This window comes from Brevibacterium sp. Mu109 (genome assembly GCF_900169375.1).
Lineage (GTDB): Bacteria > Actinomycetota > Actinomycetes > Actinomycetales > Brevibacteriaceae > Brevibacterium > Brevibacterium yomogidense_A.
Genome location: NZ_FXZF01000026.1, coordinates 1 through 42,635, shown reverse-complemented (window position 1 = coordinate 42,635; position 42,635 = coordinate 1). Strand labels below are relative to the sequence as shown.

28 protein-coding genes are annotated in these 42,635 nt (G+C 66.9%); 7 read left to right on the top strand and 21 right to left on the bottom strand.

Annotation, left to right across the window (positions count from 1 at the left end; translation table 11 throughout):
• Positions 1–253: 253 nt before the first annotated feature.
• From BSP109_RS13845 to groES, 3 genes are all read right to left on the bottom strand, one after another.
• Entirely contained in the window at positions 254–2,929 is a 2,676-nt protein-coding gene (locus tag BSP109_RS13845; protein ID WP_101601395.1) for an ATP-dependent Clp protease ATP-binding subunit, read from the bottom strand.
• A gap of 223 nt (positions 2,930–3,152) precedes the next feature.
• Positions 3,153–4,742, bottom strand: a complete 1,590-nt coding sequence (gene groL / locus BSP109_RS13840) for a chaperonin GroEL (RefSeq protein ID WP_101601394.1) — start codon at positions 4,740–4,742, stop codon at positions 3,153–3,155.
• 79 nt (positions 4,743–4,821) lie between these two features.
• Positions 4,822–5,115, bottom strand: a complete 294-nt coding sequence (gene groES, locus BSP109_RS13835) for a co-chaperone GroES (protein ID WP_087005361.1) — start codon at positions 5,113–5,115, stop codon at positions 4,822–4,824.
• Between the two features lie 338 nt (positions 5,116–5,453).
• On the opposite strand from groES, the gene BSP109_RS13830 reads away from it, so the two are divergent.
• The gene (locus BSP109_RS13830) at positions 5,454–6,722 is read left to right on the top strand and encodes a mechanosensitive ion channel (protein ID WP_101601392.1); all 1,269 of its coding nucleotides are present in this window, start codon (positions 5,454–5,456) and stop codon (positions 6,720–6,722) included.
• A 145-nt stretch (positions 6,723–6,867) separates the two neighbouring features.
• Here the strand turns inward: BSP109_RS13830 and BSP109_RS13825 are convergent, their stop codons facing one another.
• The 6 genes from BSP109_RS13825 to BSP109_RS13800 all read right to left on the bottom strand — a co-directional run bounded on the left by BSP109_RS13825 (position 6,868) and on the right by BSP109_RS13800 (position 13,883).
• Entirely contained in the window at positions 6,868–8,319 is a 1,452-nt protein-coding gene (locus BSP109_RS13825) for a resuscitation-promoting factor (protein ID WP_101601398.1), read from the bottom strand.
• Between the two features lie 2 nt (positions 8,320–8,321).
• Positions 8,322–9,575 carry a resuscitation-promoting factor gene (locus BSP109_RS13820; RefSeq protein WP_101601390.1) on the bottom strand — a complete coding sequence of 418 codons (1,254 nt, stop codon included), beginning with the start codon at positions 9,573–9,575 and terminating at the stop codon, positions 8,322–8,324.
• 172 nt (positions 9,576–9,747) lie between these two features.
• Positions 9,748–10,746, bottom strand: coding sequence for a TatD family hydrolase (locus BSP109_RS13815; protein ID WP_101601387.1), 999 nt, complete (start codon positions 10,744–10,746; stop codon positions 9,748–9,750).
• On the bottom strand, positions 10,746–12,287 hold the full coding sequence (gene metG / locus BSP109_RS13810) for a methionine--tRNA ligase (protein WP_101601386.1): 1,542 nt from the start codon (positions 12,285–12,287) through the stop codon (positions 10,746–10,748). Before metG ends, BSP109_RS13815 begins: the two co-directional genes overlap by 1 nt.
• A 53-nt stretch (positions 12,288–12,340) precedes the next feature.
• The gene (gene rsmI / locus BSP109_RS13805) at positions 12,341–13,156 is read right to left on the bottom strand and encodes a 16S rRNA (cytidine(1402)-2'-O)-methyltransferase (RefSeq protein ID WP_257944698.1); all 816 of its coding nucleotides are present in this window, start codon (positions 13,154–13,156) and stop codon (positions 12,341–12,343) included.
• Between the two features lie 121 nt (positions 13,157–13,277).
• A complete protein-coding gene (locus tag BSP109_RS13800; protein ID WP_101601382.1) occupies positions 13,278–13,883 on the bottom strand; it encodes a DUF4190 domain-containing protein in 606 nt (201 codons plus the stop codon).
• A gap of 94 nt (positions 13,884–13,977) precedes the next feature.
• Between BSP109_RS13800 and BSP109_RS13795 the strand changes: the two genes are divergently transcribed.
• Positions 13,978–15,630 carry a dolichyl-phosphate-mannose--protein mannosyltransferase gene (locus BSP109_RS13795; protein WP_101601380.1) on the top strand — a complete coding sequence of 551 codons (1,653 nt, stop codon included), beginning with the start codon at positions 13,978–13,980 and terminating at the stop codon, positions 15,628–15,630.
• A 34-nt stretch (positions 15,631–15,664) separates the two neighbouring features.
• Here BSP109_RS13795 and BSP109_RS13790 read toward each other — a convergent pair whose 3' ends face one another.
• Together BSP109_RS13790 and BSP109_RS13785 are read right to left on the bottom strand one after the other, a co-directional pair.
• A complete protein-coding gene (locus BSP109_RS13790; protein WP_101601378.1) occupies positions 15,665–17,179 on the bottom strand; it encodes an APC family permease in 1,515 nt (504 codons plus the stop codon).
• A 109-nt stretch (positions 17,180–17,288) separates the two neighbouring features.
• Positions 17,289–19,706 (bottom strand): Mur ligase family protein, encoded by a 2,418-nt coding sequence (locus tag BSP109_RS13785; protein WP_180959752.1) that lies wholly within the window; start codon positions 19,704–19,706, stop codon positions 17,289–17,291.
• Positions 19,707–20,275: 569 nt separating this feature from the next.
• Between BSP109_RS13785 and BSP109_RS13780 the strand changes: the two genes are divergently transcribed.
• The 3 genes from BSP109_RS13780 to BSP109_RS13770 all read left to right on the top strand — a co-directional run bounded on the left by BSP109_RS13780 (position 20,276) and on the right by BSP109_RS13770 (position 26,904).
• Entirely contained in the window at positions 20,276–23,047 is a 2,772-nt protein-coding gene (locus tag BSP109_RS13780) for an acylphosphatase (RefSeq protein ID WP_180959751.1), read from the top strand.
• A gap of 154 nt (positions 23,048–23,201) precedes the next feature.
• Positions 23,202–24,269, top strand: coding sequence for a hypothetical protein (locus BSP109_RS13775; RefSeq protein WP_101601373.1), 1,068 nt, complete (start codon positions 23,202–23,204; stop codon positions 24,267–24,269).
• 7 nt (positions 24,270–24,276) lie between these two features.
• A complete protein-coding gene (locus BSP109_RS13770; RefSeq protein WP_101601372.1) occupies positions 24,277–26,904 on the top strand; it encodes a hypothetical protein in 2,628 nt (875 codons plus the stop codon).
• 76 nt (positions 26,905–26,980) lie between these two features.
• Here BSP109_RS13770 and BSP109_RS17335 read toward each other — a convergent pair whose 3' ends face one another.
• The 5 genes from BSP109_RS17335 to BSP109_RS13745 are packed head-to-tail and all read right to left on the bottom strand — an operon-like array spanning position 26,981 to position 33,401.
• Entirely contained in the window at positions 26,981–28,162 is a 1,182-nt protein-coding gene (locus BSP109_RS17335; protein ID WP_180959750.1) for a sugar-transfer associated ATP-grasp domain-containing protein, read from the bottom strand.
• A 17-nt stretch (positions 28,163–28,179) separates the two neighbouring features.
• A complete protein-coding gene (locus BSP109_RS13760; RefSeq protein ID WP_101601370.1) occupies positions 28,180–30,213 on the bottom strand; it encodes a glycosyltransferase in 2,034 nt (677 codons plus the stop codon).
• Complete coding sequence (locus tag BSP109_RS13755) at positions 30,210–30,644, bottom strand: hypothetical protein (RefSeq protein WP_101601368.1); 435 nt, start codon at positions 30,642–30,644, stop codon at positions 30,210–30,212. The genes BSP109_RS13760 and BSP109_RS13755 overlap by 4 nt, the downstream gene beginning before the upstream one ends.
• Positions 30,641–32,236, bottom strand: a complete 1,596-nt coding sequence (locus BSP109_RS13750; RefSeq protein WP_180959749.1) for an asparagine synthase-related protein — start codon at positions 32,234–32,236, stop codon at positions 30,641–30,643. The genes BSP109_RS13755 and BSP109_RS13750 overlap by 4 nt, the downstream gene beginning before the upstream one ends.
• Entirely contained in the window at positions 32,226–33,401 is a 1,176-nt protein-coding gene (locus tag BSP109_RS13745; protein WP_101601365.1) for a glycosyltransferase family 4 protein, read from the bottom strand. The genes BSP109_RS13750 and BSP109_RS13745 overlap by 11 nt, the downstream gene beginning before the upstream one ends.
• A gap of 92 nt (positions 33,402–33,493) precedes the next feature.
• Here BSP109_RS13745 and BSP109_RS13740 point away from each other — a divergent pair, with 92 nt between their 5' ends.
• Positions 33,494–34,753, top strand: a complete 1,260-nt coding sequence (locus tag BSP109_RS13740; protein ID WP_101601363.1) for a nucleotide sugar dehydrogenase — start codon at positions 33,494–33,496, stop codon at positions 34,751–34,753.
• Positions 34,754–34,814: 61 nt separating this feature from the next.
• Here the strand turns inward: BSP109_RS13740 and BSP109_RS13735 are convergent, their stop codons facing one another.
• The 4 genes from BSP109_RS13735 to BSP109_RS13720 form a co-directional block, all read right to left on the bottom strand.
• Positions 34,815–35,378: a GtrA family protein gene (locus tag BSP109_RS13735; RefSeq protein ID WP_101601361.1), complete on the bottom strand. Its 564-nt coding sequence runs from the start codon at positions 35,376–35,378 to the stop codon at positions 34,815–34,817.
• Positions 35,379–35,501: 123 nt separating this feature from the next.
• Positions 35,502–36,518, bottom strand: coding sequence for an acyltransferase family protein (locus BSP109_RS13730; RefSeq protein WP_180959748.1), 1,017 nt, complete (start codon positions 36,516–36,518; stop codon positions 35,502–35,504).
• Positions 36,519–36,534: 16 nt separating this feature from the next.
• Entirely contained in the window at positions 36,535–37,584 is a 1,050-nt protein-coding gene (locus BSP109_RS13725; RefSeq protein WP_146001166.1) for an acyltransferase family protein, read from the bottom strand.
• 114 nt (positions 37,585–37,698) lie between these two features.
• The gene (locus tag BSP109_RS13720; RefSeq protein WP_101601356.1) at positions 37,699–39,420 is read right to left on the bottom strand and encodes a formate--tetrahydrofolate ligase; all 1,722 of its coding nucleotides are present in this window, start codon (positions 39,418–39,420) and stop codon (positions 37,699–37,701) included.
• 282 nt (positions 39,421–39,702) lie between these two features.
• Here BSP109_RS13720 and BSP109_RS13715 point away from each other — a divergent pair, with 282 nt between their 5' ends.
• Positions 39,703–41,490, top strand: coding sequence for a glycosyltransferase (locus tag BSP109_RS13715; RefSeq protein WP_180959747.1), 1,788 nt, complete (start codon positions 39,703–39,705; stop codon positions 41,488–41,490).
• On the opposite strand, the gene BSP109_RS13710 is transcribed toward BSP109_RS13715, so the two are convergent.
• Complete coding sequence (locus BSP109_RS13710) at positions 41,451–42,488, bottom strand: CDP-glycerol glycerophosphotransferase family protein (RefSeq protein WP_257944699.1); 1,038 nt, start codon at positions 42,486–42,488, stop codon at positions 41,451–41,453. The two genes, BSP109_RS13715 and BSP109_RS13710, sit on opposite strands and share 40 nt — an antisense overlap.
• Positions 42,489–42,635: the final 147 nt, after the last annotated feature.

Genomic DNA, 42,635 nt, shown 5'->3' with positions numbered 1-42,635 from the left:
CGCGGGGATCAACGGGTTCGTTTCTGCTCACCCCTCAATCACAGTCGGGAAGTGTCACCACCAAGACGCCCCACACTGTCACCGATGTCCTGATGCAGAACTGTCACCCATCTCTTGAGACATAACACTCGAAACGACGAGACACCAGCTTTCATCAGGTCGCATGGCTTCTTTCCTATGCGGTCTGATGAAAGCTGGTGTCTCGTGCTGCGCGCCCGTCCAGCGCTGTGCGCGTCCAGCGCAGAAGGAGCCCTCAGCCCACCGTGAGTGCCGGCTGCGCGGGTCCCGAAGGACCAGCCGGACCAGCAGGCCCTGCCGGCGCGACCGGGACCACGCTGAGCGCGTCGCCCTCCACCGTGACCTTCACCCGGTCGCCCTCGCCCACCGCGGAATCGACGAGCAGGTCCGCGATCGCGTCGTCCAGCTCGCGCTGGATCACGCGGCGCAGCGGACGCGCGCCGTACTCCGGCTCGTAGCCGTGGTCCGCGATGAGGTCCACGGACTCGTCGTCGACCGTCAGCGAGATGCCCTGTGCGGCCAGTCGCGCCTCCGAGTCCTTGAGCTGCAGACGCACGATCGAGCGCAGCTGCTCACGATCGAGCTTGCGGAACAGCACGATGTCGTCGATCCGGTTGAGGAACTCCGGGCGCATGGTCTCCCGCAGGCGGCCCATGACCCTGCTGCGGACATCCGCATCCGCACCGGTCCCCGATCCGTCGCCAGCAGAGAAGCCGATGGTCCCGATCGAGCTCGTGAGGAACTCGGAGCCCAGGTTCGACGTCATGATGATGACCGTGTTCCGGAAGTCGACCGTGCGGCCCTGACCGTCGGTGAGGCGCCCGTCGTCCAGCACCTGCAGCAGCAGGTTGAAGACGTCCGGGTGTGCCTTCTCCACCTCGTCCAGCAGGACGACAGAGTACGGGCGCCTGCGCACGCGCTCGGTGAGCTGTCCCGCCTCGTCGTAGCCGACGTACCCGGGAGGTGCGCCGACCAGCCGGCTCGCGGTGTGCTTCTCCCCGAACTCGCTCATGTCGAAGCGGACCATCGCGTCCTCGTCGCCGAACAGCGACGTCGCGAGTGCCCGCGCCAGCTCCGTCTTGCCCACGCCCGTGGGCCCCAGGAACAGGAACGATCCGACGGGCCTGCTCTCATCGCTCATGCCGACCCGGCTGCGCCGCACCGACTTCGCGACGGCCTTCACGGCGTCGTCCTGGCCGATGACCTGCTCGTGCAGCTCCTCCTCCAGGTGCGCCAGCCGCTGCCGGTCATCCTGGGTGAGGCGCGAGACCGGGACCCCCGTCGCGCGGGCGACGACCTCCGCGATGCGCTCCTCGTCGACGGTGAGGATCTCCGGCGCCGGGCCCGAGGCTGCGTCACCCGAGGCGTCCTGCTGACCGGACCGTGCGGTCTGGTCCGAGTCCGCCGCCGAGGCCCCGGCCGCCGACTGCTGGCCGTATGCCTCCGCGATCTGCTCCTGCACCCCGACGATCTCGTCGCGCAGACGGGCCGCCTCCTCGAACTGCTCGGCCGCGACGGCACCGCTCTTCTCCGACTCGAGCCTGTCCTCCGTCGCCTTCAGCGCGTCGATGTCGATGCCGGGCACCCGGGTGAGGCTCACGCGGGCACCCGCCTGGTCGATGAGGTCGATCGCCTTGTCCGGCAGGTGCCGATCCGTGATGTAGCGGGCGGACATCTCCACGGCCGCGCGCACGGCCTCGTCCGTGTACTGCACGCTGTGGTGCTCCTCGTAGCGCTCCTTGAGCCCCATGAGGATGGTCACCGCGTCCTCGCGAGACGGCTCGTCGACCGTCACCGGCTGGAAGCGGCGCGCGAACGCGGGGTCCTTCTCCACACGCCGGAACTCGTCCAGCGTCGTCGCGCCGATCAGATGCAGCTCGCCGCGCGCCAGGCGCGGCTTCAGGATGTTGCCGGCGTCCATGCCGCCGGAGTCTCCGCCGCCTCCGGCGCCCAGCACGGTGTGCACCTCGTCGATGAAGACGATGTACTCGCCCTCGCCCGCCGTGATCTCATCGAGCAGCGTCGTGAGGCGCTCCTCGAAGTCTCCCCGGTACTTCGTGCCCGCGAGCATCGCGGCCAGGTCGAGCGAGATCACGCGCCTGCCGCGCAGCTGTGCAGGCACTTCGTCCGCGACGATCGCCCGCGCCAGGCCCTCGACGACCGCGGTCTTGCCGACGCCCGCCTCACCGATCAGCACGGGGTTGTTCTTCGTCCGGCGGGCCAGGATCTCGATGGTCTGAGCGATCTCGTCGGACCTGCCGATGACCGGATCCAGCAGATCCTCGCGCGCCTCGGCCGTGAGGTCATGGCCGAACGCGTCGAGCATCGGAGTCTCCGATTCGGCGTCCATGCCATCGTCCGACTGGCCGATGACCTGTCCGGATTCGGCGGCCTGGGCGGCGGCCTGCTGCAGCGACTGCGGGCTGACCCCGGCGCCTGCGAGCAGCTGTCCGACGGACGACTCCTGGTTCAGGACGAACGCGAGGAACACGTGCTCGGGATCGATGTAGGTCGAGCCGAAGCCGCGCGCCACCTGGTAGGCGTCGAGCAGCGACTTCTGGGTCGCCTGCGTGAGCGACACCTGTCCCGGCACCCGTGACTCCGCGCGTTCGGGGAGGCGCGATTCCGCCGCCTGCGCGATCGCCTTCGGGTCCGCGCCGGTCGCCGCGACCTGACCGCGGATCTGGTCGTGCTCCATCATGACGCGGAGCAGGTGGAGGACATCGACCTCCGCGTGGCCGTGCTCCGCGGCGAATGTGCCCGCGGCGCCCAGCAGCTCGTGCGTACGGCGCGTGAGCAGGCGCGTGATGTCGACGGGCCGACGTGCGCGGCCCTGGTTCTGCAGCAGCCGGGCGAGGAACTCCTCGAAGGAATCGCCGCCCGCACCGGATGGTCCGAAGAAGGTTGCCAAGAGAACTCCCGAAAGATTGAGTGACGTACGCTCAAGTCAACGTATGAGCGGCCTAGATATTCCCACCGCACTGCTCTGGATTCGCTGAGGCTCCCGATTCATCGAGGCCCCTGATTCTCGTCGAGGCCCCTGAGGCGTCGACACCCAGCATGCACCGAGGCCCCGGTCGCCGCGCGGCGATCGGGGCCTCGGTCTTCGCGCGAGCGAAGGAGACGGAAGAGGGTCAGTCCTCCTCGTCCTCCTTCTTCTCCACGATGAGCGTCTCCGTCGTGAGCACCAGTGCCGCGATCGAGGCTGCGTTCCGCATGGCGGAGCGCGTCACCTTGACCGGGTCGATGATGCCGGCGGCGATCAGATCGCCGTACTCGCCTGTCGCTGCGTTGTAGCCCTGACCGGGCTCCAGCTCTGCGACCTTGTTCGCGACGACGAAGCCGTCCTGGCCCGCGTTCTCAGCGATCCAGCGCAGCGGCTGCACGACGCCGCGGCGGACGATGCCCACACCGGTGGCCGCGTCGCCCGTGAGGCCCAGGTCCGTGCCATCCAGCGCCTTCGCAGCGTGGATGAGCGCGGAGCCGCCGCCGGGGACGATGCCCTCTTCGATCGCAGCGCGCGTAGCGGACACAGCGTCCTCCACACGGTGCTTGCGCTCCTTGAGCTCGACCTCCGTGGCTGCACCGACCTTGATGACGGCCACGCCGCCGGCCAGCTTCGCCAGGCGCTCCTGGAGCTTCTCCCGGTCCCAGTCCGAATCGGTGTTCTCCACCTCGGAGCGGATCTGCGCGACGCGTCCGGCGACGTCCTCATCGGAGCCTGCACCGTCGACGACGGTCGTGGCGTCCTTCGTGACGGTGACGGTGCGCGCCGAGCCCAGCTGGTCGAGAGTGACCTGGTCGAGCTTCATGCCCATGTCGGGCGTGACGACCTCTCCGCCGGTGAGCGTCGCGAGGTCCTGCAGGATCGCCTTGCGACGATCGCCGAATCCGGGCGCCTTGACCGCGGCGACGTTGATGATGCCGCGGATCTTGTTGACGACCAGCGTGGAGAGGGCCTCGCCCTCGATGTCCTCGGCCACGATGAACAGCGGCTTGCCGGCCTGCTGCACCTTCTCGAGCACCGGGAGCAGCTCCTGGATGTTCGAGATCTTGCCCTGGTTGATGAGGATGTACGGATCGGCCAGGACTGCTTCCTGACGATCCGCGTCCGTCACGAAGTACGGGGACAGGAAGCCCTTGTCGAACTGCATGCCCTCTGCGAACTCGAGTTCGACGGAGGATGCCTGCGATTCGTCGATCGTGATGACGCCGTCCTTGCCGACCTTGTCGAAGGCGTCGGCGATGAGCGTGCCGATCTCCTGCGACTGCGCCGACAGAGCCGCGACGTGCGCGATCTCTGCGGAGCCGTCGACCTCGCGGGCGTTCTCGCGCAGACGTGCCTCGACGGCCTCGACTGCGGCTTCGATGCCGGCCTTGAGCTGGCTGGGTGCTGCTCCGGCCGCCACGTTGCGGAGGCCTTCGTGGACCAGCGCCTGTGCGAGCACGGTGGCGGTGGTGGTGCCGTCGCCGGCGACGTCGTTCGTCTTCGTCGCGACTTCCTTGGCCAGCTGAGCGCCGAGGTTCTCGTACGGGTCGTCGAGCTCGATCTCACGAGCGATGGTCACACCATCGTTCGTGATGGTCGGTGCGCCCCACGCCTTGTCGAGGACGACGTTGCGGCCGCGAGGTCCGAGCGTCACCTTGACGGTGTCCGCCAGGACGTTCACGCCGCGTTCGAGGGCCTTGCGCGCCTCGTCGTCGAACTGAAGGGTCTTTGCCATATCTGAGTTCTTCCTCCCTCTGGAGTGAGTACGTATCAGCGAATGTGCTGCAGTGCGCGTTCACGAACGCGCGAGGGAGTCAGGAGATGACTGCGAGGACGTCGCGAGCCGACAGGACGAGGTACTCCTCGCCGCTGTACTTGAGCTCCGTGCCGCCGTACTTCGAGTAGACGACCTTGTCGCCCACCTGGACGTCCAGCGGGATGCGCGAGCCGTTGTCGGCGACGCGGCCGGGGCCCACTGCCACGACCTCGCCCTCCTGGGGCTTCTCCTTGGCGGTGTCGGGGATGACCAGACCGGAAGCGGTGGTCTGCTCAGCTTCGACCTGACGGACGACGATGCGATCTTCGAGCGGCTTGATGGAGACCGACATGTGCGGACACTCTCCTTAATAGGTATGTCGTGACTGCGTGCGCCGGGACGGCACACCCCGGGTGGGGCGTATGTCGCGGCCCGTCGTCGCGGGTGCCGGGCTGCGATGCCGATTGCGCACTTCTAGCACTCACGTGGTGCGTGTGCTAATCAGAACTCTAGTGAGGTGCTGGCACTCGGTCAACCCGAGTGCCAGCCGCTTCTCGCACCGCCCCTGACCTGTTACCGAGCAGGTATCGCTGACAGATATAGAAGCAGGTAGTGTGAAAACCGGCGGTCATCATCCCGCCGTCGCACCGAATGCGTCACCGACGACGTCAGCTTTCCTGAGGAGACTCAATGGACCTGCAATCATTCGACTGGGCAGCACTACTGGAGAAGGCCATTGCAGTCATTGCAATCCTACTGGTCGCGTGGATCGTGGCCTGGGCCGTGAAATGGGTGCTCAAGAAACTGGTCACCAGAGTTCCACTCCTGCAGAGGAGTGACGGCAACGGAGAATCGCTCGGCAATTCGATAGGCCAGATCGCCTCCCTGCTGGTGTGGCTGTTCGCACTCATCGCGATTCTGCAGGTCTTCGCACTCGAGCAGGTCCTGCGGCCCGTCCAGGATCTCCTGGGCACCGCGCTGGGCTTCATCCCCAACATCGTCGGGGCCGGATTCGTCTTCTTCATCGGGTTCGTCCTCGCACGCATCGTGAAGCAGCTGCTCGACGCGACGATCGGCCGGATCGACTTCGCAGGACTCGTCGGTCGTGCGCGCACGGCCGGCGGCAGCTCCCCCGTTCAGCCCACCGACCGCGACGAGGACGCGACCACGTCTTCCGCCCCCAGCGCGGCCGAGGCCGCGCAGACGAATGCCCGCATCACGTCTGCGATCTCCACGACCGCCTTCGCACTGATCCTCATCGTCGTGTCCATCTCGGCACTGCAGATCCTCGGGATCTCGGCGATCTCGGATCCCGCCACCGCGATGCTCGACATGATCCTCGCCGCGATCCCACTCGTCCTCGCGGCGGCGATCCTCTTGGGGATCGGCGCGCTCATCGCCAAGTTCGCGGGCACTCTGCTGGAGAACATCCTGCACGGCGTGGGAACCGACCGCTTCGCCGCGCAGCTCGGCGTGGAGCCTTCGCAGACCAGCGTGTCGAGCATCCTGGCCAAGGTCGCACAGGTCGCGATCCTGCTCTTCTTCGCGATCATGGCCGCACGGACGCTGGGCTTCCCCGAGATCACGGTCCTTCTGAACGAGATCCTCGAACTCGGCGGACGGGTGCTGTTCGGTGCCGCCGTGATCGGGGCAGGGTTCTTCATCGCGAACCTCCTGGCGCGCATGGTCGGTTCACGCCCGGCCGCCACCATGATCCGATACGGAACGCTGCTGCTCTTCGTCGCGATGGGCCTGCAGTTCATGGGGATCGCGGATTCGATCATCACGCTCGCCTTCGGGTCGATCGTCGTCGGCGGTGCACTCGCCGCGGCCCTGGCGTTCGGGATCGGCGGTCGCGATGCCGCAGCCCGCGCCCTCAACCGGCTCGAAGAGCGGAAGCCGGCCGACGGTCCTGACGCCGCCGAATCGGCCGGCCACTCGAACGGGCCGCCAGCCTGACCTCGTCGGCTGACGCGCACCGCAGTGCGCAGTGAGCCACCCGCCGGAAAGGGGGCGGGCCATCCGGAAGTCCGGGCGGCCCGCCCCCTTTGCGGTGGACCTGCGATCGTGACGACGAGGTGGAGGAGAGCGGGGAGGCCGGGCCTCAGCCGACCCCGACCATGCCGGCGCACTCCCACTGGCTCCAGCCGTAGCGCTCCTGCAGCATCTTCGCGCGCATGAACTGCTCCTGGGGGCTCGCGTCGGCGGGGTTGCCGCTGCCGCCCACGCCCTCCCAGGTGGGGATCCCGAACTGGAAGAGCCCGAAGTACTTGTTGTTCTGCCGGTTCACGGCCTTCGGGTTGAACTCCGATTCGCACTGCACGATCTTGTACCAGGGGCTGCCGGGGCCGCCGACCATGGCCTTGATGTCCTCGGTCGACATCGTCGTCCCGTCGTCAGCCGGCACCTCGTAGCTGTCCGGGTCCTCCGGGTCGCCCGTGCCGATCAGCACGACCTTCTCCACCGGCTCCTCGATGACCTCTTCGGACAATTCGACGCGGGTGATCTCCTCACCGTCGATCTCACCGACCTCGTAGACGACCTTCCGCGTGCCGTCCCGGCCCTTCTCCTCGACCTTCTTCTTCCCCTCGAGCAGCTTGTCCGTCTTCTTCTCCTCGACGGGCGCCTCGATGGTCTCCTCGACCTCTTCCGTCGTGGTCTCCGTGCGCATGACGCCGATGCTCTGGCCCGTCACCACGGGCGCGCTCAGGGGCGCCGTGACGAAGTCCGTGTCCGCCACGTCGACGCCCGCATGGGTGAGGACCTCCCCGACCGATGCCGCGGTCGCCTCCACGGGGATCGTCTCGCCGTCCGCACGGACGGTGACGGTCTTGGACGTGACGACGGACAGGCCGGTGGCCGCCTCCAGGTCGAGCGGCGCGTCGAGGTCCTTCGAGACCTCCGCGCCGGTCGGGTCGACCCCCAGCTCCGCGAGCGCCTGGCCGACGGTCTGGGCTGTGGTGGTCTCCGTCGATTCGTGGCCGTCGAGTGACAGTTCGACGTCCTTCGCCGTGTTCACGACGATGTCCATGCCGCGGGACAGGTCCGCACCGACGCCGGGCTGCACCAGATCGCCGTCGCGGACCTCGAGGCCCTCTGCCGCGAGTGCGTCCGCCACGGTGTCGCCGAACGTGCGGGCCTGCACGGTCTCGCCGTCGACGGTGAGGTCGACGGGGGTGCTGAGGCCCACGAACGCGCCGGTGCCGGCGACCAGAGCGGAGATCACGACTGCCTGGCCGACGATCTGCACTGTCCGCGCCCGAGGCCGCGTGGAGTCCGCGCCCGCAGTCGCAGTCGCGGTGCTCGCCGTCACCCCCGCCGAGGCCGGCGCCGGGATCGCAGTCGCGACCGGGTCCCGTCCCCCGGCCTGTGCCGCGCGTCCCCCGCCCTGCGCGGCACGCTCGCGTGCGAGCGCCTCGCGCCGGGTCAGCGGTGGCCCACTCGGAGGTGCCGCGACCACCGGCTCAGCAACCGCCGGAGCGGCGGTGGCTGTGCCACCGCCGCTCGTGGGCTGTACGTCGTGTTCCGCGCCGGACGCGGAGGGTGCTTCCCTCATGCTCAGGCGCAGGCCCACTGACCCCAGCCGTACTGCTGCTGCAGCATCTTCGCGCGCTTGAACTGCTCACGCGGGTGGGCGTCGGCCGGGTTGCCCGATCCGCCCACGCCCTGCCAGGACGCGATCTTGAACTGGAAGAGACCGAAGTGGGCGTTGTTCTGCTGGTTGACGGCCCGCGGGTTGAACTCCGACTCGCACTTGACGATGTTGTACCAGCGACTGCCGGGACCGCCCAGCATCGCCTTGATCTCCGCGGTCGTCATCGGGCTGCGATCACCGTTGTCCGACTCGCCGGAGTCACCCGAATCGCCGGACTCCTCCGACTCACCGGAATCACCGGAATCGCCCGCATCACCGGAGTCGTCGGATCCCTCGTCGCTGTTGTCCTCCGGAGCCGGAGCCGGTTCGGGCTCCTTCGTGCCGATGAGCACGACCTCGTTCTTGGCCTCCTCGACGACCTCTTCGGACTTCTTCTCGCGCTTGACCTCTTCGCCGTTGACGGTGGTGACGGAGTAGACGATCTCGCGCTTGCCGTCCTTGCCCTCCGTCTCGACCTTCTTCTCACCGCGGGGCAGGGAGGAGTCGTTCTTCTCCGTGACCTTCTTCGCGATGGTCTCCGTCTCCGTCTTCTCGTCCGTGGCCGTGCGGAGGACTTCGACGACGCTGCCGTCGGAGACGGGAGCGGACAGTGGGGTGGAGACCGTGTCCTGCTCGCCCAGCTCGATGTTCGCCTCGTCGAGCACGTCCTGCGCGGTGGCGGCCGTGACGTCGACGGGGGTGCGGTCGCCGTCTGCGACGACCGTGACGGTCTTGGGCGTGACGACGCTGAACTCGGAATTCTCACCGTCGGCCAGGGTCGCGTCGAGATCCTCGGAGACCTCTGCGCCCTCCGGATCGACGCCGAGGTCCGCGAGCGCCTCTGCGATCGTGTTGCCGGTCGTCGATTCCTGTGTGGTCACACCGTCGAGCGTGAGGTCGATGTCCTTGGAGGTGTTCACGATGATGTTCATCCCGCGCGTGACGTCCGCGTCCGCGCCGGGCTGCACCTGATCCTCCTTCGCGACGTCGACGTCGTTCGACTCGAGGACGTCGGAGACGGAGTCCGAGAAGGTGCGGACCTGCTGGGTCTCACCATCCACGGTGAGATCGACCTGCTTGTTGAGGCCGACGAATGCGGCGGTGCCGCCTACCAGTGCCGTGATGACGACGGTCTGGCCGGCGATCTGCACCTTCCGGTTGCGCAGAGCAGAGAACACGGTGTTCCAATCAAATCGAGAATGCGACGACTGCATGAGTGTAACCGGTTCGTTATCTAAGTGGCAATCCCCGTTACATTCCCGTCTCACAGATCACACACGACCGCCTGCAGGCCCGTCAGATCACGGATTCCGTGGCTCGTTCACAGCCGCCTGACACCGCAGCCGCAGGTCACAGCTCCCAGCGGCCGAACACGTTCTCCGCGTTGGCCACGACGGTCTCGCACAGCTGCGCGAGGTCCTCCCCGCGGACCTCCGCGAGGAGTCGCGCCGTGACCGCAGTGAGATACGGCCCGCCGGGCCGGCCGCGATGGGGGTGCGGCGTGAGGAACGGCGCATCGGTCTCCGTGAGCAGCAGCTCCCGCGGCACCCGCTGAGCCGCTTCCCGCAGACCCGTGGCGTTCTTGAAGGTCACGTTCCCCGCGAAGGACATGAAGTAGCCGCGCGATGCGCAGATCTCCGCCATCGCGGCGTCTCCGCTGAAGCAGTGGAACACGGTCCGCTCCGGCGCCCCGACCTCGCGCAGGACGCGCAGGACGTCGTCGTGCGCCTCGCGGTCGTGGATCTCCAGGGCCAGGTCGAGCCGCTTCGCGATCTCGATGTGCGCGCGGAACGACTCCTCCTGGAAGCGGCGGGCATTCTCCTCGGGCACGGGCACGCCGTTGACCTCGGCCTGCTCGATGCGGAACCAGTCAAGGCCCGTCTCCCCCACGACGCGCATGCGGTCGCGGCGGCACAGCTCCTCGATCTCCGTGAGCGATTCGTCCAGCACCCCTGCGGCACCCAGGCGCGGCGCCTCGTTCGGGTGGATCGCGGCCCCGCCCAGCATCCAGTCGCGGCCGGCAGCCGCCTCGGTGGCCACGAGGTCCGCGGTCCAGCGGGCCGATCCCATCTCGCAGCCGATCTGCACGATGCGGGTCACGCCCGCGGCCAGGGCCGTCTCGTGGAAGAAGGAGACAGGAGGGAAGGCCTCTTCCTCACCGGGCTCCCTCTGGGGCTTCGGCTCACCGGAGCGCAGCGGGCCGCGCGCCCCCGCGCAGATGTCGAGATGCGTGTGGGTGTCGACGATCGGGTGCGGCAGCGGCTCCGGCACCGGCGGGTACTCCCCCGCCGCGCGGGAACCGGACCGCTGGGGATCCGTCGCCGCAGCCTTCGAGCCCGCCCCCGCCATCAGGCGTCCTCCGCGACGGGCTCCACGTGCTTGGGGAACACGGGTGAGGGTGCGGGCAGCTGCGTGCCCGCGGGAACCGGTGCGTCGAGGTCCGCGAATGTCCGTGCGTCGGCCGGGACACCCAGCATGTCGAGGATGCGGCCTGTGGATTCCGGCATGACGGGCTGGACCAGCAGGCTCACGATCCGGACCACCTCGAGCACGACGGCGAGCACCGCGGACATCCGCTCCGGGTCCGTCTTCTTGAGCTTCCACGGCTCCTGCGCGCTGATGTAGCGGTTCGCCGCGGAGAGCACCTTCCACGCCTCGCCCAGGTAGAGGTGGAGGTTCTGCAGGTGCACGTGTCCCCGGACCCTCGGCAGGAGGCCGCGGGCCGCTGCCAGTAGCTCCTCGTCCTCGGCAGTGAGTTCCACCAGCGCGGGCATCGCTCCGTCCAGGTTCTTCGCGACCATGGACAGGGAGCGCTGGGCGAGGTTGCCGTACTCGTTGGCCAGGTCCGTGTTCTTGCGCGTGATGATGCCGTCCGCGGAGTAGGAGCCGTCCTGGCCGTAGGAGATCTCACGCAGCACGAAGTAGCGCAGCGTGTCGAGGCCGAAGGACTCCACGAGGTCGTAGGGGTCGACGACGTTGCCCACGGACTTCGACATCTTCTCGCCCTTGTTGAAGAGGAAGCCGTGCGCATGGACGCGCTTGGGCACCTCGATCCCGGCGCTCATGAGGAACGCGGGCCAGTAGACGGCGTGGAAGCGGGAGATGTCCTTGCCGATGATGTGGACGTCGGCGGGCCACAGGTCGCGGAACCGCTCCGAGTCGACGTCGGGGAAGCCCGCTCCCGTGAGGTAGTTCGTGAGTGCGTCGACCCACACGTACATGACGTGGCGCTCATCGCCGGGCACGGGGATGCCCCAGTCGAACGTGGTCCGGGAGATGGAGAGGTCCTTCAGTCCGGAGGCGACGAAGGAGGCGACCTCGTTGCGGCGCACGTCCGGTCCGACGAACTCCGGGTGCTCCCGGTAGAGGTCCAGCAGGCGGTCCTGGTAGGCGGACAGGCGGAAGAAGTAGGACTCCTCCTCCGTCCACGTCACCGGCGTGCCGGTCGTGATGGAGCGGCGCTCACCGTCGACCAGCTCCGTCTCGTCCTCCTGGTAGTACGCCTCGTCGCGGACGGAGTACCAGCCGGAGTACGCGTCCAGGTAGATGTCCCCGGACGCTTCCATGCGCTGCCACAGCGCCTGCGAGGAGGCCTTGTGGTCGTCGTCCGTCGTGCGGATGAAGCGGTCGTAGGAGGAGCCGAGGAAGTCCTGCAGCTGCTGGAAGGCGGCGGCGTTGCGATCCGCCAGCTCCCGCGGCGTGATGCCCTCCTTCTCCGCCGTCTGCTGCATCTTGAGACCGTGCTCGTCGGTGCCGGTCATGAAGTAGACGTCCTCACCGTCCAGCCGGTGGAAGCGCGCGAGCGTGTCCGCCGCGATGTATTCGTATGCGTGGCCGATGTGGGGCGTGCCGTTGGGATACGCGATCGCGGTGGTGATGTAGAAGGTCATAGATCGCCAGTCTACGACGATCAGCGCGGCGTTCTGCCACCTGCGCCGCTCACCTACTCCGCGTGGAGATACGCCTCGTACACTTCGCGGGTCCGCAGCCCGTGCGCCGCGGCGACCCGGGCGGCCGCGTCCTTCGCCCGGACCCCGTCGGCGGTGAGGCGGGCGACCTCGCCGGCGACGGCCTCGGGCGCGGGTGCCTCCTGGGCCGCAGCGGGACCCAGCACGATGCAGATCTCTCCCCGCAGGCCGTCGGCCGCGGCCTGGGCCAGCTCGCCCAGCGTGCCGCGCAGCACCTCCTCGTGGAGCTTGGTGAGCTCGCGGGCGACGACGGCCGGGCGGTCCGCGCCGCAGGCGGCGACCATGTCCGCGAGCGCATCGCCCACCCGGTGCGGGCTCTCGTAGAAGACGAGGGTGCGGCGCTCGGGGGCGAGCTGTGCGAGCAGACGCCTGCGCTCGCCGGGCTTGCGGGGCAGGAAGCCCTCGAAGGCCCAGCGGTCGCTGGGCAGTCCGGACACGGCCAGAGCCGTCACCGCCGCCGAGGCCCCGGGCACCGACGTCACGGGCAGTCCCCTTCCGGCGACCTCCTTCACGACCCGGTAGCCCGGGTCGGACACCGCGGGCATGCCCGCGTCGCTCAGGAGGACGACGTGCTGGCCGGCGGCGACCGCGTCTGCCAGTTCGCGGGCGCGGTCGGCCTCGTTGTGGTCGTGGACGCTGCGCACCTTCGCGGTGGGCGCCAGCTCCAGTCGGTCGCAGAGGGCGCGGAAGCGGCGGGTGTCCTCTGCGGCGAGGAGGTCGGCTGCCAGGATCGCCTCGCGCATGCGGGGGCTCGCGTCGCCCAGGTTGCCGATGGGGGTGCCGACGAGCACGAGCTGGCCTGTGCCTTCTGATCGTTCGCCTGTTCGTTCGTCTGATCGGCCCGACTGAGCTGGCGGTTCGCCCGAGCGAGCTGGCTGTTCGCCCGACTGCCCGACGGCGCTCACCGGCGCCTCACGCCCCTGCGATGGCGACGCCGATGAGCAGGGCGTAGATGACGACCACGATGACGACCAGCCCGATCACCGAGTATCCGACGATGAGGCCGGAGAGCGCGAGGCCGGATCCCTGTTCGCCGGTCCGCTTGATCTGGCTGCGGGCCACGTGGCCCAGGATGACGCCCACGATGCTCGTGAAGCCGTAGGTGATGAGCCCCACCAGGGAGAACACGAGGGAGAGGATCGCCATCGTGCTGGTCGGCCGCGAGTAGACGACCGGTCCCGGGTAGGCGCCCGCGTAGGGGTCGACGGTCTGCGGGGCGCCGTATGCCGCGTGCGGGTCCGGCTGCCCATAGGGGGAAGGCTGGGCGTACGGGTCAGGCTGACCGTATGGGCCAGGCTGGCTGTAGGTGCCTGGCTGGCCGTACGGATCCGGCTGAGACGAGACCGGCCCGGTCGCGTAGGCGGATCCCGATCCGAACGGCACCTGTGGAGCACCGGCGTAGGGACCCGCTGTCGACGGGACGCTCGAGGGTCCCGTCCCGTACGGGTTGGTCCCGTACCCGTAGTCCGCGGACGATCCGGACCCTGGCCCGTATCCGCCGTGACCGCTGCCACTCATCGCTGCCTCCTGAAGAATCCGTCGCCCTCACGCTACTCCGTGCCCTGTTCGCCGGACAACGAGAGGAAGTGACGGTCCCGTTACACTTGCGGCTGTGACCGCCACTCCGACCTCGCGCCGCCGGCCCGCGCTCTCATCAGCACCCGCGCGCTCGACAGTGCCTGCGATGCGGCGATACCTCTCGCCGACCGTGCTCGGATGGCTGGTCCCCGCTCTCATCGCCGCGGTGGGCGGCATGATGCGCTTCTTCCGCCTGGGCCATCCGAACACCCTGATCTTCGACGAGACGTACTACGTCAAGGAGGGCTGGTCGCTCGCGAACTTCGGCTACGAGCGCGAATGGCCCGAAGAGCCCAACGCCTCCTTCGAGGCCGGCGACCCCTGGGTGGTGCTGGAGAGCGGCGACTTCGTCGTCCACCCCCCTCTGGGCAAGTGGCTGATCGGCTGGGGCATCGAGCTCTTCGGGCAGGACGACAGCTTCAGCTGGCGGTTCGCGGCCGCGCTCATCGGCACCCTGTCGATCTTCGTCGTGGGCGTCATCGCGTGGCGGATGTTCGGCTCCGTGTGGCTGGGCGCCATCGCATCCCTGCTGCTGGCGGTGGACGGCGAGCACCTCGTCCACTCGCGCACGTCGCTGCTGGACATCTTCCTCATGTTCTTCGTGCTCGTGGCGTTCGGCCTGCTCGTCGAGGACCGCATCCGGACCAGACGGCGGATCGACCGAGCGCTCGAGGCCGCGGGACCGGGTGCGCCTCCGAGCGCCCTGAGCAGAGTGATGGGCGCCCGCGCCCCGTGGCTCATGCCGTCCTCGTGGGGGCCGTCGCTGGGCATGCGTCCCTACCGGCTGGCCGCGGGTCTGGCGCTGGGCTGCGCGATGGGTGTGAAGTGGTCGGGCCTCTACGCGCTCGCCGTGTTCGGACTGCTCACGGTCGCGTGGGACTGGGGTCACCGCCGGCGCATGGGGGTGCGCCACCCGTGGCGTGCGGCGCTGCTGAAGGATGCGTTCCCCGCGTTCATGTCCATGGTGCCGGTCGCGCTCGTCGTCTACATCACCACGTGGGCCGGCTGGATCGTGACGCGCGGCGGCTACTACCGCGACTGGGCGGAAGTGAACTCCGGCTGGTGGGACGTCCTGCCCGGGTGGCTTCCCAGCCTGGCCAAGTACCACCAGGCCGCCTACGACTTCCATGTGGGGCTGTCCTCCGAGCACACCTACATGTCGAACCCCTGGGGCTGGATCGTCCAATGGCGGCCCACCAGCTTCTACTACCAGACGGCGGGCCCCGGCGAGCACGGCTGCACGGTCGAGCAGTGCTCCGCCGCGATCACGTCCGTCGGCAATCCCGTCATCTGGGGGCTGGCGCCCGTCGCCGTCCTGGTTCTCGTGTTCGCGTGGGTGATGCGGCGCGACTGGCGGGCCGGAGCACTGCTCGCCACCCTCGTCGCGACCTGGGGCCCGTGGTTCACGTACCAGGAGCGGACGATCTTCACCTTCTACACGATCGTCATGGTGCCGTTCACCGTCCTGGCGCTGACCTACGCGCTGGGGCTGCTGTGGGGGCGTGGGTCGCGGAGGGACACCACCGCCGCCGAGGCCCCCACGGCGCTGCGCACCCGCCGCCTGGCCGTGGGGCTCGTCCTGGCGCTCGCGGTGCTGGCCTGCGCATTCTTCTGGCCCGTGTGGACGGGCACGTACATCCCGCGCGAGGCGTGGGAGCTGCGCATGTGGAACCCCACCTGGGTGTGAGGGCTCGCCAGCGCAGCCGTTCGCGAGGACTTGGCTACTTCCTCACGAGGAAGTCCGGGCGAGACTCTCCCAGCACCGCCTGGTCGACCTGATCGTCTGACATCGTGCGGTTGTGACGCATCCGCGCGGCGAAGAAGATCACCCCGATGAGAATCCATGCCCCCATCGCGAGGAACGAGGGGATTGAGAGCTGCGCAGGCGATCCGGGGACCAGCAGCAGGAGGACGAACGCGATCGCGATGAGCACTCCCAGTCCTGCGGCGACCTTGCGCCAGGTCGACGCGGAGCCCTCGATCCCCTCCAGGTCGCGCTGACCGGTCCAGCGCAGCATCTTGAACGCGCATGCACTCGTGTAGAGGAACGCGAACGTAAAGCCGATCGACGCCATGTCGACGATCCAGCTCAGTGCGGTCCGGCCGAACCACGGGGCGATGAGCGCCAGGACCAGGACGAACAGGATGCCGAAGTGCGGCGTCCCGAACCGCGGGTGCACGCGCTGGAACACGCGGGGAATCATCTGGGCGCGGCCCAGCGCGAGCAGCACGCGCGATCCGGCGACGAAGAAGCCGTTGAGACCGGTGATGATCCCCATGAGGGCCGCGAGGACGAGCAGGGCGAGCCCGACCCCGCCCAGTGAATTCGTGATCGCGTCCGCGGTGCCCCACACACGATCCTCTCCCATGAGTTCCTGCCAGGGGGCAGCAGACGCGGTCGCGAGGATCATCGCGCAGTACAGCGCCGCCGCAGCGATCAGCGACCAGAAGATCAGGCGAAACGCCTTCTTGGCGGGGAAGTCGAACTCCTCAGCGGCCTGCGGGATGTTGTCGAAGCCGATGTATGCCCATGGCGCGATCGCGACGATCACGGTGATGCCGACGACGGGGTTGACTGTGCCATCGGTGAGGGGCGTGACGTTGGAGAAGCTGCCGGTCGGTGACGCGAGGACACCGACGACCAGTGCCACGATCGCAATGATCATGACGAGGCAGAAGATGAACTGCACACGCCCGGACAAGCTCGCGCCACGCGCGTTCACGACGGCGAAGAGCACCAGCGCGAGCGTCGCGACGGCGATCTCCCCCAGATAGACGTCCCATCCGGCAAGGGTGTAGAGGTGACCTGTCTCGATGATCTGCGGCACCGTGTGCTTGCCGAGCAGCGCGAGCGCCGACGCGTTGAGGGCGACGATCGAGGTGTAGCCCAGCGTCATGAACCACGCACAGATGAAGGCGTGGGTGCGACCGAATCCGACGAGGGTGTAGGCGAACGCGCCGCCGGAGACGGGGAACACCCGGGCGAGGTACCCGTAGGACACACCGATGATGATCATGAGGACGCCGCCGATCGCCAGGCCCAGCATTGCGGTGAGCGGGCCACCCCCATCGCGCATCCAGTCGGCGGGCAGGATGAATGCGCCCCATCCGATCGCGGAGCCCAGGGCGATCGCCCACACCCAGTGCGGCTTGAGGTTCTTCCCCAGGCGGACGACGTCGTCGTCTGTCACCGGCGCGGTGCTCGGCCCATTGCTCGGATCGCGCGTGTCACTCATCGCTGATTGCTCCTCAGTGGTGCTGCGGTCGACGGACTGGCCCCATCCTCGCATCGTCGGGGCCATACCTCTCGCCCTCGACTCGAATTCTGGGCATTGGGAACACCGCTCACACGACCTTGCCGAAGACGGGATAGACGACATTCTTGACGAGGTCGACCGAACCGGCCGCCTTGAAGAGGACGAGGTCTCCCGGTCGCAGATGATCACGGACGTCGGCGATGAGGCCGTCCACCGACTCGGAGTGCCGCACCTCAGCACCCGCCGCGCGGAGCGCCTCGGCCGTGTGCGCCATCCCTTCGCCCTGACTCAGGACCAGGTCGATTGGCATTCCTGCGAGGTATTCACCGGCTGAAGTGTGGTTCTCGACCGTCTTGGTCCCCTGCTCTCCCATGTCCCCCAGCACCGCGACCCGCCGGGCACCGTCGCGCACGGGGATGTCGCAGAAGGTGGAGACCGCCGACCGGAGGGACAGCGGGTTCGAGTTGTACGCATCGATGTATAGGCGGTATCCCCCTGCGTCGACGAGGTTCTGACGGACGCTGCGGGTCCTGTACCGCGACAGGCCGGCCACGATCGCGTGCACCGGCACTCCGGCCCTGTGGGCGACGGCGAAGGCTCCCAGCGCATTGCTCACGTTGTGCAGACCGCGGATGTGCATGAGGACCGATGCGATCCCGTCAGGATGGACGATGTCGAATTCGACCGTGTCGTCGTGCTGACGGATGTCACGTGCCGCATAGTCGGCGTTCGGGTCGCTCGTGCTGTACCTGAGAGTCGTGACGGACGGGTTCTGAACGCGCAGGTACTCGTTGTCGTCGTTGAGGATGAGCACCCCACCTTGCTCCAGCCCATCAGCGATCTGCATCTTCGCCTCGATGACCTTCTCGATGGTCCCCAGCTGCTGCAGATGGGCATCCCCGATCGAGGTGATCAGCGCGATGTCCGGTCGGAGCATGCGTGATGCGACTCGCGCTGTGCCCGGCGAACCTCCATGCACCTCTTGGATGTATGCCTCGTCCTCATCGGACAGCTTCTGGATCATCCGCGCCCCGCCTCGCGGGGTGTTGTAGTTACCCTTGACGACCAGTGTCTGCAAGGTCGACTTCATGACGGACGTGACCATCTCCACCGCCGTGGTCTTCCCGGCCGATCCGGTCACCGCAACGGTGACCGGGGAGTAGCGGCGTCGAATCGCACTCGCGATGCGGATGAAAGCCGCGCCGGGATCGTCGACGATCAGGGTGGGGACACCGGGAACGGGTTCCTTCGCGATCGCCATTGCCGCACCGGCCGCTGCAGGATCGCCGGGGCGGATCCGCCCCGGAACGACCCCGGCTATCGTGCGGGCGGCGAGCACTGCCGCACAGCCGTCGACGAGGTGCTCCTTCTGGACCGCGACCACCGTCACAGGCTTGTGCATCTTTTGGCGGAGCGATCTGACGTCCGATCTGGAGAAGCGGACTTCCAGGATGTCTGCGATCTCAGCGGGTGTGATCTGCGGTCGGAGGTCGGAGTCGATCGTGACCGTCCGACTGGGGTCAATGCGGATCTCCGAACCCAGCCGTTCGCCGACCACACGCAGTGTGTCTGCGAACTCGTCCTGGTCGAAGTCCGGGTTGTAGGAGCGATGCGCCGGTACTGCGGCATTGGCGAGTCCCTTGTACAGACGGAACCTTCGGGCCGGGATGTAGCTGTCGTCGACCTCGATCGAGCCTTCACCTGTGCGTCGGACGACGATCCGCAGGATCGCCGACGGCGTGTCGAGATAGTTCTTCGGCCCCGCGAGCAGAGCTCCGATCCCTGTCGCAATGGGTACTTTCCTGCCGTCGGCGGTGGTATGCACGATCCTCCGCGACACGAGCGGTGGACGGATGCAGACGACATAATCGACGCCGGCCTCGGCGGAGATGATCGCTTGCTCCTTCCGTGCCGCGAGATCGAGTGAGTTTTCGCTGGAACGGCAATCGAGGTAGTTCAGAACGAATTCCGCGCCCGCCGCTTTCATCTCATCCACCGCTGTCTTCACGGACTCGGAGGAATGCACGTTCAGAAGTCGATCCACCCCCTCAGAGGTGATCCACTCCTCTGTTCTGTACGCATTCACCGTGGTGGACAGGACGCCGATGCGGATCCCATTGACCTCGAAAACAGGATTCTTCAACCGGCCTAGGCCACTCGCGACGAGTCCAGCAGCATCGACCTCTCGCTCCGTGGATGAGATCCCCCGCACCCCTGCATCAAGGTTGTAGGGGTTCGACAGCGCCAGGCAGTCGAGACCGGCGTACCTGATTGCGTCGAGGAACGCGGATGGCGCGTTCGTGTAATGACCGTCGACATACTTCGGTGGGATCGTCGACATCGGAGGGTACATGTCTGCGACCACGGCGCCCAGGCTTCCAACCGCAAGATCAGCGGACTCGAAGCATGCACGAAGACGTGAGAAGAGAGAGCGGAACTCGTGCCGGTCCCCCGCAGTGCTCATCCGCTCAAGCGCTCGGTCGTACAGCAGCGAGCCAGCGCACATCAGCACAGTTTCTCCACGAGCCGTGGCCTCGGACCGGGTCCACACGTCTCCGGAGCGTTCGAAGTGCGGGGGCTCTACCGGTCGATCGGGGTCCTGCACTGCGAAGCGCGGCCCCCCCCCAGACGCGATCCCATACTCTCGGACGAGTTCTTCGTCAGCCGAGTCCGCCCAGCTCGGTGACCAGCTGTCGCCTTCCACTGCCCACATCTGCTCTTCAACGCTCATCGCCGTTGTTCCTTCCGAGTCAACAGCATGATCGAGAGCTCCGATCGGGCTCCGATCATGCTGGTTGTCCAATTGCAGACCGGCTTCGCTCAGGCACTAACGATAGATGCCACCGATCAGACGTGCGCACAGTGTGTCGACGGCGCGTGTACATCACATGAACGCAAGACGAATGGGCGCCCTGCAGGCCTCGTGTAAGGTCCAGTGAGTATACGACGACAGGCAGTTCGAGCTGCCAGGGAGATCTGTGGGGTTGATCGATGAGATTGTCGCTCCCGCGCTGGAGCCGCACAGCTGATCATGTTGTGATTCGGGACGCCGAGGCGATCGCCTATCGCGTTCCGATGGACCTCACATCAGACAGTACCGACCGCACGACGGCGCCTTTCAACTACCTCATCAGCATCACGGGCGTGTCAGAAACCGGTCACTTCTTCACCGGGTTGGGAGAGGCACAGCCGCGCCCGAATCAGACGGACGATGCACACGAATCCTCCTGGCCCTTCCTCGAGGAACAGCTGCGGAGGCTGAATGGAGAGCACATCGACGTCGTGCACATCATCGACGATGTGCGTCTGCGGACTGCGCGACTCGAAGAGGCCGCGGGACTCGCCGACCACGGAGAGTCCCCGCGCTTCCGGGCGACGATCGCAGGGATCGAAGCCGCTTTACTCGACCTTGCGGCGAAGGCACGCGGACTCACGCTCACTGACTTGCTGGGTCGCAGGACTCTGCGGACCACGGCGTTCGCCCCGCTCCTGCGGCGGTCGAAGCCGGAGTCTGTCGTCGCGCACTTCCACTCGAACAGGGCACGCAGACCCGACGCGATCCGGATCCTGGGTGACGACGACGCCCAGGCTTCGCTCGAGCACCTCCGACAGGTCGCCGCAATTCGTCGAACCCTGCGACCGCACGCATCCCGCGCGCCCATCTGGATGAACTTCCGCGGCAGATTGCCTGCCGCCGCGGCTGAAGACACTCTGCGCACGATCGTCCGGTGGGCAGGGGAGCAGCTCCTGCCACCGACCTTGGTCCTCCAGCACGTGCTGCCACGCGACGCGCAGGAAGGCAGTCCTCGCCTGCAGGGTCTCGTAGATGATCTTGCAGCCGCATACGACGCGGGTCTCGATATCCGCCTCCTCCCGTACAGCGCGGGCCCAGCAGAGACGTCCAGATTGCTGCGGTCTCCTGAGGGAAACCTCCGCATGCTGAACGTCCGTTCGAATCAGATCGGCGGAATCGTGCGGACGATGGACCTCATCGACGAGGCGCTCCAGCACGAGCCGCACCTGGACATAGTCGTCACGCAGGCCCCCGGTGCGTCGAAGGTCACGCAGATGACCCAACTCGATTTCACGAAGGCCCTCCCTCACGTCGCGCATGCGAGCACGTCCGCGGATGTCGATCGCTCTTTCCGGGTGGGACGCCGCGTGTCGCAGTTGCACCGCACCGCGTTCCTTCGCGAAGGCAACGGACTGCGGATCAACCACCACTCGCTCGTCAAGCGCGCCCGCGCGCAGATCCTCGTACCGGATCGCACCGCAAACCACCTGGATGGCGCGACTCCCAATACGTACGACGACGTCGACTACATCTCGCCGATCGGTTCGTACGCGGTGCACGGTCACATCGTCGAGCGCGAAGCGCTTGCACGCGGATTCAGCAGCTGGCGCTTCACAAAGTCGAGCATCGTCGTGTCGGATCGAAACGGGACCCAGCTTCCCTTCCGCACGGCACGGTGGCCGCTCACTGGCGTCGTGGCTTCCTCGATCGCCCGTCACAAGGAAGCCACGCGGCTCCTGCTCGCACGATCCGGTGTCCCCGTCCCAGAAGGTCGAACGTTCCACGGCGGCGATCACGACCTTGCGCTCCGATACGCGGAGAAGATCGGCTACCCCGTCGTCCTCAAACCCGCGGAAGGGTCGATGGGCGCGGGCGTGACCGCGAACATCCCGAACGAAGGCGAGCTCATCACCGCCCTCGAGCTGCTCGCGAAGACAGCGCACGGGACGAACGAGTTCATCGTCGAGAAGCATGTGAATGGCAACGATTACCGCATCATGGTCGTGGGCGACCGCGTCTTCGCCGCCGTCCAGCGCATCCCGGCGAACATCGTGGGGGACGGCCGCCGCACTGTCGGGCAACTCATGATCGCGGAGAACATGCTCCGTCGGAAGAACTCGCATCTTGGCTCTCTCAAGATCAAGTGGAATGCCGCTGTCCGTCATCAACTGGAGAAGCAGGGGCTCACCATCGACACCGTGCTTCCGCCTGGGAAACAGGTCTTCCTCCTGAGCACGAACAATCTCACACAGGGTGGTGACTCGGTGGAGATCCTCGACGACCTCCACCCTTCGATCCAAGAGGCATGTGTGCGCGCCGTCAAAGCGGTGCCAGGCATGGGCTACTGCGGCGTCGATTTCCTTCTCGAGGACCACACCAAGCCGCTCACCGAACAGCAGGCAGCAATCGTCGAACTCAATGCGATGGCCGCGCTCCCCGTCGCCGAGTACCCCATGTACGGCACCCCTCGACGTATCTCCGAGGAGTACATCACCGCTTGTGTCGATGCGTTCGGCCTCGACGCGTGGAACGAACGCGCGGACCATCTGGACCTTCGACTCACGATCCGCGGCGGGATCACAGGTGTGGGATACGGCCGCTGGTTCGAACGACGGGCGGATAGGTCGGGCCTGTCCGGCTGGTACCGCGGCACGGGAGATCGCGAGGCAGAGGCCCGAATCTCGGGACCGACTGCAGCTGTCACGGCTATGGTCACCCTCGCGATCCTGGGCCCGCCCAAGGCTGCTCCGGAGTCGGTGAAGTCGACGCACGCGGAGGGACCGCATCCCGACGGTGCATTCGAGCTCCTCGACCAGGACGGGGACGATCTGGACGATGCTCTGGCGATCGAACCGGGCGAGGATTCCGACACCGACGACGTCGACGAGAACATGTCGCGTGAGCGCGAGCTGTCTCTTGAGGACGAGACGGATCACAGGGCTCAGCTCGTCCGGCCCGACACCGACGCGTCCGAGGACCCCGACGACTCCCCCGCCACGGACGCCGACGACATGATGGGAAGGGTGACGGATGACGACGCAGCCCACGACTGAGACCACAGCAGTGGCGCCCGCGCCGCTGCGTCCTGTCCCCACGGGATACGCGGCTCCACTGCAGGCATGTCCCGCGGAGCTGTTCGACGGCTGGGCCATGCACAGCGCAGCACTCCACAGGTCTATGACCACTCTGTTGTTCCCAGGACAGGCCATGATGGCCTATTACGGGGACGACCACACGACTGGTGCGGCGTTCGCCCACAGCGTCCCCAATCAGACGTGGCTGTCCTCCGCGACGCTCCTGCAGGACAAACGGGTCCGGCGCGATGTGCTCGAAGCAGCCGGAGTCCCCGTCCCCCGTGGACGCGCCTTCGGACTCAAGCGCGGACTTCCCTTCGCACGAGAGTTCGCGGAGGAGATCGGGTACCCAGTCGTCGTCAAGCCGATGATCGGCGAATCGACCGTTGAGGTCATTCCGGCGGTCGAGGACGCGAGGCAACTCGATCACGCCGTCGAATACCTCCGCACCGTACCTACGTTGCGTCCGGACTTCACGACGTCGTCGTATGCCTTCACACAGATCCTCACTCCCAAGACAGGTTCGAGCACCCGTACGCGCAGTACGTACCGATACCTCGTTGAGGAGCACGTCTCCGGGCAGTACGTGAGACTCCTCCTGGTCGAGGGTGAACTCCTGTCCGCGGTTCGCGCCCCGCGCGGCCCGTGGCAAAGTGACGAGAGCGCCGAGGACGTCACAGCGGACCTCCACCCCGACCTTCGTGCTTTCGCAACTGAGGTCTGGAAAGCGCTGCCCGGCCTTACGGTCTTGATGGCAGACATCGTCGTCGATGACTTCCGTGCTTCCCTGACGGAGAAGAACCGCGCCATCGTCGTCGACGTGTCCGAACGGCCGTGGCTCCATCTGCATCGCGCAGCGTCGGATGCACTGCCACTGGCCCTCGCACAGCGGATCCTCGAGACTTCGTCCCCCGTCCCACTGCGGGAGGATGTGGGATCTTCTCCGATCGAGGCGACGTTCCGCTGGGACGGACTCTCGCAGATCGATACGGACATCGATCGGGCGACCGCGGCGGCGCGCGCACTGGGCGCAGCCCTGACAGTCTCCTCTGCTGATGCGGTCACCGGTGTCGTGACCGGTGCCGTCGTCGGGACTCCCCGCGCGATTGCTCTCCTCAACGAACTTCTCATCGAGGGTGACGTCCTCGTCTCTCCGGCCATGTGCGTCGAAACACGGCCACGCACAGCCCCCACCGCATAGGAGATCTGTGTCAGCATCATCCGGTCGTCGCCTGACCCGTGCACTCAAACAGCTGAAGCTCCCTGCCGAGCAGGGCGCGGGGCCCGTCTCCGTCGAGATCACCACGACTCTCGACGAACTCGACGGAGAAGGGTTCTCCCTCGCCGCCGCAGCGGATGTCCTTCCTCGGATTCAGCTGATGGTGCTCCGTCTCTCGGCGCCAGATGCAGCCGATGAGTCCACGACCCGCACCTTCTTGCGTCGCCCTGATGGCCTTCGGGCGACGCGTCTGCCTGACTCCGGCCCCGTCGCTTGTCTTGCCGACCTCCGCGCTCAGCACCCTGATGACGTCCTCCTGGTCTGGGTGCCGGAGGACGTAGCAGCGCCCGCGGCTCTCATCCGCGCCGGAGCGAACATCGTCATCGCTCACGTACAGAAGTCTGGCTTCTCGATCCGCATGGTCAAGGGGCACCCTGTCGTCCGGCTCGGATCGACCATCGACACCGGTACCGAGACGACTCAGCACGCCGACGTGCGTTGGACCCCGCATCTGACACGCTCCTCTGACAACCGTCGGCTCCTCCTCGAGTTCGACGTCCGAGCGGTCTCCGGCCGGAGATCGCGCCCCCTCACAGAGGACGAGATCGCTCGGGCCTACGTCGACGCGCTGCGGAGCACGACGGTGACCGACAGCGTCCTCGAGCACGTCGACGCCGCAGCCACGAAGAAGACCTCTCATGTGGCACTCTCGCTGACACTGCGCGGTCGGCTCGCCCGGAACGCGTCCGGAGGATTTCCCCAGGCACCCATACTGTGGAACGAGCGCGGAGACACCCTCGAGGCCACGTCGAACCACCTCGTGAGTCCGCGCATCGTGCAGTACGAGATGGATAGGGCCGGACTGGAGACGGAGTACCTCACCAAGAACTTCCTCATCGCTGATGACCACGACGGTGCTCCAATCGGTTACTACATCTCAAGTGGTCGCAATTCTCCCCATACGGCGGTGCGAACCGTCGGAGACAAGAACCTCACGCGTTCGCTGCTGTCCAGCGCTGGAATTCCAGTCGCGCGCGGCCGCTATTTCGCGGACGAAGGACAGGTCGAGTCTGCAATCGAGTTGATGGCGGAGCTGGCCTCTGTGGTCGTGAAGCCGGTCGACGCCGCTCAAGGTAGAGGAGTCTCCGTCGACGTCCGCACAGTCGAGTCGTTCCGGCGCGCCTGGAAGACCGCTTTCGAGGTCGCACGGACGGGGGTCATCGTGGAGAAGCACTTCACGGGCGATGAAGCGCGCTTCACCGTCGTCGACGACCACGTCGTCGGCGTGACGCGCAGCCGCCAACCGTCTATCACCGGAGACGGCAAGCGGACGGTTCGCGAGCTGCTCATCGAACTGAACGAGCGGCGCCGTGCCAATCCTCACCTGGCCAATCGTCCCGTCGACCTGAACGAAGGCCGCATAGCCCGCATGCTCGAGCACGGTCTGCATCCACTCTCTGTACTGTCCGATGGCGAGGAGTTCGTCGTGGGCCTCAGCACGGGGTGGTACGGCGGAGCCGAGACGGAGGACATCACGGAGTCTGTTCATCCGTCATACCTGCAGGCCGTGGTGAAAGCCGTCCGTACCGTGCCCGGGCTGACAGTCGCGGGACTCGACGTCATGCTGGAGGACTACCGCGTCGAGGCGACCGCAGAGAACTTCATCATCCTCGAGATCAACAGCCAGCCGGGACTGGGCATCCACCACTTCCCCGCACTGGGGACGGCGCGAAACGCCGCAGGGGCGATCGTCCGGAGCGACCTCGCACCGCGCTCGCCCGCAGCGTACACAAGTCCGGTCGCGGCGACCTCAGGCACGTCTGAGATCCCCGCCGGCGCCGACCCCACGACCGCAGGCTTCGCCGAGGCCCTACAGGCCCGTGGGTTCTCCGTTGTCTGGCACGCACCGGACGTCGTTCATGCCGAGGCACAGGGCATCACGACGGCTTTCCACGGCAGCTACTCCGCGATGACGGGCAAATCCGGGGTCATCGGTGCGCGCCAATCGCGAGTCTTCGCAAAGCTCCTCGAGCGCGCGGGCGTGCCTCACGGAACTGGGTGGAAACTGTTCTCGCGCGACGCCGAGCCGGCAGATTTCAGCAACGGGGCGCGAGCCATCGCCCATGCGCGCACCCTCACGTCTCCCGCACTGCGCACTGCGGCGGGCATGATTCGCGCCGTCGAAGCGGAGCACGAGGAATCGTTCGCCGAGCAGTGGCGAGACCTGAGCAGACGGACGTCCAGCGGCATAGCCGTACTCGACGTCGATCTTTCGACGTTGCACCGGTTCCTCATCGCGTACGGCGAGGTCATCACCGTTCTGGGACCCGACGACGCTCCCGCCGAAGCAGTCTCCGCCGGAGCTGCCGCCGCGTACGGCGAGACGGCTGCGCGGGCCGTCGCTGCGTTCCCCGGTCTCGACATTGCCGAGGTCACCGTCTCAGTGACAGATCCCGCTGCGGCTCCCGATGCGTCGAACCACGCCGTCCTCGCAGTCCGTCCGGGCCGCTCTCTCGTGCCCTTCGGACACGGGAGCGACAAGGGCGAGCCGTCACTCTTCGACCGGATCACGGACCTGCACGTCACTCATCTTCCAAAGGCCGCTGGCGTCAGCTGAGCCCGGTCAGCCATCTCCGGGACCTCTCACCGACGGGGCGGGCTTCCTGGTCACGAAGCCCGCCCCGTCCGTGTGCTCACGCCTCTTCGACGACGTTCGGTGCCGAACCGCCGCCGTTCTCCGCCAGCAGGCGGGTCTTGATCCCGCGCCTGCTGTAGTAGTTCCGCACGCGCGGGTCGTCGAACAGCGGCGCGTGCGACTGCATGACGTTCAAGCCCGTGTTGACGTTGGCTTCGAGGACGACGGGGCCCTCCGGTGAGATGACAATGTCCCAGCCGATGTACTCCATGAAGGACAGCGACCGTGCGGAGTGCAGGACCAGGTCATGCACCTCCTGCCACATCGGGACGCTCACGCCGGTGATCTGCGCTCCGTTGTCCGGGTGCGTGTCGAACCATTCCTTCACGTCACCGTCCGGCAGCCGCGTCGCCCGTCCCAGGCGGCCGGTCTCCAGGTCCACACGAGCGCTCAGTCCGCCCCGGGTCCAGTTGTCCGCGGGAGCGGAGCGCCGGCAGCCGATCCGCTGGACCGCCATCGCGATGAACGGCTCGTTGTTCTTCTCCAGGTTCACCATCGTGAGGACGCGCAGCGTGTTCACGGACTCCGCGAAGAGTGCGGCCTGGTCCGGGTGCTGGATGAGCCCCCGCTCGACGATCATCGGCTTCCGCACTGCGGTGAAGACGGCCTCCGCGGACTTCCTGGTCCGCTGCACGCCGTCGACGGCCCACGTCGTGTCCGACGTCTTCTGCACCGCGTGGATGTTATTGCCCTCTGCACCGGCGAGGACCTTGAAGAACACCGTCTCCCCGTGCACCATCGCGTCGAGGTAGTCCGCGACCGTCATCCGGCCTTCTTCGGGGAAGAAGTGCACGAGTCCGCGTGAGTAGACGCCGATCAGCTCCGGCGAGCGGATGTCCATCGACCGCAGCAGCAGGTGGGTCGACAGTTTGTTGTTGATGATGTCCTGCAGCCGTGCGTGCACCATGTTCTTCGTGCGGAAGTACCGGTGGACGTCCGTGACGTAGCGGTTCGGGTCGTTGCCCTGCTCCAGTTCGTAGAGGACTGCGCTGCGGGACAGGAAGCCCTTCAGCCACCAGCGCGGCCGTCGCTTGGCGAACGGCACGTCCCACTGCATCTCCTTGCGCCACAGCTTCTTCAGCGCGATCTGGAAGACCCGTGCGGCCCGATACTTGCGGAACGCCCATCCGAAAGGCGCCCTGATCCGCTTGAGTGCGGCACGTGCAGGGTTCTTCGACAACTGGTGCTCCTTCGGTCTCAACGGCGGCCGGCCGTCGCGGTCAGAATGGTGAGGACGGGGTCCGGTTCGCCGGGGGCGAGCGTTCGTTCGAGCGCAGTCACCACGGCAGCACCGGTACGACGCGCCGTCTCCTGCAGCCGCTCGTCCAGATAATCGGTCCACCGTACAGCGGCGTGGTCGTCCCACTGGTGAACGGGGATCATCGTATCGATGAACATGCTCCGTCTCGAGGCGGCCTCCGCCCAGCTCCTGGGCGCGAGCAGTGCGGGGCGGAAACGTGACGTGATCTGCGCCTGCACGAGCACCGCGTCCAGCGTGGACTCCGCGTCGAGGCCGTCCGCCGTCACGACGAGCAGGCTCACGGGCGCATCCGGCGCGACGTGAGAGAACACGGGAGGCACAGGCCCCGGGCCCGCCGCGCGACGTGCACCCCAGGCCCGCACCTCGCCGACCGCGGTCACCGCGCGTTTGGCCGCGGGCCGAGCCCACTGCGGTGCGTGCCTCCGGGCACCTCCGACCATGCGTCCCGCGGTGCGGCGCACCATCGCGGTCGCTCCCCGCTGTGCACCGGACCGGTCGCGTGCGAGCGGGCTCAGCCGCCACTGCGCTCCGGAGTCCCGGCCCAGGACGGCGACCTCGACGTCGTCTCCCAGCCTTGATGTGAGCACCGCTGAGGCTGCGCCGCACTCCCACACGATCACGTGTGCGGCTCTGTGGGCGCGTGCGAGATGTGCCACCCGTTGCGCGTCGACTGTTCCGGATTCCACGGGGGCGTCGACGCTGACGTCGTGGCGCTGCGTGCACACGACCGGTGCGACGGCATGCGCGCTGCGCAGCCATGCGACCGCCTCGGCGATCTGCGCCTGCGCCGGGTCCCCCGGTACGACGAGGAGTGCGGCGGCCTGCACCGAAGCGCGCACCTCGGTGCCGTCCGTCACCGGTGCCGGCTCACCCGTCGGAGCACCCGCGAAGGCGGCCAGCCGATCGAGGTGCGCCTCATAGCTGAAGCGCTCGCGCACCGCGGCGAGTCCACGCTCCCGCTGCGCGGCCAGTGCCTCCGGATCCGCGGCCAGGCGGTCGACGATCCTCGTCACGTCCTGCGGGGTGCCGTAGAGGCAGGCGTCGCCGAAGACCTTCTCCATCTGCTCCGGGACGATGCAGACGGCCCCCGCGGCGAGTCCCTCGAGCACGACCCGACCGAACGCCTCGACGAGGCCCGGGTGGTGGAAGTAGACGAGGAAGTCGATCCCCGCGAGGAACTGCGGTACGGGGACGGAGCCGAACGGCAACGACGTCCACGTGTCCGGCAGGCCACCCAGGATCTCCTCCGGTGCCTCGGTCCCGCCGAGCACCCGCACCCGGTAACGCGAGTCGTCGGGGTACGCCGCCAGCAGGTCGTCACGGGTGTCCGGCCATTTCGACCAGTGTCCACGGCTGTGGCGGCCGATCACCGGAACGTCGCCCACGAGTCCCTCGCGCGAAGTCGACCACACGGGCGCATCGATGATGTTGACCCAGTCTGCGTCCACCATCGGCACGCGGTGCCACGAAGCCGTGAGCGCAGTCCGCACGAGGGGACCTATCGGGGCCCACACAGGCGCATGGCCCAGCGCGCGCTCCGTGTTCCGGTGCACTGTCTCCACGTCGTAGTAGGGCTCCGTCGCGCGGTCGTCGACCGGCACCTGGTTCGCGATCATGACCGTCGCGTCCACGTCGATGTCCGGCAGGTCAGCGGGCACTGTCGTGAACAGCGTGGGGTGGCGCACCAGCAGAGTCGTGGCCCGCACGCGTTGGTGCGGCAGCACCAGTTGCGCCTTGCCCTCTCGCAGGACGTCGACGATCCTCTGCGCGAAGGGGCGCCTGCTGCGCTGCACGGGCGACGGTAGATGGATCAGCCCCGTGCGGAAGCCTGCGCGGTGCTGCGCCTCGATCTCCTCCACGACGCTCGCGGTCGACCCACCCGGGAACCTGCAATCGGTCGCCATGATGACGTCGAACTCGCGCACGCGGTCATCCCGCTGAGAGCCGGCCCTCGTCGGTGCTCCGGTCATCGTTTCCCCATCCGTTCGTATGCCCAGCGCACGAGAGTGACCCTCCGCAGCACGCTCCGCGCCCTGCGTCGCAGGGTGCGCGACTCGACGCGCGGCACCCGGTCGATCCAGTCGTCGACGGCGTCCGCGGACGCGTCCTCCACGCGGAGGATTCGCTCGGCTCCTGCACGAGCAGCGGCCTCGGCGGCGGTGTCGTCGTCATCCGTCGCGATGAAGCGGGCGAGCGCGACTGGCGCCGCATCGAGGTCGCTGATCGCCGAGGCGAGCGCGACGGTCTGCAGGCCGCGGACATCCGCGTCGATGAGCACGCGGACGAGGTCCGGCCTGAGGTTCTCAGGCCCGCCCTGAGATGGGCCCGGGACGACGAGGACGGTGACGGCGGGCGCCACCGTGCGGATCGCATCCGCCCTTACGTGCATGTGCGTGCTCACCTCATCAGCTCCTCGACCCCGGTTCCTGAGACCCGGTCCTTGTACGCATCGAACCAGAGATTCATCATCGCGAGGCTGCGGAGGAGGTGCTGTGTGCCGGTCCGGCTCAGCAGCCGCCGCCAGTGCGCGGTCCCCTCTTCCGCGAGTCCGTCCACGAGCAGCGCGGCAGCGGGGCCTTCGGTCACGAGGCGCCGCAGGACGTCGACGGATTCGTCGGCGGTGATGCGGCGCGGGTGGGGGCGCGGCCACGGGACCATGCTCTGCGCCGTGGGCATCGTGGCCAGCTGCGGGTCCAGCAGTGCGGTGAGCTGCGGGTAGAGCGTCCCATCTGCGTGCGCGGCAGCAGGGATGCGCAGGGCCGCGCGCGCGACCTCGTCGGCGAGGAACGGGGTCGCCACCGGGTGGTCCTTCGCGACCAGGCCGTACGGCGACTGGCTGATGCCGGGCAGAGTCCGGTTGAGGTACGCGGTGAGAGTCGCCTCGAAGGGGTGGTCTGCGACCTCGGGCCAGGCTTCGTCGAACTCGTCGAATGCTCCACGCGTCCGCTCCCGGATCCCGCGCACCGCTTCCGGCCGCAGCACCTGGTCCGCACCGTCCAGGTACTTCATGAGTCCGGCGATGCGGGAGGAGCGGTCCTCCCCCGCGGTGAAGTCCCCACCCAGCATGAGACCGCCGCCCAGACCGTCGAGGACGAGCCCGTCCGCACCGGCGATCCGCTCAAGGAGCGGGACGAGCCACACGTGGTAGGACGTCTGATGGTCGACCGCGTCCACGAAGGCGCGGATGTCGGAGGCGAAGCGGTCGACCCGGGGCACGACGATCTCGTGGTCGAGCTCCATGCGGTCCGCTGCCTGTGCGGCGATGAGCTCTTCCAGCACGATGCCGGTGTCGGAGGACGTGGTGAACGCCCGCGGCGGAACCTTCGCCGTGTGACGGGCGTAGAGCGCGAGGATCCGCGAGTCCCACCCGCCGCTCAGCAGCGAGATGAAGCGGTGGTCGGCCGCGAGCGTGCGCATCTCAGTCGTGAGTGCGTCTGCGACGTCCTCGATCCGTGCGGACTCGTCAGGTTCGATGTCCAGCCACGGCCAGCGTGCACGCTCGAAGCGGACGGAACCGCCGTCCGCGATGACAGATTCCCACGGCTGCAGCCGGCGAATGCCCTGGAACGTGGTCTTGCCGCCCAGTGGCGCACCCACCGCGAGGATGTCCGCCCACGCATTCCAATCCGCCTGCACCGGCGACTGCGCGGTCAGCGACGACAGTCGTGTGGCGAAGCGGGCGGTGCCCCCGTCCGCGGCCACGTAGACGGGCACGGCACCGGAGACACCGCTCAGGAGCTCGTCGCGACCTTCGCTGCGACGGACCACGAGCGCATCTGCCCGCCGAGCAGACTCGGCACTGATCAGATGCGTGGAGTGGATGGTCCGCGGCGCCCATGCCACCGTGTCCGCATCGATGCGCGCCACCGGGCCGTCGGTCTCACCACGGTCGACACTGGGCTCCCCACCACGGGCTCCGAGGGCCCCGGCGACGTGCCGCGCGTGCTGCGGAATCTCGTGATCGTCCATATGCCCCGCCTGGTCAGCGCGCACGCCCCGCCCCTCCGCGACGACGGCCCATCACCCTCTCCAGCGTGGACTGCGGGCGCCGCCGCTTCGCGAGGTCCAGCATCCGCGCATCCTCGATGGCCTTGAGGAAGTCGCGCGCATCGGCGTTCCAGTTCAGGTGGGTCTTGGCGTAGTCGTATCCCGTCCGTCCCAGGCCGACTCGCGTGGCGCGGTCGGCGGCCCAGGCGCGGATGACCTCGGCAGCGGCCCCGACGTCTCCGAACGGCACGACCGCACCACACTCTGCGTGCTCGACCAATTCCTTCGGCGCCCAATTGGGCGTCGTGATGACCGGCACCCCGTGCGCCATGTATTCGATGACCTTGGTGGGCTGGGAGTTCGCGTAGTTGGGCTCGTCGTGGAGCAGGCTCACGCCGGCGAGCGCACCGCGGAGCCGGTCGAGTGCGAGGTCGTTCGGCATGAAGCCGCGCCAGTCGACGATGCCCTCATCCGATGCCGCCTGGAGTTCGTCCTCGATGTCGCGCTCCGCCGGTCCGATGATCTCGACGGTCACCTCCGGGACACGGCGAGCGAGCTCGATGAGCTCGGCTCCCCCACGTGGGCGCGTGACCTTCCCCAGGTAGACGATACGATCGTCGGCGGGCTCCAGCAGCTCCTCCGGCGGCACGCGCACAGAGTTCGGGACGACGGGGTGGATGCGGGTGAATCGGTCGCGGTACCCGTGCTCCGCGAGCAGCAGACGGAAGTTGATCTCCGCGTACTGCTCCGCGGCGACCGCACCGGCACTGAGTATCGGTCGCAGCCTGGGCGGCGCCCAGTCGCGCATGTGCATAGCCGAGGCGGTGTCCTCATGGACGTCCCAGACGATCGTCGCCTTACGCCACGGGAGCGCGAGGACGGCCAGGAGCAGGTCCGGATCATGGATGAGGATGACGTCGACCGCGCGGGACATCCCGCTCAGCAGGGTGCGCGCGGCACGGACCGCGCCCACGCGGCGCTTGCCCTTCGCCCGCGGCAGGTCGATGCCCCACACGCCTTCCGGGGGCGTGCGGCCGAACGCGGAGAAGGGCGCGGCGTACGCGACATCGTGCCCCGCCTCGATCAGCGCCGGCAGCTGCCGATGGCGGATCCTCGCGTCTTCGGGGTCGTGCACGATGGTCGCTACCAAGATGCGGAGGGGTGGGGCCATGATTGGTAGTGTACTGATCGGCACGAAGCCAGTTCGTACGTCCAGAATGCGCCGCGCGTCGGAGCGTTCGCACCACCGCCTGAGGAGCCGCCGTGGCCGTAGATGCAGTCGTCATGGGACTCGGATACGTCGGGATGCCGCTCGTGCACGCAGCGGTCCACGCGGGCCTGTCGGTCATCGGCTTCGATGTGTCGGACGCCGTGGTCGACGGGCTCATGGACGACCGCTCCCACATCGACGACCTCTCCGGTGCGGACATCGCTGAGATCCGGGCCCGCGGCTTCCGCGCGACGTCCGATGACGCGATTCTGGCAGAGGCCGACGCGATCATCATCTGCGTGCCGACGCCGCTGGACGACGACAGCCGCCCGAACGTGGGAGCCGTCGAATCAGCGACCCGCGCCATCGCACGGAACCTCACTCCCGGGACGCTGGTGGTCCTCGAGTCGACCACGTACCCCGGCACCACCGAGGAACTGGTCCGGCCGATCCTGGAGGAGAGCGGGCTCCGAGCAGGACAGGACTTCCACCTGGCCTTCTCTCCCGAGCGCATCGACCCGGGCAACCCCACCTACGGGCTGGTCAACACCCCGAAGATCGTCGGCGGACTCACGCCGCAGAGCACGGAGCGTGCGCGGGCCTTCTACGGCCGCTTCATCGAGACGACGGTCGCGGCGAAGGGACCCCGCGAGGCGGAGACGGCGAAGCTGCTGGAGAACACGTACCGCCACGTGAACATCGCCCTGGTGAATGAGATGGCGCAGTTCTGCCATGAGTTGGACATCGACCTGTGGAACGCGATCGACATGGCGAGCACCAAGCCCTTCGGCTTCCAGGCGTTCTACCCCGGTCCAGGAGTAGGCGGCCACTGCATCCCGATCGACCCGAACTACCTGTCGTACAACGTGAAGTCCCGGCTGGGCTACCCGTTCCGCTTCGTCGAGCTTGCGCAGGAGATCAACTCCTCGATGCCCGCGTATGTGGTGAGGCGCGTACAGGACATGCTGAACGACGATGCCAAGGCCGTACGGGGTGCGAAGGTCCTGCTGCTCGGCGTGACGTACAAGCCGAACATCTCCGATCGGCGCGAATCCCCCGCGATCCCGCTGGCGGAAACGCTCCTGGAGCACGGTGCCGACCTCAGCTATCACGACCCCAACATCGACGAGTGGACTGTTGCGGGGACGCAGGTCCCACGCGCCGACGATGCTCTGCGTGCGGCGACCGACGCGGACGTGGTGGTCGTCGTCCAGAACCACCGGGAGTACGACATCGACGCGATCGCACGCGCCTCGCAGCGGTTCCTCGACACGAAGGGCAAAGTCACCGCAGAGGGCGCGCAGCGTCTCTGAGCAGCGCTGAGTCGGGTGCGCTGGGAGCCGGCGTCAGCGGGTCGGAAACACGCAGCCGTGTTCAGCGGGAGGTCTGGTCGAAGCCGTCGGTGACGACGACCTCGGCGGCGGGGTCCTCTTCCGCGCGGTCGGGGAACACCCACGTGCGGTAGGCCCAGAAGCGGAACACCATCGCCAGGCCGATGCCGATGACGTTGGTCGAGATGTTGTAGGAGACCGGGTCGTGGAGGCCCAGCAGGTACCACGTGACACCCAGCGGCGCGACGACGATCACCATGCCGATGAGGTTCACGACGACGAACTTCCACAGCCCCGTGAGGGTCGAGCCGGAATCCCGCCGGCCGTAGGTGATGAAGCGGTTCCCCACCCAGGCGACGGCCATCGACACGATCGTGGACACGACCTTCGCCTTGATGGGGCTGGCGACCAGCAGCGCCGGAACGCCCAGGAAGCCGAAGAGCAGGAGGTTCGACAGTCCCACGTCGACGAGGTAGGCGATGCCTCCGACGGACAGGAACGAGAGGACCTCGCGGAACAGGCGACGGCGGTCTGCCCAGCGCTGCGACCAGGTAGCCCGCTGCTCCGGTGCGGGCGCTCCCGCGGGCTCGCGTCGCCGTTCCAACATCCAAGTCCTCTGTCGTCCGGTCACCCGTCGCTCGCTGCGAGTCCTCACAGAGTCCGGCCGACGGGTGGATACCGAAGCACTCTACGCCTTGGACCAGGGTCGGAACGCGCAGGGCACGCCCAGTCAGAGTCTGTTCGGCGTGTGGTCACGCGGGGTCACCAGCGAGGCGATCGCTGCAGCGGCTCGCTTGGGCGGAGTCGAGACGGTCCAGTGGAGGGGCTTCAGCGACAGCGCGAAGGCGATGCCCCCTGCGGCGAAGACACTGATGACGACCGCACCGATCTGCACGGCGTGACCGTAGCCGCCTGCGAAAAACTGCTCGAGGGCCGGGCTGAGCGCGATGATGAGGAAGCCGTGGAGGAGGTAGACGGACAGCGATCGCTCGCCGATCACCGTGATGGGCCCGTTCACGTCCGGCACTGCCGCGAGCAGCGCGAGGATCGCGAGGAAGGCGATGAGCGTGAGACACGCGCGGATGAGCATCCCGCGCAGAACGGAGACCTCGAGATGATCGAAGTTCCCCGAGCCGTACAGCCAGCTGGAGTCCGTGTCCGCGACGAACAGCGCGAGCAGTGGCAGGAACGCCACGACGCATCCGCCCAGACGCGTCCAGAGTGGAAGGCCGCCTGTGAAGGCGAGCAGCTTCTTCCCGTACACCTTGCCCACGACGAAGAACGGCCAGAACACCAGCGTCCTAGAGATGGAGAGTTCTGCCCCCGCGAACGGCAGCACACCGGCGCAGACACCAACAAGTGCTGACGACGCGACCAGCGTCCGGGGGAAGCGCTCGATGAACGGCACGGTGAGGGTCCACCAGATCATCGCGAGGAGGAACCACATGATCCAGTGCGGGTCCGTCCAGCTCCATGCGAACGGGTCGCCGATCCATCTATCTGTCACGTAGTAGAGGGTCTGGAACGTGGCCAGCAGGATCACGAAGGTGGCGATCCGCTCGATGAGGCGCGTCGATTTCGCTGTGATCCCGGCGAGGAAGATGAACGCCGGCATGTGGAATGCGTAGATGACGGTGTAGGCGAGGTCGGTGAGCCCGTCGCTCAGCCCCACCCTGGTGAGCAGGTGACCGAAGACGACGAGGATGATGAGGACGCCCTTCGCGACGTCCAGTCTGTTGTCCCTCACGATGGCCATCAGCGAATCAGCCGTCTGCTTCTGCAAGGGCTGCCGCAGTGCGGCGTCGTTCCCTCGGGTTGACGAGAGACACGAGAGCCGCTGCGGCCTTCTTCGGCGGGGTCGAGACAACCCAATGGGAGGGCTGCAGGGCTAAGACGAATGCGACGCCCCATGCAGCGAAGCCACTGATCACGACCGCGCCGATCTGCAGCGCGTGCCCGTATCCGCCAGCGAAGAACTCCGCCAGCGCCGGCGTGAGAGCGATGACCACGAGGCCGTGCAGGAGGAACACGGAAAGCGATCGCTGCCCCATCACTGCGACGGGCCCTCGACTGTCCGGCACTGCAGCGACGAGTGCCACGATCGCCACGAGAGCGATGAGGAGGAGGCACACTCGAATCAGCATTCCCCGCCCGTCAGAGACCTCCAGGGACTCGAAGTTCCTGCTGCCGTAGAGCCACCCCTTGTCGATGTCGACGATGAAGAGCGCGATCGCCGGAACAATGGCGACGACGCACAATCCGATCGCCGTCCATACCTGGAGCCCTGCAGCGACCTTCAACAGCCTCGGACCCACAGTGCGTCCGAGCACGAAGAACGGCCAGAAGACGAGCATGCGAGACAGCGAGAAGTCATATCCCGCGAAGGGTACGAGGCCGACACCGATGCTGGCGACCAGCGAGACAGCGACCATAGTGCGCGGAAAGCGTTCGATGAGAGGAACGGTGAGAGTCCATCCGATCATGCCGACGAGGAACCAGAGGATCCAATGGGGGGTCGTCCACGACCATTCGAAGGAATCTCCCGCCCACATCTTCGCGACGAAATAGAGATATTGGAAGACGCCGAGAAGCATGACGAAGGTGAGAAGTCGCTCGAGCAGCCTCGTCGACTTCGCAGTCAACCCCGCGAGAAAGACGAAGGCGGGCATGTGGAACGCGTATATGACAGTCAGTACGAGCCGGACGAGTCCGTCTTCCCACTCCCCGCTCACCTCTTCGAGCAGGTGGCCGAGCACCACCAGGACGATGAGGACGCCCTTCGCGACGTCCAGCCTGTTGTCCCTCATACGCATGAGCAACGACTCTCCCGCATCAGGAGTGCGCGCGTCCAGTCCTCGGGGTGGACATCAGCGATCTCCCAGGAGCGTGCCGCGCCCTGCCCCAGTGCCGGGACAGGGAGGAGGAACTCAAAACAGCCCTGAGATCGTTCCGTCTTCAGCCACGTCGATCCGATGCGCGGCGGGGTCCTTCGGCAGACCGGGCATCGTCATGATGTCGCCGCAGATCACGACGATGAACCCGGCTCCCGCGGACAGGCGGACGTCGCGCACGGCGAGGGTATGACCGTCTGGGGCACCGCGGAGCGACGGATCAGAACTCAGTGAGTACTGGGTCTTCGCGATACAGACGGGAAGCTCTCCGTACCCCTCCCTCACGAAGCGGTCGAGCTTCTTCTGCACGGACGCCGGGATCTCCACGGAGCCCGCGCGGTAGATACGGGTGGCGATCGCTTCGATCTTCTCGACCGGACTCGACTCGAGGTCATACGAGTGCCGCGGCTCCCCGCCCCCGCGTTCGTCGTTCTCGGCTGCTGCTGCGATCACGGCATCGGCCAGGTCGAGGCAGCCCTCGCCGCCCCTCGCCCAGTGCTCTGCGGATTCCGCACGCACCCCGTGCTCAGCGAGGTGAGCGATCGCCGCTTCGATCTCCCCGTCCGTGTCGGACGGGAACCGGTTGAGGCTGACGACCGGGGTGAGACCGTAGACGTCCTGCAGGACGGTCAGGTGGTGCTCCAGGTTGACCATCCCGGCGAGCATTGCGTCGACGTCCTCCGTCTCGAGATCCGCTTTGTCGACCCCGCCGTGGTACTTCAGCGCACGTACCGTGCCGACGACGCACACCACGTCTGGCCAGATGCCCGCAGCGCGGCACTTGATGTCGAGGAACTTCTCCGCGCCCAGATCCGCGCCGAACCCCGCCTCCGTGATCGTCCAATCGCCCAGGGCCAGCGCTGCGCGGGTGGCAAGGGCGCTGTTGCAGCCGTGCGCGATGTTCGCGAAGGGTCCTCCGTGGATGAATGCCGGACTGTGCTCGAGCGTCTGGACGAGGTTGGGCGCCAGCGCGTCGCGCAGCAGCGCGGTCATCGCTCCGGCCGCGCCGACGTCCTCGACTGTGACGGGCTTCCTGTCCCGAGTGTGTGCGACCACGATGCGCGCTAACCGCTTCCGGAGGTCGGCGATGCTCGTGGCCAGGCAGAAGACCGCCATGACTTCGCTGGCGACGACGATGTCGAAGTGGTCCTCCCGCGGCACGCCGCCGTTGATTCCTCCCAGGCCGATAGTCGTGTTCCGCAGGGCACGGTCGTTGAGGTCCACGACCCGGCGGATGTGGATTCGTCGGGGATCGACGTCCAGCGTGTTGCCGTGGTGGATGTGGTTGTCGAGCACGGTCGCGGCGAGGTTGTTCGCCAGCGCGATCGCATTGAAGTCGCCCGTGAAGTGGAGGTTTATGTCCTCCATCGGCACGACCTGAGCATGCCCGCCGCCGGCCGCGCCGCCTTTCATGCCGAAGACCGGCCCCAGACTGGGCTCGCGCAGAGCGAGGACCGCCTGCCCGGTGGGGGTCTCCCCCGCTGCCGCCCGTCGCCGGTTGCGCTCGTTGAGTCCGTCGGCGAGGCCGATGCTGGTCGTCGTCTTCCCCTCACCTGCGGGAGTGGGGCTCATAGCGGTGACGAGAACCAGCCTGCCGGTCGTCCGATCCTTCTCCGCCTGTTCGAGGACGGACAGTGGCACCTTCGCCTTAGTCCACCCGTACGGGATCAGATCATCAGCAGGCACACCCATGGTGCCCGCGATCTCCGTGATCCGCTTCAGCGACGCTGCTTGGGCGATCTCCAGATCGATACTCATGGTGCCCATTGTGCCGCAGGAGTAGAAGTGCTGCCCGGGCGAAGGAGGCTGTCCGTTCGAAGGTCCCCGCGCCGAACCCCGGTTCAGAGGGGGTACCCATCACCGATCGTGTGACGGAGAATGGATTGGGAGAGGTTCAGACACAAGGAGTCGCAACGCAAGGCTCTTCTTGTTTCGCGCTAGCCCCGCTTTCGAGAGGCACAGATGTTCCGCCGCCAACCCATACTCCCCGAAGGACGTCTCTACGGTCTCCTCTGGGGCATCCCCCCGGAGTTCGGTGGCATGACCAGCGCAGCGTTGCAGCGAGCGTCAGCATTCGCCGAGGTCGACAAGCGTGTGGTCGAGATTCTCACCCTTTCTCCCCGGATGAACCCGAAGCGGAGACGGAGTGCACTGTTGGCCTCGAAGAAGATCGGCCGGCGGGTGCACATTCGCAATCTGTGGAGTGAGCTTCGGACCATGCCCGACAAGCAGATCATCCGGCTTCGAGGGACCACGAAACAGCCGATCACCACCGTCGGGGAACGGCCCTCGATCACTGGAGCGGCGGAATCCACGCGATCTGACGACAATGGAAACATCCTCCAGATCGACCAATACCGCAGAGACGGCTCCCTGCTCGCCATCGACCGTCTGGACACGCGACGGCGTGGTCACCTCGGTGGACGCCAGATCACAGTCTTCGACCGGAAGGGCAAGGCCGCAGCACAATGGGGATCAGAGGCGGACTTCTACCATTCATGGATCGACTGGGTGGTAGGCGATCGCACTGCCACGATCATCTCCGATTCCAGCCCGGTCGGTGGAATGATGCACGGCTACCGCCGGGACAATGTCACCGTCACCCAGGTATTGCACAATCCCCACCTCAGAGACCCCACCGGGTCCCCGTACGGTCTCCTGCCGCCGGCTAAGAAGGAGATCCTCACCCATCTCGACCGATACGACCTCGTCACGACGCTCACAGAAGAGCAGCGGACGGACATGCTCGAGTCATGTATGGCCGTTGACAAGATCCAGACTGTCTCCAACATGTATGAAGGTCCGGTGGTCGAGCGGATAGAAGCACGTCCCCCAGGACAGGGAGTGATGGTGGGCCGCCTTGTCCGCCAGAAGCGTGTCGATCATGCGATCGAAGCGATGGCGCTGGTGCACGAAGCGCATCCCACTGCCACGCTGGATATTTACGGCGACGGCTCTCACAGCCCTCAACTGGCTTCGCTCATCAGCGACTTGGGAGTCGGGGACACCGTCCGCCTGCATGGGTACGATGCCGACGCGAGAGCACGGTTCCAGCACGCATCCTTCAGCGTTCTCTCCAGCCGATTCGAAGGCCAGGGCCTCGTGCTCCTCGAAAGCCTGGCGGCTGGCTGCATCCCGATCGCATACGACGTCCCGTACGGCCCTTCCGACATCATCACCCATGGAGTGAATGGTTTTCTCGTGCCAGCCGGGGATCCTGCGGAACTGGCCGCCACGATCGCACACGTCATCTCGCTCAGCCCCCGAGAGCTGAACAGCATGCGTACGGCCGCAGTGAGCCGCGTGGCAGATTTCGCGCCGGAGGTCATCACTCGGCGGTGGCGCGATGCCCTCTGCGAAGCTACGGCGACAAAGACGGCAGATAGGAAGTTCCGCGTTCGAGCCACGCTCCGCGATGCACATGCCACCGGTCAGGGGATCCACCTCGCGATCGAAGTCGTGCTCGACACCTCCGACGCGCTCGACCGTGCGTTGGTCTCCTGGGTGGGCCGCAAGACAACCGCGTACGGCCGGGTGCTGGCCACAATAGACACCGAAGCGCAGACCCACCGCGTCCGAGCCCTTCTTCCCTACCATCGCTTCACCGCAGTTGGCAGGGGTCTGCTCGATGTCTTCATGGATGTCAGCGTTGCCGGGACTTCACGAAGAGTCCGCATCACCGCCGCAGGCCTCGAACAGGCGGTCGGGAGTGGCCCCGCAGAGATCTACGCTACACAGCACGGCAACGTGAGCATCCGGCTCCACCCTGGCCGCGACCGCACAGTCGGTCAGGACACAGCAGATCGGGACACCACGCCCACAGACTGAGGCAGCGGCTCCCTCCTCAGATCGATCACCGTGTCGAATTCGACGTCACCGAACAAACGCGTCCAGTCGCGCGTGAGTGCGGCGTCGAGACTGTCACGCTCCTGCATTGTGAGATCGCGGTTGTGGTCATCGTTCGAATTTTCGGACTGCCGAAGCAGTCGGCGTGCTCTTTCGATGAGATCCGCCTCTTCGCGCGTGACTACTCTCGCCCCGGCGGTCGGGAGCAGTCGGCAGTAGTCCTCGAGAGCCTTCATAGTTTCCACCGCTGTCTCATCCTTGGACGGAGAGAACGACACCGTGACATCACAATCCTCGAGGTGTGGTTGTCGCACGACATCGATCACCGCGCGTCCTGCCTCGGGATCCTTCAACGCGCGTGACCGCACCAGGATGCGTTTGCGTTCGGGATCGCGAAGCGTGACAAGTCGAGTATCGGCCGCGGGCTCCCGGAAGACGGTATCCACCACTCGCTGTGTGATCGACGTGTCGGAGTACGGCACGTGCTTCGTCGCCCACTCCCGTCTGCGAGCAACGATCTCCGGCGACTGTGTGCCTTGCACAGCCCTCTGGACAGCGGTGAAAAGCTCATTCTCGCAATCGGCACGTTCCCCGGGAAGGGAGTCGAGGGAGTAGTACAAACCCCTGCCGTCCTCATACTCTGCACTGTCGGGAACATAAAAGACCAGAGGCCGGTCCTCGGCGAGATAGTCGAAGAACACGCTCGAGTAGTCGGTGACGAGAACATCCACAGCCGCCAGCAGCTCGTTTGTATTGACGTCATTGGGCACCAAGACATCAGCCAGCTCGGGGTCGTCGATCCCCTGCTTGTAGACGAACTGGTGGACCTTGAGCAGCACGTCACAGTCCTCGCCGAGAGACTCACGCAGTGACTTCACCACTGACCGGAGGCTTTCGACATCTTTCTCAGGTCTGTTGGTCGATTCTCCTCTCCACGTAGGAGCGAACAGCACGAGCTGCGCGCCCTCACGGGCACGCAGCCCGCGATCTTTCAGAGAGCGTGAGTATTTGAAGGCTTGAAGGCCACTCGATATTGCCTCCCGGGACCACCGATATTGCCCATCGGGGACCAGGGGTGGTGCCGGCGGGGGCCATCGGCCCCCACCGACAGCCTTCCTACTGGTTCA

Excerpts from the sequence above, each read along its gene's own strand:
- groL (WP_101601394.1), bottom strand. The coding sequence starts at position 4,742 with ATGGCAAAGACCCTTCAGTTCGACGACGAGGCGCGCAAGGCCCTCGAA.
- groES (WP_087005361.1), bottom strand. The coding sequence starts at position 5,115 with ATGTCGGTCTCCATCAAGCCGCTCGAAGATCGCATCGTCGTCCGTCAG.
- BSP109_RS13830 (WP_101601392.1), top strand. The coding sequence starts at position 5,454 with ATGGACCTGCAATCATTCGACTGGGCAGCACTACTGGAGAAGGCCATT.
- BSP109_RS13825 (WP_101601398.1), bottom strand. The coding sequence starts at position 8,319 with ATGAGGGAAGCACCCTCCGCGTCCGGCGCGGAACACGACGTACAGCCC.
- BSP109_RS13815 (WP_101601387.1), bottom strand. The coding sequence starts at position 10,746 with ATGGCGGGGGCGGGCTCGAAGGCTGCGGCGACGGATCCCCAGCGGTCC.
- metG (WP_101601386.1), bottom strand. The coding sequence starts at position 12,287 with ATGACCTTCTACATCACCACCGCGATCGCGTATCCCAACGGCACGCCC.
- BSP109_RS13800 (WP_101601382.1), bottom strand. The coding sequence starts at position 13,883 with ATGAGTGGCAGCGGTCACGGCGGATACGGGCCAGGGTCCGGATCGTCC.
- BSP109_RS13790 (WP_101601378.1), bottom strand. The coding sequence starts at position 17,179 with ATGAGTGACACGCGCGATCCGAGCAATGGGCCGAGCACCGCGCCGGTG.
- BSP109_RS13785 (WP_180959752.1), bottom strand. The coding sequence starts at position 19,706 with ATGTGCGCTGGCTCGCTGCTGTACGACCGAGCGCTTGAGCGGATGAGC.
- BSP109_RS13780 (WP_180959751.1), top strand. The coding sequence starts at position 20,276 with ATGGACCTCACATCAGACAGTACCGACCGCACGACGGCGCCTTTCAAC.
- BSP109_RS13775 (WP_101601373.1), top strand. The coding sequence starts at position 23,202 with ATGATGGCCTATTACGGGGACGACCACACGACTGGTGCGGCGTTCGCC.
- BSP109_RS13760 (WP_101601370.1), bottom strand. The coding sequence starts at position 30,213 with ATGACCGGAGCACCGACGAGGGCCGGCTCTCAGCGGGATGACCGCGTG.
- BSP109_RS13745 (WP_101601365.1), bottom strand. The coding sequence starts at position 33,401 with ATGGCCCCACCCCTCCGCATCTTGGTAGCGACCATCGTGCACGACCCC.
- BSP109_RS13735 (WP_101601361.1), bottom strand. The coding sequence starts at position 35,378 with ATGTTGGAACGGCGACGCGAGCCCGCGGGAGCGCCCGCACCGGAGCAG.
- BSP109_RS13725 (WP_146001166.1), bottom strand. The coding sequence starts at position 37,584 with ATGCGTATGAGGGACAACAGGCTGGACGTCGCGAAGGGCGTCCTCATC.
- BSP109_RS13720 (WP_101601356.1), bottom strand. The coding sequence starts at position 39,420 with ATGAGTATCGATCTGGAGATCGCCCAAGCAGCGTCGCTGAAGCGGATC.
- BSP109_RS13715 (WP_180959747.1), top strand. The coding sequence starts at position 39,703 with ATGACCAGCGCAGCGTTGCAGCGAGCGTCAGCATTCGCCGAGGTCGAC.